Origin of the sequence: Anaerobiospirillum sp. NML120511 (assembly GCF_023050955.1) — a bacterium.
Taxonomy (GTDB): domain Bacteria; phylum Pseudomonadota; class Gammaproteobacteria; order Enterobacterales; family Succinivibrionaceae; genus Anaerobiospirillum.
On record NZ_JALKIK010000008.1, the window covers coordinates 1 to 57,671 of the forward strand.

The following is a 57,671-nucleotide window of genomic DNA, read 5'->3' on the forward strand; positions in this document are numbered from 1 at the left end:
GCAAGCTCCTCTGCTGTTACCGTTCGACTTGCATGTATTAGGCCTGCCGCCAGCGTTCAATCTGAGCCATGATCAAACTCTTCACTTTAATGATTCGTTTGAAGTGCAACTGTAACCAGTTGCCAGTTTGTTGGCAAAACTCAAAGTTCTTAACTTAAAGAACCCACACAGATTGTCTGTACTTACTGATTTTTAAAGAACTCAAAAGCGCCGGGCTTTTGCAGCTTCACGCCTCAGTGCGTGACAGCGGAGACGTATTTTAATGATTTCCAACCCCACGTCAACAGCTTTTTTAAAGTTTTTTCATACAAACTTAATATTCTACAGCCCATGGGGAGGGCTAAAACCCCATGCGTATGAGCTTTTGTGACCTGAATCACGCCCTGAAAATTTTTTAAAAAAAGTTCATGACAGCCTGTAATTTTTAGTATCACCCCATCAAAAAATCCCTGTTAACCACCAATAAGTACCATTACTTTGACTCCCCCACATATTTAAGCCACCGACAATGCCAGCTCTACACCAGAAAAATACTGTAACCTGGTCTGTACCAGGGAAAAACCTGATCAACTTTGCAGGCCCGGGCCGCCTGTGACATCCCGTGCCAGCACACTGTTAAGCCGAATACTTGCCGCGCCCTCACTCCTGTACCCAAAGCCGCTGTTGCTCCCGGCCGACATTCCCCAGTCTTTACCATGCGCAGCGCTGCAGCAGCTGCCGCTGCTGCAGCTGCTGCTTATTGCGTCTCTTAAATATGCAAAATCCCGGGACGCATTGCCCGGGAAAATGAAAGGCTGATGATCCTTTCCTTTCATACTGATAATACCGGATGGTGTGATTCCGGCGTATGGCTCACTGATTGTCTGTCAGCCAGGTCTGACATGGCCAATGTTCCCCCAACTCCCACGCTTATTGCTGTGCGACAGCCAGAGCGACAGCAATTGACACGGCAATTGCAATTGGCTTGTAATTGCCGTTGCAAGAGCAACTGCCAGAGCCACAGGCATTTCCGGTCATTGCTGCAGCCGGTTTTATACCTGAGGCCTTAGACTCGACCAGCAGTGTCGACCTGACTTGCCGGTGCGGCCTTTGACTCTGACAGGGCAATGCATCTTGCTCTGTCATGGCTTTGCCATCTCTCGCACAGTCTTGCAGGAGACTGGGGGCTGAATATTGAGGTGACAGACAACAGTCTGAAAAGTTAAGAGGTATAGCCGCGCTCACCGTGGCAGGTCAGGTCAAGTCCAATGCGCTCGTCCTCACCTGAAACGCGCAGACCGCCAAACAGTTTTCCTGCAATCCAGAACGCAGCTACTGATACTGCTCCTGACCAGGCAACTGTAATAATGATGCTTCCTATCTGACCCATTGTCTGGCTTAACATGCCGGTATGAGAGCCTTTAAAGCCGGTGCCACCCAGATCAGGGGAACAGAAGATACCGGTAAGTATGGCTCCGGCAATGGCTCCAAGGCCGTGGACACCGAAGACATCAAGACTGTCATCGACTCCGGTCATGCGCTTGAAGCCTCTTACGCCCCACAGGCACAGCAAGGCTGCCAGTACACCTATAATGATTGAGGCTGCAGGGCTGACATAAGCGCAGGCCGGGGTAATACCAACAAGTCCTGCCAGTACGCCTGATGATGAACCCAGTGATGATGTAGTGCCATTGAAAAATTTCTCGGCAAGTGACCAGGTAAGGGCTCCTGCTGCCGGTGCCAGAACGGTGTTGATAAAAGCCAGAGCACTTACACCATCAGGTGAAAGCTCAGAACCGGCGTTAAAACCAAACCAGCCTATCCAAAGCAGGGCACAGCCGGTATAGGTAAAAGGCAGAGAGTGTGGAGTTATGGCAGTGCGGTGCAGGTCAATACGGGGACCTGTCATCAGGGCTGCCGTAATACCGGCTACGGCGGCATTAATATGAACTACGGTACCGCCGGCAAAATCCCAGGCCTCAAAGAGATGTTCGATAAGTCCAAAGCCCCATACCATGTGAGCCAGAGGGAAGTAGGAAAAGACTGCCCATATGGCAATACCGGTCATGAGAGCGCCAAAACGGATACGTTCTGCGGTGGCTCCAACGATAATGCAGGCTGAAATAGCACAGAAAGCGCCCTGGAATACAATAAATACAAATTCAGAAAGGGAGCCTGATAATGATTCCGAAGTGATGCCCCTCAAAAAGATCTTGTCGTTACCACCTAAGATCAAAGAGAACCAGCTTTCTTCGGCATCTGCAGGACCAAATGCCCATGAGTACCCGAACAGGAACCATAAGATGAAGCAGATACCAAAGGCTACTATGCTCTGCTGAATAATGGAGAGCACATTCTTACTGCGCACCAGGCCACCATAGAATAGCGCGATACCCGGGACTGACATGAGTATGACCATGATGGCACAGACAATAACAAAACCATTGGCAGCACTGTCCGGTCCTTCAGGCGCTGCAGCAGACTGCACTGCACTTTCACTTTCAGCTGCTGAATCTGCAGCTGCTGTTGTGCTTTCATTTTCAGCTGCTGAATCTGCAGCTGCTGTTGTGCTTGAAATTACAGCTGTTTCTGCAGGTGTCGCAGCAGCTGCCCCCTCGTCATATGTGCTGTCTGCTTCCTTGCTATCAGCTTCAAAATCGTTGTTGGACTCGCTGTGCAGCTGCTGGTAGCGCTCTATCTGCTCAGCTGCGGCAAATTCATCACTTATCAGCTTCTGGATAATATCTGCGGCATTACGCAGTGCCTCTTCGGTAAGGGCATAGTCATTGATCTCACCTGAATAACCGTAGTGCCCCTCATCCAGACTAAGATGCTCACGGCTGGCCATTTCAAAACTGTTCAGGCCCCTGGACGGCTCAGCTGTGCTGACCTGTGTAACTGCATCAATAATATTATCTGGGGTCGACTGCAGTCGTGCATTAAGACTGGTCATGGAACTTAAGGTTTCGGCAGCGACCCCTGCCAGAGGCTCGGCCGAAGCGGCCCCACAGATCATCATGCTCACAGCAGCGACCATGATGGAACAAAATTCACATCGCATAGATTGCATCCTCTTGTAGCTGAAACTATGCTTTTATTTTTCTTCGTTACATTTTTAAGTTCAAATTTTAGTTTTATATGCACAGCGAAAGCGCGCAATTACGGTATTTCTCCCCACTGAAAATGCAATTTTGCTGCAATTTAAAGCAAGATCTCCATCACACGCCCGATTAATGCACACAGCTTATGCTGCACAGGCGCAGATTTTTGCTTACAGCTCAGAGGCGCAGACTCAAATACCAGAGCTGACCCTGTGCACGCGCCCGCAGGCACGACCACTGCGCGCCCGCCAGCACGACCGTGACCTCGCACAAAACTGTTTGCGCAACCGCGATCTCGACAGCTTGCACAACCGCAAAGTCTGCCACGTACTCAGCCTCGATCCCGACTGCGCCAGGCATGGGCCAGCTATGCAACCAATATGCAGCTGCGCTGCAAACGGTATGCACCCGAACTGCAGCCAGCATGTACCCGAGCTGAAACCGGCATGCGCCAGAGCTGAAGCCAGCATGAGCCCGAACTGCAACCGGTATGCGCCCGAGCTGCAGCCAGCATGCGCCCGAGCTGCAACTGGTATGCACCCGAGCTGCAGCCAGCATGCGCCCGAGCTGCAACTGGTATGCACCCGAGCTGCAGCCAGCATGCGCCCGAGCTGCAACTGGTATGCACCCGAGCTGCAGCCAGCATGTACCTGTTATGCAAGCTGGCTCCTGCAGATGCCATGAGCGTACGAAACCAGCCATATTTGCTTTGACTGCGCCCGGCAATATGGTCAGCTGCACCTGTTCATGACCATTTGTCTCACAGGTTTGCAATGACTTTTAGCGGGATGATGCGAATATTGGAAAGGTGGCCATGGTGCTCATAAGAAGCTCAAGGAGGATGTTAAGTACAGTGCATTATAGATATATCGATATGTTACAGAGAGTTTTAACCACAGCCTGCCCTAAAAAGTCCTTATAAGGCGATCTGAGTAGGATTTTTGACTTTAAATAAAGGGGCTTTTGGGTCAAAAGTAATATGATCTTTCTATTCTGAGCTCATTGTGACTGATCAGCTGCCACAGAGCTTCCTGTGTTAAAACATTCCAGCTGACCGGGCACAGGTAAAGGCCAATACCGCCGCTGTCATGTCATGACATATGAAAGATCCAAGGCCTCAAGAATGGTCTACCGCATGCAGCCCGGCTCAGGCAGGAGTCTTACTTGAGTCACGGCAATTTCCTTAACGCAGCATAGTGTACAACCCCGGGAGTTATTGCCCGACTGTCAAAGCTTGCGTAATATTGATTTAATAAGCCGTTCAGCCCTGTCGGCCAGTACTCAAGTCACTTTCTGGTTAAACACAGCTGGTGTCTGCTCATGCACTGTCATTTCAGTGCACTAAGCTCCTGCAGCTAATAGCAGGCTGTAACGACAAAAGCATTACCGCTTCAATCCCTAAATGACGCAACAGGAATGAATCTGAGCCCAGGATCCAACAAAAGCCTGTGGTCTGGAAACCAGCCTGAGCAGCCTGACGGTCTCTCATTGTTTGAAATTAATTTAAACACTACATCTGCTAAGACAGAACTGTTCTCATTACAGTAATCAGATAAGATGCAGACCGCCTTAACGCAATTCCGGATCAGCACATATATCCTGTAAGGAAGTCACTCAGCTGTCCTATGCATCATTGTCCAGCTGATTAAGCTGTGCAGTTTGGCTATCCTGGTCGACAGACATAAGGCCTGACCGCAGGCTGATGCCCGATCACATGGCAGGTGTGACCCGACCTCTGGTAGGCATATCAGACAGTTTGCTCAGTGTATGGACTACAGCTGTGTCGGCCTGCCTTAAACACAGGGCAGTTCAGACATTTGGCTGCTTAACCAGCAGTCTGTTGAGCCCGTCAGCTTTGTGATTATCGGTTTTCGAACCAATGGGCTGGAGGGGCTGTCGGCTGCCTGCTGCCGACCTGGCTGCCGTTGAGGCAGTTGTCTGACTGGCAGTGGACTGTGCAACGGCCTGTGCAGTGGGCTGAGCAACGGCCTTTTCAGTGACCTCTTCGATTGAAGGCCTTTTTCTGCATAACAAGTCTCTGTTTATCTGCTTGAGACGGTCCAGGAATCAACATTTTCAGGCGTGGAATATCATGCGTTTGAATATCACCTCACTTAAGAGCCGCATGCTCCTTGTATCATCCCTGAGCCTGACCATCCCTGTTGTGGGCATGGTCCTCATCAGCTATGGCTACTGGGATAAAAGACAGCAGGAAGAACAGTTTCTTCAGCAGCAGCATGCCCTTAACTTCTGTATCCAGGATCTGGAAAACAGCATCTTCTACTCGCGTGTTTCCGAGCTTTCCAACCTTTCCATAATCAGAAATGAGCTCTTCCGCCTCTATCGCATAGTTGATCTTTCAGCTCAGTACACCCGTGTAGCTGATCTCAACCTGTCAGCCTCGCATGCCCGCAGTGCCCTTATTGCGCCATCGCCATCTCCACACGCCATGTCTGTAGCATCCAATCAGGAAAATACTGACAGCGGCAGGACCATACCGCCATCGCGTCTGGAGCGGGATGACAGGAGCAAAGCCCCACTTAATGACTCAGCCGGTACCACGGGCCAGGGCACAACCATCAACCGTAATACTGGCCGTGTTGACTCTCCTTATATTACCGACCTCAAGGAAACTGTAGCGCTGCTGGACGGCACTACTGGTGCCTCTATTATTTCGGCTCTTGATAAAGCTCACTCAGGCGACTTTACGTACCAGAGTCAGTATGATGGCAGCGATGTCACCATTCCAATGCCTCTGGATGCCCGCCATACCGAAAACAGCACCAGTTTTGCCGAAGCTCTTGATGCTGCCCACGACACAGCCTCAGATCCATCCCGTTTTGTAAACAGTGAAGGTCAGAAAGTAGATGCCATAAGTCAGGGCGGTCTGGCCACTATTGGCGCAGCTCCATTTAAAAACCAGTACACCCCTGCAGGACGGTATCACCCTGATTACGTCAAAACAGGATCAGCATCCGTCCCGGGCATGGATAAAAGCGCCACTTCATCTGACCTTTACCTCGAGTCTCTGGCTCACAGCATGGAGAATAAAAGCAAGGATGCTTCAGCTGCAGGTGGGGAAAATGATCAGGTGACCGCCGGTCCTGTTGAAGAAGAAAAAGACGGCGGCAATATTGTTAAACTCGATCCGCTGTTTGACAGCTCACTGCTGGCAGAGCGCCAGCGTCAGCTGGATAACGGTTCGGCTCAGACCGATGATGCTGATGTCACAGGTGAATCCGATACCGCCAGTTCTCACCCAGTCTCTGACGTACACGCAGTGGAAAGCTCCGATGTCATCTCATCACCAGGTGTTCGTGAGGCACATGAGGAATCAGGCCTCGCTGGCCTTGAGGACCTGGCAAGACGCATGACTGAAGGTGGCGCATCTGCTCCAGGCACTGCTGCCTCTGCAGCAAGTTCCGAGAAGGCTGCTCACTCATCTGCCGCCGAAAAGGAGGCAGTATCTGAGAACTTTGGCATTATCTACAGCCCTATTCCTCAGCTCAGCCGCACCAGCTCCAATGATGGCTATGGCCCTTCTGCATCAACTCCATCCGGCACAGGCATTCATGGATCCGCCCGCAATCTTGGCGATGCCATCAGGGCTCCTGGTGATGCTGATGTTGCTGCTGCAGCCGCTCAGGCTGTTGCTTCGGGAGATCTTGACCTTAATGAGGAAGACAACTCTCTGAGTATTCGTCGTCCTATTGTTGACCGCAGCCTTGAGCGCTACAGCAATTTCTTTATCAGGCCGGCTGATGATCCAAATGAGTCCTTTCTCATTGGTGCTGAAAGCCCTGACTTCAATAACAACAGAATCAAGCTGCAGAGCCATCTGACTCAGCTAAACAAGCTGGGCTTCATTGCTTTTTCCATCAATACCAGAAATCCTGAGCAGGACATTTTCATCAAGAACCGGGACCGTGTACTCCTTGATGAGCTGGCCAATGATGAGCGAACACTGAGCAACATTCTTTATAACAACAACAATGCTGATCACTCTTTCTTCGTTATTCTCAAAAGCGTACGTAATGCTGATACAGATGACAGTCCGGTCGCTCCAGGCATGTATAACCGCCTGTCAGGTGAGTACGAAGAAGACGAAGATATACATCGCGTTGACGTCCTGACCTCAGACGGTGACAGCTTTATCTCTGCAAACATGGGATCACCTGTAACTGCTGATAACATTGTTGGGCTGGACAGTGACGGTTCTGTTATTAAAAGCGGCACTGTCGTCTCAGACTCTCAGGCCAGTGGACCGCATCACAAAGATGATGGTCACAATCATGCCTTTAATGATGATGACCCTCGTTTTAACAACGACATCCAGGAACGTAACCTGCGCTACTCAACAGCTGCATCCATTGCAGCAGAGCGTGATTATCTACAGCAAAGAGATGTTTACTCTTCCAGTAGTGGCGCCCAGGCTGAAAATGAAACTGATGCCATAACCACCGGCGCCAAAGCTGCAGAAGAACAGCCGCTTTCTTACCGTCAGGCGCAAAGGCGTCACAGTGTAAACAATGAGCGTGCTTTCCTTGCCATTGTGGCACCACTGAGCCTGAGCTCCAATCAGCTCATAGTCATCATTACCGACATTTCCAAGCTCAAACAGCAGGAAGATACCCTCAAACGCCTTATATCAAACTCTCTTAATGAGACTGTATTGTCCAACAGCATTACCAGTCCGTATAACATCACCCTGATCGACTCTGATCTCAATCCTCTGGCAGGAACTCTCAAGAACAGAGACGATATTGTCTCCCTGCTTGACGAGGATCTGATTCTCGAAGCCCGTCTTCGTGGTGCTGTTCAGTTTTATGACCCTGATACCGGTCAGTACGCCTCGCTGGGAGCCTTCAAGAATTACAACTGGTTTGTGCTGATTAACAGCGATAACAGCCGCATGACCTCCCAGCTGTACTGGTTCCTGGCACTGGTGGGCATAGCAGGTCTGATCTTTGCCCTTATTATTGTCATTGTTCTGGTCAAAACGACCAGCCGTGATGCTGATGATATTAAGCTTATCAATAACAAGATTAAGCATCTTGCAACCCTGCTTCAGGATCCCGTCCTGCTGCAGCGTATATGCGACAGCCTGCCTAAGCGCAATGACGAAATCGGCGCACTGTCGTCCCACATAAGACTGATGGGCAAAACCGTGTACCAGTCGATCCAGGAAATTCTCCAGATCAACAAGGCACGCGACATGGAGGAAAGCGAGAAGCACTATATTGACCAGCTGCGTCACAGCGCGGTCAACCGTGAGATTTTCCTCAAGGAGAGCTTCAGCAATACCCTTAATGTCCATACTGAGGCCTGTTACCAGGGAGCATCGGACTTTTATGATGTCTTTGAGCTTGGTGACCACCGCCTGGCCATTTTTGTCGGATCAATAAATGATGCCGGTGCCCTTTCAACCAATATTGCTCTAATCAATATTGCTCTGATACGTCAGCTTATACGTCTGTCCGAGTCCATCAGACTGCCTCTGGGACGAGCCATGCAGGAGCTCAATCAGAACATTGTGGATAACAATCCAAAGTCCATTCTGACTTCTGTATGCATCATCATAGTTGACCAGCGCAACGGTAATGTTGAGTACTTCAATGCCGGTCACAACCTGCCTATTATCTACAAGAAGGAGCAGGGCTTTGACTACATTGACTGCCGTACCGCACCTGTCATCGGTGCGGCTGCCTCTGAGAACTTCAAGAGTATGACATTCAGCATCGATGATGGCGACAGCATCCTGCTGTATACCGACGGTGTGATGGACTGCGAGAACTTCAAGGGCGACAGCCTTGGACAGGTAGGTTTTGAAAACATGCTTCATGATGAAAGCTTTATCAGTCCTGTTGAGACTGTTAACAGCCTCACTACCAAGATTAAGCGCTTCACCAGGGACCGCAAGCAGACCAGGGACTACACTCTGCTGTGCTATCAGCTCAGCAAGCTCAAGACAGGAGAGAGCAAGAAGAAAATGTAACGGCCGCAGGCAAGTCATGACGGCCCTGCAGTAAGTTCACCAGTCCTGATGTCAGGGCTGCTGCCATGCCCTATGACCAGGCTTATGCCATGCTCTATGACCAGACTGATGCCATGCCCTATGACCGGCTTATGTCAGGGCTGATGCAATAGCTGATTCCATGCCTTATGCCGGGCCAGCCCTTAAGTCATAAGGCAGTATCAGCCATGAGACTGCTGTCCCAACAGCAGCCTTTTGAACTGCACAATGCTTAACTGTCGGTACGATACGAAAAAAGCGCCCTCTCACCAGCCATGAAAGGGCGCTTTTTCTATTGTGATCAGGTCAGCCGCTCTTTTGCGGCTCAGAACCTGGATAATGGAGGCCGCCTGCAGCTTCAACTCAACTGCATCTGCAGGACAGCCCCATATTCCGAAATCTAGTGGAAATAATCGGCAATCTGCTCGCGCTCAAGTGGAGGCAGGCCCAGACGCTTGCGCTCCTGATTGAGCATGTTCTCCTCTTCATCCTGCAGGTCAATACGCAGGAAGAAGCCCTTTTCATCCAGAGCCTTGCTAAGTTCCTCAGGGGAGATTTTCTGCAGCTTGCGGTCAGCATGGAGCTTGAAGACCATGACAAACTCAGGAGCACCAAAGGCATCCATCAGACCTGATGGAATATGGGAAAAAACGTCCTTTTCCACAATATAAAGGAAGCTGCGCAGCTTCTTGTTGCTCTTATAAACGTATACCAGACGGTCCATTGAAAGTGCTCCTCATCACTTAATTTCCATGGCCCTATTATGATTACCCATGCCCCAAGGTGCAACTGACTTGATCACAACTGCCCTGAAAAAAGGATTTTGCATGCCTTACCGGCTGACCTGTCCCTGCATGACCACCTGTCTGTCCCTGCCTGCCTGCAAAGCGGCACCTTAACTTACAAGCTCGCTGTCATCTTAACTGACTGTTCACAGCCGCCACATGTATATCGCTCTCTCCCTGCTTATACATGCTACGCCGCTGTGTAAGATGCAGAGCTGCTGTGCTTTTGCACGGGCAGCCCACCTTGTCGGTGCTGGGCAGCCCATCTGATGGCGCATGGGCAGCCCATCTGATGATGCACTACCCGGCAATCTGATGGTGCACGGGCAACAGCATCCTGTCGTGAACAGGATTCTGCACTGGACTGCGCAGTTGTCTGGGAGGATGCTGGTCGGGGGAGTTGCTCTCAGGTAATTAATATGTACTTGTAAATCTGGCCAGTGCGGCTTTGGAGCATGATTTCAGCACAGCAAACTCCCTGGTAAAGCAGCTGGGAAAGAGAGCCGTTTGGCCCTGTATTCCTTATATACAGGCCATCGAGGCCATCAGTAAAACTGTGATAGAATGTTATGATGTGCTAGAATCGAGTGATTTGACTAAGATACAGCATAAAAATTGCTTGTCATGGGCTTGCAAAGGCATGAGAAAGGCGTTTTACGTCTTATATTTGCCTGAGCTGACTCCTGACCTCAGGAACCTGGCATAGTTCATAAAGACAGGTCGTACTGAATTTTGCAGAAACCATTAACTGCGCTATTGCTGTAACATCCGGTCAGCATACGAAATTTCAGAATAACAAGGATTTTGATAATGGACTCAGCGCCAACAGGTAGCAAAAAGGTAATTCCTCTGGGAGACATCTCCCATACAGGTTTTTCCATAGCCGTCATAAAAATACGTGAAGGTACTGCCGCTGAGCTTGAGTCAATCCTGGCCTCAAAAATTGACGGCTCCATGGGAACATGGCGCAACTCACCTGTAGTACTCAATGTCGAAGACGTTGGTAACCTCAACTCTTTTGACTTTCTGACACTGCAGAGCGTCTGCCGGGAGCATGAGCTCTTCTTAATCGGCGTAACTGGTGTGGTCAACGAGGACCGCGCCGAATCACTGACCCGTCGCCGTATTCCTGTGGTTAACTCCTCACGCTACAACCGTATCCGTGAGTCCAACCTCAAGCCAAGGATCATTACCCAGTTTATCGAAGTTAAGGTCCCTGTTCCTATTATTAAGCCTTATGAAGTGCAGGTGCCTTACGAAGTAAAGGTACCAGGTCCGGTAAAAATCATCCGCCGCAATGTACGCTCAGGTGAGTCAATCAGTGCCCAGAACAGCTCCATTGCAATATACGGCTCGCTTGGTTCTCATGCACGAATCATTGCCTCACACCACATTTTTGTTTTCGGCAATGTAAACGAGGCTGACCTCTTTGCCGGCGCACCAATGGATGACGATGATCCAGGAATGGCAGACTCTCTTATCCATGTTCAGGGCAACTTCAACCCAGGCGTTGTCGCAATTGCCGGAAACTACAGCTCAGGCGAGGATCTTTACAACGATCCACTGCTTACTGCAGTGCGCAACAAAAATCGCGGCGTTGTAATTTCACTTGATGATACCAATCTTAAGTATCAGAGCGTGATCGACTGATTTGCCGGGCACTCCCTGATCAGCATGCAGCGCCCCCAGCCAGGCCCAAAAGCCTGACGGACAATGCGGCAAAGAGCGCAATATGCTCTGTAACAGACTTCAGGAAGCATCCTCAGTCAGTACCCGTCAACACCTGCAGGATAACAGTCAGCAGGCCTCAATAACACAGGAATGACGGGAATACAGCCCAAACAACGATCAATAATCTCATGGTCCCTGTCCTGCGCCGGTCAAAGCGTTGCCCGTGATTATGCGCAGCACAGGACCTCATCAGGCATGAGCACATGCATATGCCTGCCATTACCAAATTTTTCACCAACAGGTTGCCAAGGTAAGATTAAATGGCCCGTTCCAAGAAAAACTCCAGAGCTCAGACCTATACCTCCAGGAATGACGCAGGCCTGTCTGCTGAAGCAGAAAAGGATACTGCCCTGACCGCTCAAAGCAATGCAGCTTCAGACAAGTCTGAAAGCTCTACTGCTGGCAAGGCCGACACCGGCACCGTAACAGACACTGACAAGGCTGAACAGACCAAGGCTGCTGACAGCAATAACGACAGTGCCGATAAGGATAACAAGGCTGCTGATACTGTCAGCGATGACAAGGCTGCTGATGCCTCCAGCTCAGAAAAGTCCGACAAAAAAGCTGATGAAAGCGCAGATGATGAATCTGAAAAGGCCGTGACTGAGGCTGAAACTGACAAGGACAAAGCTGATAATGACAGCAAGTCCAAGAGCAAGAGTGCAGATACCAAAAAGGGATCTGCCAGAACAGCCAGGTCTGCAAAGACAGAAAAAGATGATTCAGCCGAAAATGATGACTCATCTGAAGATGACCAGAACAAAGTAGAGGCTGAAACAAAAGCTCCTGCAGCAAAGAAGGCAACTCCGGCCAAAAAGACTGCTGCTCGCGGAACAGCCCGCACTACCAGAAAGAAGGAGAACCAGAGAGTGTCTAACCAGGACGATGTCCCAATTAACGAAAAATTCAAGGCCAAGATCATCGTTGTAACATCAGGCAAGGGTGGCGTAGGCAAGACAACCTCTGCAGCCGCTATCTCCACCGGTCTGGCCTTAAAGGGTCACAAGACAGTAGTTATCGACTTTGACGTCGGTCTGCGTAATCTTGACCTGATTATGGGCTGTGAGCGCCGTGTAGTTTATGACCTGATCAACGTACTGCATGGTGATGCTACCCTCAACCAGGCTCTTATTAAGGACAAGCACTCAGACAATCTGCGTATTCTTGCTGCCTCCCAGACCAAGGATAAGGACAGCCTGAGCTACGAAGGCGTAGGCAAGATTCTTCTTGAGCTGTCAGAGATGGGCTTTGAGTACATTATCTGTGACAGCCCGGCTGGCATTGAAGCCGGTGCGCTGATTGCCCTGTACTATGCTGATGAAGCGATCATCACCACCAACCCTGAGGTTTCCTCAGTACGTGACTCTGACCGCATCATTGGCATTATCGACGCCAAGTCACGTCGCGCTGTAAACAGCTGGGATCCGGTAATTCCTAAGCTGCTGCTGACCCGCTACGACCCTGAGCGAGTTGCCCGTGAGGAAATGCTGTCACTGGAGAGCATTCAGGAACTGCTTACCATCCAGCTGCTGGGTGTAATCCCTGAGTCTGCAGAGGTTCTTACTGCCTCCAACAGTGGTGTAACCATCATCATGGACAAGAAGAGCAACGCCGGTCAGGCCTATCAGGACACTGTTGACCGTATTCTGGGTAATGAAGTCCCAATGCGCTTTACTACCGAAAAGAAATCATTTTTCAAGAAGCTTTTAGGTAAATAAGCCACGGCTTACACCCCTGGGCAGTAAATACTCTGCCATGGGCATCATTAAGCCCGGTTCTTAATCTGCCCTTTATCAGTATCCCGTTCATGCACGTGCATACTCAGCTTCGCCAGCTACAGAAACTGAAACTATGGGCTGACTGTTTACCCGCAGCCTGTTCTTCAGTGAACGACTACGCCTGTACCGACAGCCAGAGGCTCTCACACTGAGGCCGATAATGCAGCAGGCATTAGCAAGGTAATCAGCTCATAAGAGCTTCATATTTCAGCAGTTGCTGACAAAACAGCTGTGAGTCTGCAAGGCAGGATCAAGCATGAGCCAGATGCCTGAAACCATACCAGTGCCCTTTCACTGGCTGCAAGGCCGGTACCTGAGGCACAGGAAAAGGCCATAGCGATGGCGATGACAAATGCAGACAAATGGCATATGTGCCCTAACCTGAACTTTTACATGCCCGACTGGCCGTACAATCAGCGGCTCTCAGGCAAAATCAGGTTGAGCACATGACATGCAGATACTGAAATAAGTAACAGTAAAGTCACACATCGCCCAGACCAGAACCGTCAGAACACAGGCGTTATAAGCTTACGAACTGTATCTGAAGGTGAGGGTAAGTCTTTCAGAGCCACGGTTACTGACAGGGATCTTTGTGTGACAGCCGCCCCATGGGTAAGCCCGAACATAATTTCATTGCTGTTATGCCCGTAATTAAGTCCCGCAAGGGACAGTAGAGACAGTAAGGCACAGTGCAATGTTCACAATTTGCTCAGAAAATTCACAGGACAAGCAACAATGTCTTTCCTTAATCTGATTAAGTCAGCTATTTCTTCAACGTCCTCATCTGCAGGCAAGCCGGCTGCACAGCCAACTGGCACAGCGCAGGCCGCCAAAAACCGTCTGCATGTACTTCTTGTAAATGATCGAGCAGGTACAAACTGTCCAGATTTTTTTCCTCAGCTGAGGATGGAGATAATGGAAGTGATCAAGAAGTACGTACCTCTGGTCGACATTCAGGACGTAGAGATCAAGTACGAGAACACGATGGACGCCCACATTCTTGAGATGTCCATTTCTCTTGAGAACGCCATGACCAACCGCTCCGCCCCAGAAAGCGATGGCGAAGAGCCACGTGAAGAGGAAGGTCAGAATATCCAGCAGTAAGCCGCCATGCTGGCTGAAACTCCAGCTCAGCCATCAACCGGCTCTGCTGTGCTCAGTCACAGCATGACAGGCAGCATAAAGTCAGTAATTCCTTATGTCAGCACCGTCTTATGCCTGTACTGAAGCAGATGCTTTTGATGTCATCCCGGGGCACCTGCCCCGGAATGTCATCCTCCCACGCTACAGGTGAAAATCTACAAATAGAGAGCGCCTGTCTACAGTTTCCAGCCCACCTGTCACTGCATCATTCATAACTGAATAACCTTAATACACTCACGTATCTGACCATATTCAGCCTTTAGTCGGTTATACCGTCATTTATATAGATACATATAAATACATCAATAACAAAGCGTTTTCATGGCAGCCGAAAAGTCAGATTTTGACCTGCTGTTTACATTTATTTTAAAAAAGACCTTGATTGCGCCAGTGAAATCCTTATAATGTGCACCGTTGTCGGCGACCAGACAACAAATTATGCCCAGATGGTGAAATTGGTAGACACAAGGGACTTAAAATCCCTCGGACTAAACATCCGTGCCGGTTCGACCCCGGCTCTGGGCACCACTCCAAAAAAGATGCTTCAGGCATCTTTTTTCATTTTAGCCCTGCCAAAAAACAGGCCGCTCAGGCCCCATCTTGCCAAGCTTTCAGCAACTCCAGGTCTAAGCCCCAATCAGGCCCTTTCTACCCTTTCCCTGCAATCAAAGCCCACCAAATCACATACACCTTCCAGCATGCAGCTGCCCTGCCTGCAGATTACCTAATCAAGACCACGAGTACCTGCAATGCAGCCATGCCGCCGCAATTTCATCTTGCTGTGGGGTCATGCTGAGGTGCAGTCATAATGAAGTGCAGTCATGCTTGAGTGCAGCCATTACGAAGTGCAGTCATGCTTGAGTGCAGCCATTATGAAGTGCAGTCATGCTCGAGTACGGTCATGCCAAAGTGCAGTCCTGGTGCCATGCAGTGCAGAGTATTGACCTTGTACCTGACCTCATCAGGCCGACCCGTCAGGCCTCCTTATGTCCAAACGTCTTCACCAGGTCGGCAACGCACAGGGGTATAAAGTACTGCCATAATGCTGTGCCTTACCTGCAAAGTGCAGCCCCAGTAAGCATAGCCTTAAAGGGGTGCACAGCAGCCCGTAATGCCGTGCCTGATGTATGCAGTGAGCGGCCATGTACATAAGCTCATCGCCTTTTCCCGTATGCCGAGGCATCTGCAGTTGCACTATAAAACACATAAGTCCTTAGCAATCCTGCCTGGAATATGGCAGTCTGATGACAGTTGGCCTTTCGCTCAAAAAAACACTTGCACAGCGGCCAATAATCTCTATAATTAGGTGCGTTGTCGGCGACCAGACAACATCAGAGTTTTGCCCAGATGGTGAAATTGGTAGACACAAGGGACTTAAAATCCCTCGGACTAAACATCCGTGCCGGTTCGACCCCGGCTCTGGGCACCACTCTCAAGAAGATGCTTTAGGGCATCTTTTTTCGTTTATGGCCCCTGTAAACTACAATCCCCATCCCCGGAGCAGATCTGAACGGATTTGGGCAGACATGGCCTGATGTGGCCGGGCCTGGCCAGACTGTCCCCATCTCGCCTCATCCCCTTCTTTCGGACCTAATCCCATCCCGTCTCATCTCATCCCATCTCATCCCATCCCATCTCATCCAATACCATACAATCTCATCCCATCCTTTCCTATCCTTTCCGACTCAATCCTGCTGCATCCAATCCATTACTACTTCATCACCTCCAGTACAGTCCAATGCAGTCACATACAGTCACATCTCGACCTTTCACATAGCAGCTATTTACCTGGTATCTGTCTTTACAGCTGTCGACTGTGCAGCCTGAATCCTGGCTGTCTGAACAAAGATATATTCAAGAAAACAGGGATAGCTTTAGTTTAAGAACTGGCTTTCCGTAAGTCTGGCCGACCTGAACTACATGAGTATCAGCAGGTATACCTCCGCACAAATACTCACCAGAACTCAGCATCAGACTCTACCTCCATCCCTGGACAGTCAATCGCCCCTGGGCCCTGACAACTTGCAGTCATAAAAGTCTGCTCCCCTGCGGAGGCAGGGGTTTGGCGCCAGCTCATCTGAGCGATAAAGCAAGCTTCTGCAATGAGTGACTATGAGTGATTCTGCCATGCATGCCGGTATGAATAGCCCAATTTGCTCAATCGCGCAAAGAGCAGCCCACAACTGTGGGGTTATTTGCTTAAATTTTGGTTAATTTTTTAAAAAATGCTTGCATGAAGTTAAATAATCACTATAATGGTGTGCGTTGTCAGTCACGACCGACAGCAAAAGATTAAGCCCAGATGGTGAAATTGGTAGACACAAGGGACTTAAAATCCCTCGGACTAAACATCCGTGCCGGTTCGACCCCGGCTCTGGGCACCACCCTAAAAGATGCTTCAGGCATCTTTTTTCGTTTATACGTCCCGCAAAATCACGGCACCAGCTGCCGCCCTCTCGGCTCTTACAGCCATTCCTCTCCCATTAAAGCTAAAGCCCTCGACCCCAACTGACTTCTATCCTGCTTAGCAGCTCCATCATTGCGCTGTACGGATTTCTGGGCCAGCACTCATATCCTTACCAGCATCTGTCCTGAATTCCCTTAAGCGCCCGTCATAGACATCTACCAGTGCATCTTAAGGTTCAGGAACAATCCTCCTGCCTGCAATAGTTCAGTCACGCACTGCCTGTCAAAAAATCAGGCTCACTGCCTGTCGAAAGGTCACGTTCAAGGACCATCTCAGAACGTAACAAATCCCCTGTTCTAAACGCCCCTGCAGGCCCATGCTGATCATGGCATCTCAGACAGTAAATACGCTGCAGCATTGACCAGGAGCAATGCTATGGCAAGGCTGCATGCTGCGCTTCATATTCAAGTATAAGGACATGCGGCTTAGCCGCATAAGCATCCCCGGCTGCCTGGTGTCTGATAAGCGGCTACGGGCAGACAGCCTCGCTGCATTGCCTGCAGACTGGCTGCATTGCAGGCCTTCTGCCAGGCTGACTGCATTGCTGGCCGACTGCCTGCTTGCCTGGCTGGTCAGTTCAAAGTGTGCTCTCCATAAAGCAAAAGGTCACCTTTCGGTGACCCTTTGTTTTGGAATGCTTTAAGCTCGGATTAGAAAATGTCCATGGCGCCTGGATCGCCTGCAGCGTTGTTACCTGCCGGCTGTGGGCTCTGCTGACCTGGCTGCTGGCCTGGCTGCTGAGCTGGAGCCTGTTCCGGGGCTGGTGCAGGTGCAGGTGCCGGTGCGGCGCCCTGCTGAGCTGGCTGCTGGGCAGGCTGCTGGACTGGACGGCCATCAGGGCCAATCTGCATTGGACCTGTTGCATTACCAAGAGACTTGTCCACAGCTGCGCCTGCGGTACCGGTGTTCACACCACCAGCAGCGCCGACAGGACGACCATCAGGGCCAATGCTGGCTGGACCGCCGCCTGGAGCAAATGGCATAACCTCAGGTGGAGGAGCCTTTTCAGGCTTTTCTTCCTTAACTGTCTCCTCAACCACTACTGGCTTAGGAGCGTTTGGATCGATGACCTCTTCCTCATCTTCCTTGAGGTTGTAGTCCTTAGGTGCATAGCCCTCCGGCTCACGGCCCATATAGTCAGGCAGATAAGTACGCTCACCACGCCATGCACGGTTGTAATTCTGACAGCTCTGCACGAGAGCATCAGAGTGCTCCATAAAACCGGCCAGAGGAACTTCGTAAACACGAACCTTGGCTGTTGCACCCTGCAGCAGAGCAATCTTGAGGGTGCCACCCTCACGCATCTGCAGGAAAAGATCACTTAAGGAGCGCTCCTGATTTTCAGTAAGCGGAGCGAAGAGAATACGATTACGGCCGGCAAGGTCGCCGCGCAGGGAGTATTCCTGCCCCTTGTCGACAACGAAACGGGCAAATACGAAATCATTGACTGAGTCAAACAGACGGATATCGAGGCTGTTGACTCTCAGCTCCATCAGAGGAGTTGGATTCTGCAGCATACAGCCTACCTTGAAAGTAAAGCTGTCAATCATGCTGCGGTTAATCTTGATGCCCAGAGTATGGTGCAGTACGGCTTCCTTGATGCTGATAAGCTTGGAGGCCGAACCCTTGTTATAGCTGTACTCAGGATCCTCAGTAAACTGCCAGCGGTTGGCGTCTGATACCTGAGGATCAGCGGCATGGACCGGAGCAGCAACAAAGCCCAGAAAACCACTGACCAGCAGGGCCAGTGATGTGGATGAAAGTTTACTAAATCTGTTGAGCATGGCGCAGCTTCACTCTGGATAATCTACAAAATCCTGGGGTTACTCTGCTGCCGCTAAGCTGTACTGATCAGATCACAACAGCGGTCACATCAGGACCTGCGGTGCAGATATGCCAAAAGCGCTGTTCACAGTTTTTTGACAGCTACAGACACGCTGTTGTGAAATTAACATTTCACCATGGCCGGTCGTAGTGTCCTGTGAGGGCAGCGCTTTTGCAGGAAAGGACCTGTTATCTGACAGATGGGATTTAAAGCCCGTAGATATCAGCTTAGAACAGGATACGGCACTTGAGAGTACCTGGAATTTCCTTGAGTAATGGAACAATGGTCTCAGGGGTTTCTGAGTGAATATCCATCACTACGTAACCTACATCACCACTTGTTTGCAAGTACTGTGCCGCAAGGTTGATGTTCTGGCTGGCGAAGACTTCGTTAATCTTCTGCATGATGCCCGGTATGTTCTTGTGCACGTGCAGCAGACGGGATACAGAGGTACGCTTGGCTGGCAGAGAAACCTCAGGGAAGTTTACTGCAGTCAGGGTGGAACCATTATCAGAGTACAGAGCAAGCTTCTGGGCCACCTCAATACCGATGTTGCACTGAGCTTCCTCAGTAGCAGCGCCAATATGAGGAGTGAGAATGACATTGTCAAACTCACGCAGCGGTGACTTGAACTCATCGTTATTGGATGCAGGCTCAACAGGGAATACGTCAACAGCAGCACCGGCTACCTTTTTAGAGCGCAGGGCATCAGCAAGGGCATCAACATCAACTACAGTGCCACGTGCGGCATTGACGAAGAACACGCCATCCTTCATGCGGGCAAAGGCACTGGCATCAATCATGTTCTTTGTGTCATCGGTTTCTGGAACATGCAGAGTAACGATGTCGGCCTGAGCAAAGAGCTCATCAATGGTATCAACCTGACGGGCATTGCCAAGGCTGAGCTTGTTCTCGATATCGTAGTAGATAACGGAAAGACCGAGGCCTTCAGCGATAATGCCTACCTGAGTACCAATGTGACCGTAACCGATGATACCGAGGGTCTTGCCACGGGCCTCGAAACAGCCGTGTGCAACCTTGTTCCAGCCACCACGGTGCAGCAGGGCATTACGGGCAGGAACATCACGTAACAGCTGGAGATACTCGCCTGTTACCAGCTCAGCTACAGAGCGGGTATTGGAAAAAGGAGCATTGAATACAGGAATACCGAGGCTGGCAGCAGTCTCAAGGTCTACCTGATTGGTACCGATACAGAAACAGCCGATACCGACAAGACGACGCGCGTGCTCCAGAACCTCCCTGGTCAGCTGAGTACGGGAGCGGATGCCAATGAAGTGGACATTGGCAATCTTGTCGAGCAGCTCCTGACCATCGTAGGCCTTCTTGTCATACTCAACATTGTTGTAGCCGGCTTTCTTAAAGGTATCAACCGCACTTGGGTCTACGCCTTCCAGAAGCAGGATCTTAATCTTGTCTTTCTCCAGTGATAAAGCCTGCATGTGTTCCTCTCTAATGCCGTGTTATCTCCCTCTGGCCTGGCAGCCATGAAGGGGCTGAATTGTTTCTCTTGCCCGCCCTGACTGTGCAGCCATGTACGGGCTCTGTGAAAATCAGTAGTCAGTCTAGCAAAATATCAATGTAAATAAGTACTGACCGGTAATATCTGTAACCCTTTGGACAGCTCCTGAAACTGACTGCAGCAGGTGCTGCTGCACCGACAATCGGCGGTGCTGCAGAGCAGCTGTACTGCGTCACTGGCTGCAGCGACCATCGGAACTGCAGAGCAACTGTACTGCGTCACTGGCTGCAGCGACCATCGGAACTGCAGAGCAACTGTGCTGCTTACCTGCCGTGGCGTGCCGTATGCACTGCGTAAAGGCTGTTTTTCAGGGCTTTTTGCGGCCTGCCCAGCGTGCATACAAACGATTGTGGGGGCCCAAAAACTATATAAGCCTGGCTTGGTCAAAGTCAGGCTTATGAGTGTTCGACTAAAAGGACAGGCATAGAAGAGTGATGCACAGCGGCATCATCCCCTTAATACCTGAGGGGGCGGCCCCTACTGTGCTTTGTTACGGGCACGGCGTGCCAGCACGGCCTCGTTAAGCTCGGCAAGCATGGCTTCGGTATCTTCAAAGCCTACGCAGGCGTCAGTTACAGACTGGCCGTATACGAGCTTGGACAGGTCTTCGCACAGATCCTGACGGCCCTCAACAATGTTGCTTTCGATCATTACGCCGAAAATCTTGTTGGAACCGGAAGAAATCTGGGTAGCAACATCATGGCAGACATCAAGCTGCTTCTTGAACTGCTTGGAGCTGTTAGAGTGTGAGAAGTCGATCATCACGGACTCTGGCAGCTTTGCAGCCTTTAACAGCTCGCAGGCCTGAGCTACGGCTACTGAGTGGTAGTTTGGCTCCTTGCCGCCGCGCAGAATGATGTGACAGTCATCGTTACCACGGGTATGAGCGATAGCTACGTGACCCATCTTGGTAACAGTCATGAAGGTATGTTCGTGCTGGGCTGCAACAACTGCATCTACAGCAATGCGGGTGGAACCGTCGGTGGCATTCTTAAAGCCTATAGGGCATGACATGCCTGAGGACAGCTCACGGTGAATCTGTGACTCGGTGGTACGGGCACCGATAGCACCCCATGAGATCAGCTCATCAATGTACTGAGGAGAGATCATGTCGAGGAACTCGGTAGCTGCAGGAACGCCCATGGCATTGACATCTACCAGCAGCTTGCGGGCAATACGCAGGCCGTTGTTGATATCAAAGGAGCTGTCCATGCGAGGATCGTTGATAAGCCCCTTCCAGCCCACAGTAGTTCTAGGCTTCTCGAAGTATACGCGCATGATAACTTCGAGCTGATCGGCGTACTTCTGACGTAATGGCAGCAGGCGCTGAGCGTAGTCAATGGCAGCTACAGGATCGTGAATGGAGCAAGGGCCGGTAATGACTACAAGACGGTCATCCTGACCGCGCATGATATTGTGAATGTTGTTACGGGTATTAAATACGAGCTGGTCAGCTGACTCAGTGGTAGGGAACTTTTCGATAATAGCCACTGGTGGAAGTAAAGGTAACACGTTATTTATCCTTGTATCCACGATGCCGTCGCGGTAGAGAGGAGGCTGTGGAATCATTGGTTCATTAATCAGGTTCATGGTTAAAACGCCTTATTAGTAGTTGTAGTTAAAGTAATACCAGTAGTGATAACGAGCAGCGGATCCAAAGCTAAATCGGCCAGTGTCAGCGACACCGTTGTTCATTGAGATAACGTCTGATCTGCGACTGCAGTGTGCAGCGGCAGGCAAATTATTAAGATTGCGTGCTTTCATCTGTTATTCAGGTCCTTTCCGCAAAAACGGTCCGGGCCATGCCTTTTAGTCTGATTGGATTACTGACCACCAGGGCTCCCTGCCTGCTCTCAAAGAGAATCAGGAGAGTATTGCAGCCTCAATGGCCTTGTCGTCGTCACTTCTGATACAGCCTTACTCAACTTTCCAATGATTTGTTACAAGGAAAGATTATGGCCCTGACGGGCCGCCCTCAGTTTCCTGGATACTGGCAGTTAACGCCTGTCCGGGACTGCTGCCTGCACTGTTCCCGGCTCCGGGAGCACTGTGCACTGGTGCTGCAGAAAAAACAAAGGCCCATAAAAGGCCCGATGAGCACCATTATGTTGTTGTTTGACAGTCAGCCTGACATGACAGGAGCTGATCAGAAATATCTGCACAGTTACCTGTACCGTCCTCAATGCTTTGGAAACACTACTGGTTTTTGGAGAACAGTGACAGTTGTGCTCTGCAGAATATGTATCCATTGTATGACCATGATCTGAAAGTAACAAGCCGCCCGCCCTATTTAGCCATGACCAGGCCCCTTTATCGCACCTTTTTGACGCACAAATCACGTACCATAACCATGCACGGCCACAAAGTGCACCACAACAATGCGACCCTGCAGCCCCCACATCACTGTGCCCTGGCAATACTGAGCGCCCCTCCAGTCCCTCATGCGGTGTACTCCTCTCTTCTCCAGCGGCACTGGCGCGGCAGCACAGCCTCTGGTACTGGCACGCTGCAGCTCAGCCTCTGGTCCTGGCACTGGCAGGAGGCAGCAAGCTGCCATGTCCGAAAATGCATTGACATGCCCACATGTGTACTGACACGGTACACTCAGCGCATCAGCTTCATGCTGTTCATAAAGATCACAGTAGCTTTGGGGGCTGCATTTTCCCCTGGAAACAGATAAATATATACTGTCCAGCCCTATGGCATCGACACATGTCAATATGCCTTTGCGCGGCCCGGGAAACAAAATTACAGGTATATGAAAAAGAATCAGCTGTGTACTTGCATAGCTCAAATGGTATTGATACAATTTACCTGAAGCACTTGGGCTGCAGTTCGGAATGCGGATTCTGGCTGCAGCTTTAAAATTTTATGGGCCCTGCAAAATAAATATGGCCTGTATATCAGCTTTATCAAGGCAGTCTCTACAGACTCTGACCAGCACTTGCGGGACCATCATGGTCCTTTTTCTTTGCCTGCTTTATGTATCTATCAAACACATGATAACGCCCATATTTATGCTGTTTTGACAAGCAACAGGCAAAAAAAATACCGCCCCTGTTACTGCATGTACAGTTCAGGGGCGGTATTTTTTAGTGCCGGGCCCGGTCGCACCTCAGGACGGCCCGGCCGTGACATGGCATGGTATGGCGCGGCCTGGCATGGTGTGCGGACTGGTGTATTACGCTGTTACAACAGTATGCCATCATGCCATCGCTGCTGCTCAGCTGAGCTTCATACTGCCTCTGTCAGCGCTGACCTGACGCGAGCAGCTATCAGACATAATAATTCAGACATCAGACTTTAGCTGTCTGCCATTAAACATTGGCGAGGTTCATCAGGGACTCACCAGAGAAGCGGTAGGTGGTCCAGTCATCCATAACCTTGCAGCCAAGTTTGGTGTAGAAGTTAATGGCATTGGTGTTCCAGTCCAGACATGCCAGCTCCAGACGGCCACAGTTACGGGACAGGGCAATCTGAGCCAGAGAGTGCAGCAGGAACTTGCCATAGCCCAGCTTGCGGTACTCAGGGATTACAAAGAGATCCTCAAGGTAGATACCGCCCTTGCCAAGGAAAGTGGAGAAGTTGTAGAAGAAGAGCGCAAAGCCCACTTCGTTTTCGTTGGAGTCCAGTGCAAAGATAACATCAGCTACCTTGCGGTCAAAAAGCCATTCGGTGAGCAGCTCAGGAGTTGCGGAAACCTCGCCTTCGAGGTGCTCAAAATGAGCCAGATCCTTGATGAATTTAAGGATAAGAGGCACATCTTCAACAGTGGCAAAACGGTAAGTCTTATCAGCCATAATTAACTCCTGTCAGTTGACCCGGTTAACAAATCCGCAACAGCATGAAAGCCGTCCGGTCCTTACTCCTATCTTACTCCCAAAGCCAGGATGCTGATATCGCACCACAGTTGCTAATTACAAAAGTGTTATCTGCGTCATATCCCTGCCCGCCTGAGCTTTCCATACTGAATACCAGCCAGTCAGCCCACAATGGTCCCCTGTGAAGCCTCATAAGAATAAACGGCTAAGGCGGGCCTTAAGGCCTCTCAGGCAGAGGCCATCTTGAGCAAAGCAGCTAAGGTCTGGCTCTGCGGCGGGGCAGAGCATGGCGCAGCCATGTGCGTGGTTAAGCACATTGCGCAGCCGGGTCCGTGGTTAAGCGCATGGGTTAAGACCATTGCCCGGCTGACCAGCAGGCTGACTGACGGGCAGCAGGACTCAGGTTCAGGCGGCACCGCCACTCCAGCCAGCATGACATGACAGCCGGATGCAGCAGGTAGCCCGGCTGCCTGCAGGGCATCTGGTGCTGCGGGCCTGAAACGGCACGGGGCGCTGTCCTCAAAGAGAACAGCGCCCCGTGTTATGCAGCGTGAACCTGCGGCCACTTTGCCATCAGCCTGCTGATGCTTCAGCTGCTCTTACAGCTGTTACAGCTCGAGGGTCAGGTTGACCGGGCAGTGGTCGGAACCAAAGACATCCTTTTCAATGGAGGCGTCCTTGATGCAGTCCTTAAGCTCATCGGAGACGAAGAAGTAATCGATTCTCCATCCTACGTTCTTGGCGCGGGCCTGCATCTTGTAGGACCACCATGAATAATGACCTTCCTCATTTCCTTTGATGTGGCGGAAAGTGTCGACATAGCCTGCTGAGGTGAACATGTCGAGGAAGTCACGCTCAATTTGCAGGAATCCGGTAGTATTCTTGTTTGTCTTTGGACGGGCAAGGTCTATCTCATGGTGTGCAATATTAAAATCGCCGCACACAACAATAGGCTTGCTCTTGCGCAGTTCCTGAGCATACTTAAAGAAACTATCAAAGAAACCCATTTTATACGGGACTCGCTTAAACTCTCCTTTGATAGGCTTACCATTCTCATCTAAAACCTCGGCGCCACCATTTGGGAAGTAGCCGTTGAAGAAGTGGAACTTCTCAAACTCAAGGTGGACAATACGGCCCTCACCCTGAAACTCAGGATCAGGCAACTCAATCTCTACAGATAACGGCTTGATACGGGAAAATACGGCAGTGCCGGAGTAACCCTTCTTGACCCTGGAGCTGGCAAAGAAGCTCTCATAGCCCTCTTTATTGACAATAGCTTCAGGGATCTGCTCTTTTTCAGCCTTGGTTTCCTGAAGTCCAATGACATCATACTTATCCTGAGCAAACCACTCCTGCCATTCAGGCTTGGCAGCCACTGCACGAATGCCGTTGACATTCCAAGAAGCAAGCTTTATTTCCATCAGTCCCCCTGACTTCAATGACACTGTAGTGTGTACGGAACACAGCAAGTGCTGCCTGCTGAAAACGTGCATCAATACCTGTAATGATGTCGTGCCAGTGGCTCACTGTCTGTGTCTGCATGTGTTATCTGTACGCTCTGCACCGCTAACAGCCAAAGTTCATGACATATACCGGTTCAGATCGCGCATATCATACCAGGCAAAACATGACTGATCTCACAGCAGTCACCATGGTGCAAAAAAATATCTATCATACCTGCCACAAAGGCCGCAAAAATCGCCGCCACTACCTCCATCCCGCTCTGATTTGTCACCATAATCCCAAACCTCCGGTAACAGCCCCGGCGCCCCACTGAGGACACAGCTGCAGACGGTGGAGTACATCAGTGAGGTTACGGTATGTCTGATACGGACATATAATGAGCCTTATCAGCTCACGACCATACTCAGAAGTGCCTCAGGCACCATTTCCGGGTAAGGCCTGCAATGGAGAAAATTCTGTGAAAACACCGGCTCTGGACTTTCTGGTCAAAAACAAAATCTCTTTTAAAGAATATGAGTATGTCAGCGACAATCATGACTTTGGCCGCCATGCTGCTCAGGCCCTTAACATGGATGAGCATAAGGTCTTCAAAACTATCATCCTCCATCATGACAAAACATATGTGACCTGCATTGTTCCGGTATCAGGAAGAATCTCCCTCAAGGCCGCCGCCCGCACCGCAAAGCTCAAGGACCTTGAGACCACTGATCCTCAGACTGCGCAGCGTGTCACCGGCTATGTGGTTGGCGGAATCAGCCCTTTTGGCCAGAAGCGTCGCACTGTTACCATTCTGGACGCCTCAGCTATTGGACAGGATGAAATACTGGTCTCAGCAGGCAAACGCGGCATGTCGGTTGGTATCAGACCAGAGGATCTGATAAGACTGCTCGACGCCATCACGGGCGATGTGCTGGAAAAAACAGCCTGACCGTCCCGGCTGCCTCTGCCAATGCCTCTGATTCTTAGCCTGCAGGCATACTATGCCTGTGCATCAGGCTCAGGCGGCGCCGCGAGACTGCCTGACGGTCAGGTCAATGTCAGCTGCATGACCTTCTGAGCGCAGCTGCATGGCAGATGCATGTCCCCGTGTTCTCACAGGGGCATGCCTGCAGAGCGGCAATGGAGGCCAGGAACTGGCGACAATGAACTGGCGGCAATGAACTGGCGGCAATGAACTGGCAGCCATGTCCGACAGCCCGGCCTGTGAGCTTTTAAGGGATAAAGTGCTTGTGGCAGTTCCACGTAAGGGGCGGACCAATCGGCATTTACAGGGGCCTGAACGTGGTCTTTGACAGCACAGACAAAGGCTTAACAGTGCCGCCTTTGTGTTTATATCGCGGTGCGATCAGTGTTATGATGCAGGCCATGCCCTGCAAATACAGGGCTCCGTTTAATCATTTTTCGCTGCGGCGATAAGGAGTTTTTATGAGCATTCAGGCTATTAATGATCTGTTTACCAGCCTTGACAAGAACGAAGAACTGACCAAGGAATTCGAGTCTATCCGTGCCGATGACAAGTTCCGTGAGAACCTGGTTGCTCTGGGCAAGAAGCACGGCTTTGAGTTCACCCTCCAGGAGCTTGAGGACGTAGCTGCCTGTGCCCGCGCTATTCAGCAGGGTGAAAAGGCTGAGTAAGCCTACTCTGAACACAGCTGTGTTTCTGGCATTGCATGCCTTATCAGAAGCCATGATCGCAATACGGTCATGGCTTCTGTCGTTTCCGGCCGTTCATATGGCCATGACATGGCATGTGTCGCTACTGCCAGGGACAGAGAACCCGGTTCAGGCTCATGCTCAGGCTGTGACTGAGCTGTCTTGCGTGCCGGTCATTGTCCAGGTGTGGTCTGGGGCCATCATTACCTGGAGCAGTGAGTGCCATGTTGGCGCAGAGCGGGTGCTGATGGTGTGGAGGCACTGTTACGGGGCAACATGAGCGTGCCAGGAGCGCAGTGATGCGGGCCGATGAAAACGTTTTACCTGCCCTTTGTAAGCTGTTTGCCTTTATGTCTTTCAAGTGATGGCTTTCGTGCCTTAAGCGACGCCCCCAAAAGGGGCCCCATAATGTTTAGTGGGGCGCCTTTTTGTCTTTTTTTCAGCCCTCAAAAAGGTGTAAAATGACCCCTGACCTGATCATTTGTATCATCAGCAATCTTTCATGTGATGAAAGACTGAGCACAGATCATGTTCAGGCATACCCCTAACAAGCTGATCAGCCTCTGCAGGCCTTGATCCTTTTCTGTATCAGACAGCACGGGAATAACGGCCTTACCAGGAATATTGATCCTGCGGGCCGGCTTGTAGATGCCAGATTCGTTATTTGCTTAACTATTGGAGATAAGACATGAGAACTCCTCTCGTAATGGGTAACTGGAAGCTCAACGGCACTAAGGATTCTGTAACTGCTTTAGTAAATGCCTTAAAGGAGCCAGCAAACAACGCTGCCGGTAAGGCTGAAGTAGCCGTTTGCGCCCCTGCCGTTTTCATCGGCATGGTTGAGAACCTTGCCCAGGGCTCCAAGCTTGCCTGGGGTTCAGAGGACTGCGATATTCACACCTCCGGCGCCTATACCGGTGAGAACTCCCCAGTGATGTTACGTGAGTTCGGCTGTACCTACGCCATCGTTGGTCACTCCGAGCGTCGTGAGTACCACAAGGAGTGCAGCAACTACGTTGCTCAGAAGTACCAGGCTGCTCAGCAGAACGGCTTAATTCCAGTATTATGCGTTGGTGAGTCCGAGGCTGAGTTCGACGCCGGCAAGACCATGGACGTTGTTCGTGAGGAGTTAAAGGCAGTTATCGATCTGTGCGGCATCGATTCCTTCAAGAATGCTGTTATCGCCTACGAGCCAATCTGGGCTATCGGCACCGGCAAGACTGCTACCCCTGAGATCGCTCAAAAGGTTCACGCTGACATTCGTGCTTACCTGGCTACCTTCTCTCAGGAAGTTGCTGACGGCGTACGTATCCTCTACGGTGGTTCCTGCAATGCCAAGACTGCCCCAGAGTTATTCGCTCAGAAGGACATCGACGGCGGCCTGGTTGGCGGCGCTTCCTTAAAGGCTGACGACTTCTCCGCTATCATCGCTGCTGCTGTAGCCAACGCCTAAAAGCCAAGGCTTATCAGTAAGTGCTCCGGGCTTGAGTCCCGGTTATAAGTGCGGCATATCATCAGCTGCATTTCAGCTGCTACAGGCACATGCTGTCTGTGGCAGCATAATCCTCAAATCCGTGTGTGCAGGGTATTGTGAGGACTTTCTAATCAGCTTGCGCCGGCTGCTGCTGACGCAGGAGAGTCTTATGGACAGATATGGTTAAGCTGTCCCAGGTTGAGTGTGACCTCCAGGCTGATGCTTCAGATTATTTTTTGGAACTAAAGAATAAGTTTCAACCACAGTTTTTACATTTGAGCTTTAGCATAATATGCACAGGCTCTCATACTGTCCTGCCGGATCCATTCCGACAGCTGCTGTCATGCCAGAGGGCATAAGCTCCTGCCGTGGTCAGCACTCCTCCAGCAAGTTGTCAGCATCAGCTGGCAGCCAGGAGCGCAAGGCTTCAGGATGCTGCAGGAAATTTTGACAGATGTGGTCTTATTACTCCAGGACGCCCCGGCCAATACAGGCGCTCCTGCCCGCCTCAAGCAAAAGTAAGTACCGGTCCAGGTTTTCAGTACAGATAAAGTTTTTCCCGTCTGGCCCCCCAGCATGGGGATAACACTGTGCCCGTCACCTCATAAGGTGACCTCCATAAGAGGACCAGGACCCTTGCCTGAGCTGAAAAAGGCGGATTATTTCAGGTTGGCTTTAGCTCCAGATCCAGGAAACAGAAAATGGCTATTAAAAAAGTTGGTATTTTAACCTCAGGTGGTGACGCCCCAGGCATGAACGCTGCCATCCGTGCTGTAGTTCGTACTGCTCTTGATTACGATTACGAAGTTTGCGGTATTCAGGACGGCTATCTTGGTCTGCATGAGGGAAATATCATCCCATTAGACCGTAAGAGCGTTTCTGACATGCTTAACCGTGGCGGCACTTTCCTCGGTACTGCCAGGTTCCCACAGTTCAAGGAAGAGGCTATCCGTCGCGAGTGCGTTGAAGTAATGAAAGAGCACAACATCGATGCTCTGGTAGTTGTAGGCGGTGACGGTTCCTACATGGGTGCCAAGCTCCTTTCCGAGCTGGGCTTCCCTTGTATCGGCCTGCCAGGCACCATCGATAACGATATCGCCGGTACCGACACCACCATCGGCTTCGATACTGCCTTAAACACTGCTGTTATCTGTATCGACCGTCTGCGTGACACCTGCTCCTCTCACAAGCGTATCTCCGTAGTTGAGGTTATGGGCCGTCACTGTGGTGACCTTGCTGTGAGCGCCGCTATTTCCTGTGGTGTGGAAGCTGTTCTGGTTCCTGAGAGACCATGGGACAAGGAAACTGTTTACAAGTCCATCGACGACTCCATTGCCAAGGGTAAGCGTCACGCCATTCTGGTAGTATGTGAGAACCAGACTGACGTTCACCAGATGGCTCAGGAAATCGAGCAGAGAACCGGTCTTGAGACCCGTGCTACCGTTATCGGCCACATTCAGCGTGGTGGCACTCCATCCGCTGCTGACCGTGTGCTGGCCTCCCGTATGGGTGCCTACGCTATTGAACTGCTGCGTCAGGGCCACTCTGGCCGCTGCATCGGCATTCAGCGCGGTGAGCTCGTACACCACGACATTATCGACTGCATCGAGAACATGAAGCACAAGTTCCACGAAGATCAGTACGATCTGGCTTTCTCCTTAAGCTAATCAGCTAAGGCAAAAGCCCGGCCGGTACGGCGCCCGCGCCCGCACCGACCACAAAGCCCTCTGTCCGACAGGACAGGGGGCTTTGTAATTTTTGCAGACCAGGAACCGGTTCTTGCCCGGCGTACTAAAAACAGCCATCTCAAGCCCCCATGAATGCACAAGGCCCTCTGTCCTTGCCGACAGAGGGCCTTGTAATGTACTGAACGCCTGGTTCGGCACTGTCACAACTGAGCGTGGGGACCTGCTCCTGTGGCCTTGCTGCAGCTGCTTTGGCTGCAGCAGCGGCGCTCCTGCCAGTCACAGTGCTACGCTGTTCCGCGCTGCCAGGCGTTTGTGCCTGACAGTGGGGCAGGCGCGCGGGGCCTGACTACTTATTGAGCTCAGGGGCGCTGTTTAACAGGGCGCTGATGGTCTCCAGGGCAATTTCCTTGCTGGTGTACTGAATAGCATACTCATCAGAGCCTGGCAGGCCCATAAAGACATCAGGGTTCTTATAGCTCATCATTGATGGATAGGTGTCCCTGGCAGAAAAGTGGAATTCCTTAATGCCTGAAATACGGGCAATCTCAACAATATTGGAAGGCTTGACACCGGCACCGGCCAGAATATGGATACGGCCGTCAGCCTTATCATGCAGCTCTTTGATATTCATTGCGCCTTCAAGAGCATTGGCCTTGCCGCCTGAAGTCAGAATACGGGTCACACCAAGCTTAATAAGCTGCTCCATGGTTTCGATACGGTCAGCGCACAGATCAAAGGCACGGTGGAAAGTTAACTCCATGCCATGAGCAGCATCTAGCATGAGCTCCATGGCATCAACATCCAACTTACCATCATGGGTAAGGCAGCCCACTACTACTGCGTTGGCGTTGAACTTACGGGCCATCATAATGTCATGGCGCATGATTTCCAGCTCTTCGCTGGTGTAAATAAAATCACCGGCTCGTGGTCTGATCAGGACGTTGAGTTTTGTATCAACCTCTGCACAGTGCTCACCGGCCACACGCATCATACCGTATGAAGGGGTAAGACCACCTTCACTCAGAGCTGAACACAGCTCAATTCTGTGGGCGCCGATTTCAGAGGCGACTTTCACGCCCTCAGTTGAGGTAACACACAGTTCAAAGGTATATCCGAGATCATTGGCGGCAGAGGTCACCAGATTCTTGCTGTTATTTTCCATGGGGCTCCGGGAGGTATGTTAATTAATCCTGATACCGGCTGTGAGCCTGAGCATCATAATGAAACGTACAGTATCTCAAGAAGAACTGAGAAAAACAGAAAGCAAAAGCACCAGCGCTCATGTCAGTCAGGCACAGATATCACCTTGACAGAGCAGCTGTACCCGGCCGTGACCATGCCTCAGGCAGACATCACTGAAAACCTGAGTGCCACTGTCCTCATATGCTCTGACGATATGGGCACCTGTCCCACAGACGCAACGCCCTGCAGGCAGGCCGTGACACTAAGGCTCCGGCCATATATACCTGCAGGTCATGCCCGCTGCATCATATGCATACATCATGTGCAAGCATACAGCTCAGTGCGCTCTGCACCCTGCGGGTCCCAGGCACAGTAAAGCTGTGCCATAAGCTCTGTACCATGTACCCGGTAGCTGTACCCTGTACCCTGGCCATGAGGCTCTTTTGACTGTACGGGATGAGCACCTGTTGCTGGCATAAGACCAGCTTATGATGTTATGGGCAGGAAGCATAAGCCCTGGGCACAATTTGTCCGCACACTGGACAAACAGATTGCGACCTGGTAATACCTGGCGCATCCGGGCAAAATGTCAGACGAAAATGAAGTTCAGCAGCCACTAAACCGAAGATTCTGTATTACTCAACAGATTGCTGCGGCGCATATTATCCCACGATATGCCTTTTCTGTCAGATTATGTTGGACAAAGCACCAGAGCTGCACATTACTAAACCTCAAAGACGCATCATTCAGCAGACAGATCCTCCTTATTTCAGTACATATTCGATCTGACAATGCCTTTGTACAGGCCTGTTGAGCTGCCATTATCCTCTGTGCCTGCATTACCCCATTATGGTACAACCAGGTTTAGTAACCAGGCTCCTGCAGGTGCCAGAAAACAGGTGGCTTAACCAGGCCCTTGCATCTGCCCGGAACCATGTCCTAGCCGACAGCCTGGCAGCATGCTGCCCGACCAGTGTCCAGCAGCATGAGTGAAACAGCATATGGCCGGCCCCGGCCCCGGAACAAGTATGCATGATCCGTCTCGCTGTCATGATGACAGTTAACCAGACCATAGCGATCCTTAATCATTGCCAGAGCAGCCTGGTGTCAGGTTATGGGCCGCCGGCCCGGCTGCAGGCATGGCAGGCATGGCAGGCAGGCACGGCTGCCGGCCATGAAAAAGGGCCAGGATTGCTGCTGGCCCCTGCTGACCTTTGAGGTCAGCTGTGTTGTTTTGTCTCCGGGCTTATGAGCCTTTAGACGATACGGCGTAAGGACTCACCCTTATGGAAGGCCTCGAGGTTCTCGCCAAACTGCTTGACCAGAGCCTGCAGACAGTCGTGAGACATCCATGCCTGATGAGGAGTGAGCAGGAAGTTGTCGTTGTTCTGTAACTTCACATATGGGTGATCGGCAGTTAAAGGCTCAACAGAAGCTACGTCAGCACCGGCACCGGCAATGGCACCACTGACAATGGCCTCAACCAGGTCATTTTCGTTGACCACACCGCCACGGGCATTGTTAATGATGAAGACGGACTTCTTCATGGTGGCGATTTCTTTGCTGGTAATGAGGTTGGTGGTGTCAGGAGTCAGAGGGCAGTTAACACTGATAAAGTCAGCCTGAGCAATGGCATCTTCAAACCTGGTGTAGCCGTCACGTACGGACTGGGCACCTCGGCGCTCGGCCTTGAGAACCTTCATGTTAAAGGCACTGGCAATAGCACCTACACGGGAGCCGATGGAGCCTGAACCGATTACGGTCAGGGTACGGCCGGCAAGGTCAACTACAGGGTATGGCAGCTGGCAGAAGCAGTTGGCATTAACCCACAGGCCATTCTCCATTTCCTTGCGGGTCTTAATCATGGAGCGGCTTAACATCAGCATCATGGTGATGGCGTGCTCAGCTACAGAGTCAGTTGAGTAGCCCTGAATGTTAGCCACACCAATGCCGTGCTCCTTGCAGTAATCGATATCGATATTGTTAAAGCCGGTAGCCAGCTCGGCAATGAACTTTACCTTTGGGCACTGGGAGAGCACTTCAGCGGTTAAACGGCTCTTATTGGTCACGATAATGGTAGCATCCTTAACGCGATCAACCAGCTCATCAGGGGCAGTGGTCTCATAGCTTACCCACTCATGCTCAAAAGATGGACGTGGTAATGGATAGGCCTTAGGGATGGAAATGGCATCGGTGACAACAATCTTTTCCATGAATAACTAACTCCGCAGTTAAAAATCAAACTCGTTCAAGCTAAACCGCCCCGCCAGCACAGCCCCTGTCAGCCGCCCCAACAGGTCAGCAGCCCCAGATCAGCAGCTCCAACATGGCCGCACACTCAGGCTCTGTCTGTACCCATAACATCTGTAATGGCCATGCAAAGGGACATTCCAGCACCACAGCGGCGCTGAGGCCAGGCATTCATCAGCTTTTGGCGCCTAAGTCTAATACAAAAACTACAGTTAATCTGTGCTCTACAGCCCAATGCAGTCTTATGAATAAAATACTCAAACAGCTCCAACTGCCCAGCCCCCGGCAGGAATATGGACTGCAGCTTCCCCCCGGCACGGCAGCCTGGCTCCTCAGCACTGCAGCAGGCTCCTAAGTTACTCCCTTTCTTGCCCGCCCTCAGGAGCGGCAGCCGGCTCCTCATACGCCCCATATTGCCCGAATCCCTGACAGAACGTCATAAGTCGCTCTGACTCATGTCGCCGCGTGGCGCGCAAGACAGCGCACTGCGGCTCATAGAGCAAGGCAGAGCCATACTGGCCATACGCCCTGTCAGAGCCGCAAAAGAGCAACTCTGCCATAAGCCTCAGCAGCTTATACAGTCTCTGCTACTGTCATATGCTCTGCTGCTTTCACAGTACCAGTCTCTGCCTCTGCCGCAGTCTCAGCAGCAGTCATATCCCTGTCTACCGCTGCCGATTAAAACTTACCCCATAAGACATGGTCAATGGGCTATGGGCCATATGACATGAGCCATGGGCTATGGGCTATGTTTCCCGCTCCATGGTGACGGGATGTCAATAAGAACAGATAGTTGACCATATGCCATGAGAGACCAGCATACACCAGAGCAAGAAACATCTTGCCCTTGTTAATTTGCCCCGCGATTCCCAGTGATTGTTCCGGCGGGAACAGTCCAGCCTGAAACAAGGGTGATAACTGTTCCCAGAGGGCTGTTACGCAGTGAACCAGCCCGCACCCAAAATCAGATAAATAACGCATTTCCTGTTGGGGAATTTATTTTGACCTGGCGTGGAACAATTTTATTTTTTGCAATTTTGTATACACGTGGAACCGCGTGGAACATTTTTTAACATTTACTGCCGCATGAATTTAACAAGGGCAAAATAACTGGCTTACGGTACAGAGCATTGCAGGCTAGTAAATACGGTATACAGGCCAGTCATCATACTTACACCAGGTCTCATGGACTGAGGCCCGCCCCACACTTTACCGGCAGAGCCTGGTGCTGCATAAAAATGGCAGGCACCCGACGCTAAAGATATTAGCCAGTCAGACAGCAAACTTACGGTATTTACCATGACATTTAAATTATGCCGTCACCTTCAGGCAGATCCGGGTTGAACATACATGCCTGAGATCGTCTATGCGACACAGTTTGGGGATAAAGACCTAAATTAATGGAACCTGTTTTTGACAGACAGTTACTGAATTAAGAACAGCATATATACGCTAATTTTGAAATTTTTTGTCCCACCCCAGAGCTATTTTCTAAAATAATAGAATAAATTTAATCTATAAATCTAAATACGTAATAGCTTCATGTGATGGGATCAACAACCTTAATTGGAGCAGTTAAAGAAAACTTTTCATAATACGTTATCTATCAGTTTTGCATGGCCTTACTAATACGACGTTGCCTATGGCAACATTATGTCGCTTGCCATCCTTGCGGTATCTATGAAGCACTCGTCCATATGCAGTGATGTATGCCCAGTCTGGGGGAGGCATCTCCGTGATATTTTTTAAAATAGCCATCAAAAAAACCTCAAATCAGCGGGATAACGCTATCCCAATAATTGTACAATTTTTGGTTATTTTTCTAACTATTATTTTACAAATATTCACTGAAAACCTGATTTTTAAGGATTTACGAATAACTTATCTTAGGATAATATTTTTTATTGCCAGTATCCTTTGGGACAAAAAGTTTCAAAATTAGCGTATATGTCAGACAAGGATCATTACCTGTCTGCATACCATAGATCAGCCTGTACAACCCACTACATCCCCGTGCCCTGCCTTATGCCGCACTTCGCTCATTATCAGCTCCTCCAGAAACACAAAACCCCACGGGAATTTCTTCCTGTGGGGTGTGGCATACCTGCCCAGGGCATGAGCTGGTGCTGACATTGACACCGGTACAGTACTGGTGCTGACACTTCCACCGGTTCTGGTGCCGACAATTGCACCGGTGCTGGTACTGGTGCTGACACTTCCACCGGTTCTGGTGCTGACAATTGCACCGGTGCTGGTACTGGTGCTGACGCTGGCTACGGAGCCTGAGCCGGATCATGACCTGCTTCGGACCTTATGACTGAACATGTTTATTATGCTCAGAGCGTCTCTGAAGAGCATGACCATCATGGGTACTATGGACATCATGGACCTGCTGTGCAGGCTCCATATTAGTCATCAGTCTCAGCGTGCTTGCGGGCCTCTGCAGCCTCTTCGAGATTTTCAATTGCTCCCTGCATGAGCTCAGTATGGAAAGAGGTAATGGTGCTGAGCTGCTCCATGGCGCTGATACGGCTTTCATTGCCCTCAGCATTGCTCATATATCCCAGTACCACTGCCATCTTATCGTAATAGTCGATATAGGCATTATGAGCCTTTTCGGCAGCTGCCATGCACTCTCTGGCATTTTCAGTTTCAGAGCAGCTCTTCTTAAGAGCCTCACAGGTGTCCTCAGCCTGCTTGCCAAGGTAAATCTCAGCTTCCTGAACACAGGCCAGACGGTCATTAAAGGTCTTTGCTCTGTCCATACATCTGTCGTAGCCAGGTGACATGTCAGCAGCGTATGCAACACCAATGAACAGTACTGCTGATACAGCGGCCAAAGCGCATAAAGTCTTTCTCATCATAAAACCTTTTCTCAACTGACCATGAGGGTCAGGCCGTTCCCTTATTTGAGCCGGCTTGAGCACCAGTCGGCATTAAGCATGTGACATTTTGCTGCAACCGGGGAACAGCAACCGGCCTGCAGCAACGCATATCATATCGATAGCAAGGACAAATTATATAAGATCACTATTAGCCCACTATTAGCCGGATTTTAAAGCCTGATTACACAGCATTCACGCTTACATACCATCGCAGCCCATAGTACAAAGTCCGCTTTCTGTTATTTGAACCACCGTCAGTAAAAGACTAATGTCACTGACTGTTCTCCACTCCTGCCCAATGCCCGATGAGCACCGCCCGCACCAGGGCCACGCTCTCCCTGGGCTCGATTATTAACTCTGACGTCATCCCCGGTACAGTTAATTCCCCCGCACCGTGCCCCCTCTCCCCGAACTTGCAGCTCCAGTCCTGAGCGGGCGTTGCTGACAATACGGTCGATACGGTCAATGATGTTAATGGGCTAATTTATCCATGTGGGCTAATCTGGCCAGCGGGCTGCTCTGGCCAGATCCGACTTTCACGTCCCTGCACATACCTGACCGCACATCTGGGTTGCAACCTGCTCTTTAGCTGCAACTTACGTTTATGCCCGCCATAAAGAGCATAGCCCAGAAGCAGCAAAGCCCAATGGCTCAAACCATCAGGCTTTGCAAAACGTGGTACAGACAAATAACTTACCAGGCTTCATGATTGGCATGAGCAACCTGGCTTAACCTGGCAAAAGATGGGGATATCTGGCTTTTGCCGGTACGCCTGGGGAAGTTTGAGCAGGCTGGCTTACACAGAAGCCTGATCATCAGTAATAAGTAAGAGCAATCCTTTGGGCTCAGTAAAAATCGTAGCACTGAACCACAATCCTGTTTTCTTTACTTATTGCTTTATAAAGTATTATCCCCGGATAAATCAGTAGATACGCAGATCGCCGTTCTCGTCCACCTCATCAAAGTCCCCCTCATCACCACAGTCTTCATCACTGGTATCTGATAGCGTGGCTGCCCCTGTTGCAGCTGAGCTGGAGCGGGCATTGCCGTAAATGTCGGCGGCTTCAGGTGTCGAGGCTGAAGCTGCTGCAGCGGCAGCGCCTGCAGTGGAGGCTGCGGCCTGAGCTGCGCGGGCGGCCCGTGCCAGAGCGCAGCTTGACGGCCACCACATTGGGCGTGATACCTCAAGGGCCTCACGGTAGCGCTCCAGAAGCATTTCCAGCTGATCAGGCTGATAGTCATAGCTGGTCAGCAGGGCTTCAATTTCTTCCTCTGACAGGCTGACATATTCACCAAGCTGCTGCTTTTCGTTGAGAGTAAGTGAGCCAATGGCAACACGCACCAGCTCCTGGACCTCACAGCCCACGGTCTCAAACAGGCGCTTGACCTCATGGTAGCGGCCCTCGGTAAGCTGCACGGCTGCCCAGTACTCTGTCTGTCCCTCATTTTCGCCATTGTGGGCAGACACTGGAGCAGCTTCCTGAGGCTCGAAAATATGCAGGGAGCAAGGCAGGTAACGCTTCTTTTCCTCAGGGTGCCTGATACCGGCAGCAAAGCTTTTTACTGCTGATGGAGGAACCTGACGGTCAAGACGGGCAAGGTATACCTTGGAGAGCTGAGTCCTTGGTGAGGTCACGGCATGGTTGAGATCACCATCGTCGGTCACAATGATAAGACCAGTAGTATCAACATCAAGACGGCCTACACAGTGCAGCTGTGTGTGGTGTAATTCGTTTTTGAACAGAGACTGCACAGTATTGAAGTTACGGTCGCGATCAGCACAGACAAAGTTAAAAGGCTTGTTGAGCATGAAAACGCGCTTTTTGAAGGCCTCTGAGGCAGCTACTGCACCTGACTCGTCATCATTAAAACCGGCCACCACAATATGAGCATGCACGCTGATACGGCCGGCGGCATCTGTTACCACCTCATCATCAACTGTTACATCACCATCCTTGATGGCACGGGTAGCCTGCTGACGGCTCATGCCGGTCAGATGGGCCACAATCTTGTCAAGACGCTGAACTTCCTTTGCTGCTTTAGCCACTGTTTTTACTTCCTGAAAAATTATGCAGCACCTTGCGCTGCCGCAGTACCAGAAACCAATAAATCCCGCCCGCCGAGCCATTACCCGGCACTTAACCTGGGCGACCTGCTGCCTCACCACGCCTGTCCCCACCGCACTGCCTGTACAGGTACGCAGCTGAGCATTTTGTGCCATGCCCCGGCTGCAGGCAGAGCACAGTCCCAGTAAAGCCCCGGCTGCAGGCAGAGCACAGTCCCAGTAAAGCCCCGGCTGCAGCCATGCGGGCAGTACCAGTAATGCCCCGACTGCAGGCAGAGCACAGTTCCAGTAATGCCCCGGCTGCAGGCATAAGTGCGGTCCCGGTAATGTTCTGGCAATGCGGGCATGTACAGAGATTCATACCGTAGTAATCTGCACTATGTGTCTGCAGGCAAATCACTCAGGTTTTCTCATGCCCGATATATTGCCTGGCATATCCTGGCAGTACCGGCTGTACACTTTGCCCGGCTGTGAACATATGCTCCACATGCAGTGAGTCTGAGCTTTAAGCAAGCTCTGACCTGAATGGACATACCAGGCAGCAGCGGTACATGCCGGGGCTGGACATGACCAGGCTGGACAGCAGATGGGTCAGCCAGACCTTGTTGCCTTGCCTTGATGCCATACCTGTGCATTAAGTATGAGCTCACCCAGAGCTGATCTGTTACAGAGAGGGCCGCTATGGCCGGCATATTACTTATGACAAAGTTGAGTCTGACAGCTGACAGTGACAGGCGTAAGTGTTATCCCACTTTACGAGTGCGCCCGCAGGGCAGCCCATCAGGCCAGCGGCAAAGGCACAGCTGTGAACAGATGCCGGACGGTATGTCTGCGCTGTCCGGGAGGGCGGCCTGTGCTCAGCTTGATAATAAGACGCAAATGCAGGTATTGCCCTGTCTGCAAAAATGACAAAGGCAAAGTCTCCTTATGCCGGAAACTTTGCCTTGTGTGCTGCCCGGGGAATATGCAATTGCAATTGCATTCGTTCCACGAGAGCCTGGGGCCTGAATGCTGCAGCCTCAGCGGCTGCAGACCTGGGCATGTCAGTCCTGATACTTGCGCAGGATCAGGGTAGCGTTGGTGCCGCCAAAGCCGAAGCTGTTGGACATAATGGTCCTGAGCTGAGCATCACGGGTAGAGGTAACGATATCAAAGCCCTTTGCGTACTCGTCCATCTCGGAGATGTTGATGGATGGAGCGATAAAGCCATTTTCCAGCATCAGCAGAGAGAAAATAGCCTCGTTTACACCGGCAGCGCCCAGAGCGTGACCGGACATGGACTTGGTTGAGGAAATGGCAGGGCACTTGTCGCCAAATACCTCACGGATAGCCTCAAGCTCCTTGTTGTCACCAAGCACGGTAGAAGTACCGTGAGTATTGATGTAATCAACTGGAGTATCGCAGGTAGCCAGAGCGCGCTTCATGCAGCGTACGGCACCCTCGCCTGAAGGGGCAACCATCTCTGCACCGTCGGAGGTGGCACCGCAGCCCACAATCTCAGCGTAGATACGGGCACCACGTGCTCTTGCGTGCTCCTCGGACTCAACAACTACGATACCGCCGCCGGCAGCGATAACAAAGCCGTCACGGTTGGCATCATAGGCACGGGAGGCAGTTGCAGGAACATCGTTGTAACCGCAGGACAGTGCGCCCATGGCATCAAAAAGGCTGGCAATGGTCCAGTCAGCAGCTTCACCGCCACCGGCGAAGACAATGTCATGACGGCCCAGCATAATCTCATCACAGGCTGCCTGGATACAGTGAGCTGAGGTTGCGCAGGCTGAGCTTAAGGAGAAAGAGGCACCCTTAATCTTGAAAGGGGTAGCAAGACAGGCAGAGGTTGTGGAGCTCATGGTCTTGGTTACGGCATAAGGGCCAATCTTCTTGACGCCCTTGGAGCGCAGAATGTCAGCTGACTCTACAGTGGCCTTTGTTGAACCGCCACCTGAACCTACGATAAGACCGGTGCGCTCATTGGAAACATCGGAATCCTCAAGACCGGCATCAGCAATGGCTTCCTTCATGGCGATATAGGAATAGGCAGCTGCCTCACCCATGAAGCGCAGATCACGACGGTCGATATAATCCTTGAAATCAATGTTGACCATGCCTGCTACCTGGGAACGCATGCCCATGGCTGCAAACTCTTCCTCTCTGACGATGCCGGAACGGCCTTGTCGTAAGGATTCAAGCACGGCCTCTTTACCTGTGCCGATACTGGCAACTATTCCTAAACCGGTAATAACTGCTTTACGCAATGCCATCTAGTTTTCTCCAAGCAGACGATCCAAATTAAAGTACTGCCCCTGAGGCTTAGTCATGCTGATTACCTCAGACGTCTACAGCCTGGACAGGGGCTGAATTGACAGGCAGAACATGCTGCCTCTGTCAATTGCTCACAGACCACCACCATAATTACCAGGCGCCCTTGAACAGGACCACGGCGGCCGTGTACTTCGCCAGCATATCCGGCCAGAAAAAGACACAGTAACGACCTGGCGCAAGGAAAAAATGCTGACAGTTAACAAGTCAACTGAAATACAGGAAAAACCTCGTCAGTTCGCCCGTATGATCATTGATTAGCAAAAAATACAGCTGAGCTGTTATGGCAGTACGGCAAGCCACAGTGGCAAACCGGCACAACCGCAAAATATGATAGCACAGCCTCAATAGACTTTAAAAATTACGGATGTGCCAGATCATGCATAAGACTTACCAGCTCTCCACATGAGCCCAGGTAAACCCAGGCAGCACACTGTGCACGCAGGACAGGCAGGCAAGACATTCATGCAGCCTGTACATTTGCCCCTCTGCCCCTGCAGGCTGGACATAAAGGCAAGTAAGCATGGTATGACATGGCGCCTGGCCGCCAGCCGTCGCCAGCTTTTACAGCAAGAGTATGACAGGCAGTAAGGACATGCATGTCCCGGCAAGGTCCGGCACCTCACACCAGGAAAAAGTGCAGCATGCCGGCTATGAGCTATAAGCATCAGGCCGTTTGAGGCTCTGCCTGTCTGGGGGCATCAGACCTGTTGGGTCTCTGCCTGTCTGTGGGCATCAGACCTGTTGGGTCTCTGCCTGTCTGTGGGCATCAGACCTGTTGATGTATTGCCAGTCCATGGACCGCTGCCAGGATACATCTTCAGGAGCATGACCAGGCTTGTCAGAGCAATTAGCAGCTAAGGCCATTGCTGCATGACCAGAGCAAGAACAGTATCTGATCTCCTGGTCGTGGCCTGTGTTTATGCGTGAGCTGTGCTCTGCAGAAGTAAGTGGCATAACTGCATGCCATCCAGGGGGCCAGGCCACAATACTGTACAGCCATGGCAGCTGCAGACTTTGAGGGACTGAATCAGACATGCGGCTTGATATCTGTCTGTGCCTGCAGTCATGTCAGCAGCTGACAGCTTCCTGCAACAGACAGCGCCCGCCCCTGACAGCAAGTCCCTGTTACTCCATGCCGGTACGGGGCTGTGCAGCCCCACTTTTCAGTCCCTTTCAGCCCTTTTCTCAGGGCAGCTGTTTTAGACAGCCTGCCTGAGCAATGCACAGCTTAATCATGGCAGGCACTGCTACCCATCCAGGCAAGGCCGGCCAGAGCATGCGGTTCAGCACGGGCCAGCACAGCTGTGCTCAGATTAGACACAGCTGCTCACGGCGCATTATTCATATACAGGATAAGCGCATACAGGCAAAGCCAAAGCCATCAGTGCTCTAGTACTGGCCATGAATACGGCGTATATCCAGGCCGGACAAAGTGAAACTTTTTTATCAAAAACATAGTGTTTTACTGTATGGGAGCGGGCGCTGAGGCTGGCTACCTGGGAAAAATGACCAGCTGATAATGGATTTAATGTCTGGCGCCCTGGCCTTTGTTACAATACGCGCCGTCTGTATCTGGCTTTCCCCATTCACGCTGTCGGGGATAAGTGCCCTTTGCAGGACAGCAATACTTCTCAGGTCCGGCTCTCTGAGAGTTCTGCCGGACGGCCGTCATGAACGGTTAAATGGTTAGCGTCAGCATGTCACCGGGCAGACAGTCTGCCAGGCTGCAGCACAGTGCCCTGAAGCTGTCTGTGCACAGATGACATGCATCAGACATCCAAGGAGCTCCCATATGCGTACCGATTCCCTTTTCTACGAATTTACCGTCAAGTCCCTGCTGCCAGGCATAGTGCTTGGTCTTGCCTGCGTAATCTACGTTGCCTCTCCAATCAAATACATTGGTTCCTTTCTCTTCTCCCTTGGTCTGCTGACCATCATGGTCAAAGAGTACTACCTGTATACAGGCAAGGTGGGAGACTGGACGCCACAGTCGACCTTCAGACTGCTCTACATGTTTGTCCTTAACGGTACGGCCTGTGCCGCTACTGCATGGCTCTTTACCAATACCCGTATTGATCTGTCTGCAGCTCAGGACCTTGCGGCTTACAAGCTCAATGACAACATGCTCTCATCCTTTATTCTGGCTGTAGGCTGCGGTGCCATGATGCACATTGCCTATTACGGCTTCCACAAGGGTAAGAATCCTCTGTATGTCATCATGCCGGTCATGTTCTTTATTCTGGCAGGATTTGAGCACAGCATTGCTGACTGCGGCGTATTTGCCATGGCCGAAGTGGACATGACACTTACCGACTGGACCCGCCTTGGAGTAATTGTGCTGGGCAATGCCGTAGGCACACTGGTGTTCACCAAATTTATCCCTAACCCTCAGGCCCATCCGGTACCATTCCTTTTTAAGTCTGACCTCTACCGCGACAGCCACCATATTGCCCGTGCCATGGTTGCAAGCCAGCAGACCGGGCTCCAGCAGCAGACTGACGCAGAGGCCACCACCCAGGCTACTGCCTCGGTCACTGCCCACACAGCTCCAGTCTCTCAGGCATCCGAGCCAGCCTCCCCAACCCCGCACGCCCCAAGCTTTGATATCAACCCGGCCAGCAACGCAGCCGTACAGCCAGCAGTGGTCACGGTAGCCGTTGAGACCTCTGCAGACAAGCGCGACCTCTAATCCCCCCGCACAGCATCATGAAGGTGCTGTCCCAATATCCCACTGCAGCGTCTCCCGACGCTGCAGCAACCCCCCACCACTTCCCGGCCCCATCAAGACACAAACCCTTCCCTGCAATACCTGAAATATCTGCATATCTTAGAAATGCCTGCAATAACAGGGATACCTGCAATCCCTGGAATAACTGCATATCTGCATGCCAGCGCAGCCACGTAACCTTCTGCACACTGAGCCAAAGGCATCAGATCCACGGTCTGATAATCAATTGAGCACAGTCACCTCAGCACGCAGGGCTGGAAATATACATGCCCGTGTACTTAAGCAAAATATGATATTTATGCCGATTACCAGGCACTAGCACACCAATAATGTCCAAGCATGTTTGTTTTGGGCAGTTTTTCCCAGCACATGAGGTGCATTTTGGAGGCGAAATTACTACTTTATTCCCGATTTTGGGGAAAAATTCAAAATACGTCACAAATTCTGTAAAAACCTGATAAACAGGCCATAAATAGAAAAAGGCTCCTTGTTAAACTGTTAAAAAAACTAACAATCACAGTTAAGGAACCTTTATGACCAACATACTAGCAAGAATCAAGTCATTAGGCTATGGGAAATATATGGCATTACCTCTGCGCCATACGCTCAGACCTGAATACAGAAGGCACTACAGCCCGCCCACCTACCTACCTACCTACCTACCTACCCCAAGGCTGCTCCTGCCATGGGCACTTTCTGCATGGCATACCACCACAGCATCACCTGCCCCTCTTTAAACAGACAGAGAGCACGAAACAACCACACTGTGCGATACAAATCACAGGCTCGCATGCCTGATTGGAGATAACACTCTGGTAACGGTTATGACTGAGGTGAGGATGACACTCTGGTACCGGTCAGGGCTGAGGCGGGGATGACACTCTGGTAACGGTCAGGGCTGAGGCGGCGATGACACTCTGGTATCCGTCAGGACTGAGGCGGGGATGACACTCTGGTATCCGTCAGTGTTGAAGCGAGGATGACACTCTGGTATCCGTCATGGCTGAAGCGAGGATGACACTCTGGTATCCGTCAGGACTGGGCGGGGATGACACTCTGGTATCGGTCAGGGCTGATGTCCTGGCACTGACAGACAGCAGTTTCAGGCTGTCCTGATTAGAAAGGCATGGCACGAGAAGTCTGTGCTGAAGATTTTATGATGCTTTTGGCAGCGGGCTTTGCTACAATACGCGCCGCTCATTCAGTGGTCATAAGGGCCACAACTTTCAGTACTTTTGAGCTCTAAAAACCCGTAAATACGGGTTTTTATTTAGGATAATAGTGATAAATCTTATCAAAAACAGATGTTTATCCGCTGTTGCAATTCAGCCATGAATTGACCCTGCCTCTGTTTTTGAGCCCCAGCTTTAGCAGATACAGTATGCAAAAAGATTCTCTTTTCTATATTTTCACAGTCAAATCCCTGCTGGCCGGCATGCTTATTGGCCTTGGTTGCGTTGCCTACGTAGCCTCCCCCGTCAAGTATGTGGGTTCCTTTCTTTTCTCTCTGGGTCTGCTGACCATCATGGTCAAAAGCTACTTTCTGTATACCGGCAAGATAGGAGACTGGACCTTACAGTCCACCCTGCGCCTTGTTTACATGTTTGTACTCAACGGCCTTGCCTGTGCAGCCACTGCATGGATCTTCACTCATACCCGTATTGATCTTGGCAATGCAGCTCATGTAGCTGAGCTCAAGCTCAATGACACCATGCTCTCATCATTCATCCTGGCAGCCGGCTGCGGCGCCATGATGCATATTGCCTATTACGGATATACCAGAGGCAAGCATCCCCTGTATGTCATCATGCCGGTAATGTTCTTCATGCTGGCAGGATTTGAGCACTCTGTGGCCAACTGCGGCTTCTTTGCCATGGCCGGTGTCGATATGACTGCAACTGACTGGAGCCGCCTTGCCCTGATTGCCCTTGGAAATGCTGTCGGAGCTCTGGTATTTACCCGCCTGCTTTCTGACCCTCAGGCCCATGCTGTACCACCACTGTTTGAGTCTGACCTCAAATACGACCCTCACCACAGCAAATCTCACGGCAACTGCCACACTCCAGCCGGAACAGCCACTGCATGTACTGCAGTCTCCTCATCCTCAGGCAACAGTCATCAGGCCGAAGGTCATTATGGCGCACCTGCCGCTGCGGCTGCCATGGCCATGGCAGCCCTGACCACCTCTGCAGTACCGGTTCAGACCAGCGCCATGAGTGACGTCCAGAGCGCCTCTGTGGTCCATCAGAATCAGAGCACAGGCTCAGGGCGCACTCAGGAGCGCATCTGACCCGAGCCCATCTGACCGGCAGTGAAACCACCATGGCGGCCTGACCGGGCCGGGGAGCTTGCAGGGGCAGGGTAATACCAGTGGGAAATCATGGAACAGATGGCTCCATAACCCCCTGTAGCCATGATGACCCTGAGGTTATGAGTGTCCCTGACAGCCCATATGGCCCTGGTGGCCATAATGTTATGCATTGCACCGAGGGCCATGAGCATATGAGTAGCCCTGACAGCCATTATGGCTCTGATATAACGTATGGTCTGCACTCCCATGATTACAGGATTATGGCCTGCACTTTTGGCCACTGTTAAGGCAGGTGACAGCTCACGGCCGCTCAGAGCCGCCTCGTCAGGTACAGTCTGCCTGATGGCAAGAACACTCCGGCAATGATGTTCAGATGAAATGGCTGTTATGGGCGGGCGCTGACAGCCATTTTTACAGGTGGGCAAAGTTTTCATCTAAAGCGCCTATTTGGGCGCTCATAGTGTATAATAAGCCCGTTTTTTTCAGGCGTTTAGCGCTGGAACACGGGTTTTTGGCAGCAGAATACTGGCCTTAATTCCCTTATCCTGACGCTTTCACAATAGTGAAATGGCACTTCAGGAACGCTTCTGCGGGCTAAACTCAATGTTTACTTCATAACTCATTTTTTATGGCAAAAGAAGAAAGTATCGAGATGCAGGGCACCGTTCTTGAGACCCTGCCAAATACCACCTTTAGGGTTCAGCTGGAAAACGGCCACATTGTTATGGCTCACATCTCCGGCAAGATGCGCAAGAACTACATCCGTATCTTAACTGGCGACAAGGTAACCGTTCAGATCACTCCTTATGATCTGACCAAGGGCCGCATCACTTTCCGCGCCCGTTAATACCTGCTCCTCTGCCTGCAGTGCAGAGCGCAATATGCCTCCCTCACCAGAGCCTGACAGCCCTGGTATGACGGACCAGCACGCGCATAACACCAGCAAAAGACCTTATTTCACCTGCCAGGGTGAAAAAGCCTTTTTGTTCTTTGGCACTTGTAAAGCTCTCTACGCAGGTCTTTGCAAGTGCCAAACGCATTTCAGGGCCCCATAAAAACCATCCCACTATCCCCGCTATCCAATCTATCCCCTAATCTTCCCGCTGCAGAGCATCCTGAATCTGCCAGACACCGGCTCCATGCACCTATGACGCACCTGCAGAGCGTCCCGAATCTGCCAGACTCTCCACCAGGCCGGAAAGCCAGCTCCATCACATAATGCCGCTCTACAGAGCATCCAGTATCTGCACATGCTAAATCCCAGGCTGGAAACCCGGCGTCATCCCATGATGACTCCCGTGCAAAGCAGACTGTTTCTAACAGGCCTGAAACCAGGTTTGAGCAGATTGCAAGATGGCTGAAATAGCCGAAGCACAAGGCCTCACCAAGCCATCGAATACCTATTAGCTCAGGACTCAAGACACCTCAATGGACTTAATGATTTGCGCTGCACTGCGCCACTATCACAGCCGCGCTGCATAGTGCAGTGCCGGATAAGTGAGATGGGTCATATATTTCTTAGCTGAGCTTAGCTGAGTCCATCAGACTACAGAGGTCAACTGATTGCCGGGCCTGGTACCCTTAAGATCATAAGACTGCAGCTGAGTGGCGACTGGCAGCTACAGATGGACGGCGACTGGTATCTGAAGCTGCGAGACAAATGGCCCTACAGCTGGTGGCTACAGATACTGGCAGCTGTGAGACAAATAGCCCTACAGCTGCTGGCTACTGATACCTGCAGCTGTAAGACAAATAGCCCTACAGCTGGTGGACACTGCTATCTGCAGCTGGGTGAGACGTGTGGTATCCGCAGCTTTAAAAGGACCGTCATTTTTGGCTGCAGGGCAGACAGCTTAAAACAGAGGTGATTCAAGCTGCTACAGGTCAAATTTGACGACATTGCATGATATATGAGTGTCAGTCTTATCAAGGCCTGTTGATGGGGCCTGGATGCGATTTTTCCAGTTCAAGCGTAATTTTATTTAAATTGGCAGTCGGGTGTAGCGCTCGGCATTTTTGCCTGAAATATCGTTAATTTTGAGTCCATGGGTAATGGCCGGCAAAAATTATTTTTTACCGCCGCCATTAAGTGATCGTGATCCCACTTTCCATTGTTACCGCGTAACATTGTGACATACATAGCATTTTGCATTTTTCTCTAGCACAACAGATCAAAAAACTACGTCATCTTTGCCTGTCTTGCCCGGTCCTGGGACTAATGCTAATTTAATTGCGTCGGCTGCGGGAAGCTGCAAATTTCTGTGGCTGACACAGTAATGATGAGCCTTTATTTGAAACACAATAAGACTCAGACTTACACTTTACAAACGAAAAGTTCTATTATAGATGCACATAATGACATCAAAGACGGCCATTTTGAGCTGAAGAACGACCAATTTACTTAGTTCAGAGTATCTGCCCGAAATTATGTGACCATGGCCTGCAGGCAGCAATGAAGCGAGATTCAGCCAGATAAATTGCTGAATATAACAGCTGCTGCGAGTCCTTTATGGTCTGTCAGATGAAAGTACATAATTTTGACCTCTGCTTAATGTGAGCACGCTATCTTAAACGTGCAAAGGCTGGAACAGCCATACTGCAAAAGATCTTTAGCCCCCTGTGACTGAAGCAGCTGGAGCAAACTCATGCTCATATGCCTCCAGGGCATATGCATTGCCCGGCACTGACAGGGTTCTGCCTGATTATGTGGATAAGGAAGCATTAGAGCACCTTGCCTGAATGCTTTTGCCTGTACGGTTACGTACCAGTACCTCTGATTCCGCAAAAAACTCACACAAGCATTTACTTTGTCGTGTCCGCTGCTTAAGCCTCAGAGGGCATCAACTGAGCACAAGAGAATGACAACCAAACACAGGTCCTTATCATTGATTAAAATTGTTGCTGGAATTATTATTTCCCTGGTTTTACTCTCCGGAGCATCAGTTGTTATTGCCAGCTACCATGTAGTAGATCACCAGGAAAGTCCTCAGGACCCTGTCACCGCCAGCGATATCATCAATACAGTACTGAGCTGATCTGCGATCACTCCAGCAATGCAGGCATGCACAGCTGCCCTTTGTTGACCTTAGCTGACCTTATCTGCCCCGAAAGGCCCACCACATCTATCCTGGGCACATCCAGTCCGCCCTGCCCCTGGTAGAACCATACCAGTTCCCTCAAGGTACCGCCGCTCTCTTGCTATATCACTGGTACCTGCTGTTGCAGCCCTGCTGCAAAACCATACCGCCCCCGCTCGTAAACTCCCTAGGCTGCAAAGCCAGCCTCTCGTCCGCGCATCACCTGAAGCACAGGCATCGGTCCATAACAGGCGTCGCTGACCTTATATTTGCCTTATTGCCCTGTTATCCAGCCATAGCACTGGCTCAAAGCATTTCATTTAAGATCACAGGCCATTACCGGCTCATAAAGCGCCAGATTTTTACAGATTCCGGGCTTCAGTCAGACCGCTGCCAGCAGACCAGGGCTGTCGTGCCTGTCACGTAGTGCACCCCCTCCGTGCCTTTCCTGAGCGCACTTCTTCCAGTCCAGTTTCGGAGCGCAGTTCTGCCATGTCTATCCAGGAGCGCAGTTCTTCCATTCCTGTTTCGGGGCGCAGTTCTGCCATGTCTGTCCAGGAGCGCAGTTCTGCCATTCCTGTTTCGGTGCATAGTTCTGCCATGTCTGTCCAGGGGCGCAGTTCTGCCATTCCTGTTTCGGTGCATAGTTCTGCCATGTCTATCCAGGGGCGCAGTTCTGCCATGTCTATCCCAGCGCCATGGCATGGCATTTCTGTCTTCTTATGCCCTGGAGCGATGCTCTGTCCTGCATTCATTTCACGGCATGACAATACTTTAATGGCTAAAAAACCTCTCACAGCAGGGCGGCACTGCTGAGTTGAGCCATGCTGCAAGACGGCCTTCTCTTACCTTTACAGCCCTTTCCATACCGATCCTCTCAATGAAATGCCGCCATCAAGCCATATTGCCCCGTTCCTGTTATTGCAGGCATGGATGTAAAGTCGTGTATAAGTGACTTGTCCATGGTTCAGCGGCCTTATCTGCCTTTTGCTGCAATTGGACTCAGGTTTATGCGTGGCAATGGGACTGTGGGATTATGACAGGCATTGCCCTGTGAGTTTACAGAGTAGGGATCAGCCAGGCTGAGGACGAGCGTAGCAAGCGGGACACAAAAGGCTGTCAATTAATGCAAATTCACTGATATATATCGTATTCGTGCACTTTTATGGATATCCAGGTCCGTCTTTGACTTTCATCATGATTGCATTTAAGCTATTTTGCTAAGCCGAATTTTAAAGCTCTGATATTTTCAGGGCGGTCATAGACAAAACTCTGCAGTACTTTTCTGTGTTACGACGCGTATTACCGTTTTTTACTGACAGCCCCTGCCAGTGGCTGTTTTGCGTCTGGCTGCTACTGCAGTTTCAGGTTAAAACAATACATTCCGGTGCTGCACCTCAATCAGGAATCAAGATGCCTGAGCACCACGATTTGACAGTTTTTAAGGCACACCTGTGTTCCTGAGAGCAGCTGCTATCAAGCCATAATGCCTGTTAGCTCCCATGTTTCCATATGGGTCAATTTCAGTCACGGGCGCGTTTTTTGCTTACAAAAGGCCATTGCCCAGGTATTAAACTATGGCTGTAAGACAGGTTTGTTATGCCATGCATGCCACAGTTCAGGGCGACATAATTTTTAATTTTAATAGGAGCATACAGGCTCAGGCCTGTTGATTACTGATTTGCTGTACCCAGACATTAAGTGTTCTTACAAGCTGACAGACAGCACCGGCTCACGAGCCTCAGTCCGAGTTATTGCATATAACCTGGACCATACTGTCATGTCTGCTCAGCAGCAAAATAAGGCTCCTGCCACAGACACCTGCCCCAAGTCACTGATTAACCACGACTCAAACGAATCAGCTGACGGCAAATGTTTGGCCTCAGGCCTTTCTCTGGTCTGCAAAAAAGCACTTTCATCCCTTTCCCGTCTTTCAGGTCGTACCACTGCGGCCTCCGCAGCCGCTGTGGCTACAGCGCTGACCCTCAGTTCTCCTGCATATGCAGAATCATCTACTCTTGCTGCCGCTGCCCATGCCGCTGAGGAAGTAATCGATGAGACCGATGCCAGAGTGTCCATGGAGACGGCATCCGAACTGCTGATTAACAGCCCTCATCTTGATTACGAGCGCGTGCTTTTTGAGCAGCACAATCAGATTGCAGCCAATTACAACAACAATTACGAAACCATTCTCAAGTACAAGCAACCGGCCAACAAGAGCGAAAAGTGCCTGGTAGCCTCGGATCTGCTTGACGGTATTCTGCTGCCCAACTCCATCCTGTTCTGGGAAGGCTCCTGCCGAGACGATCGCGCCGAGGGCTTTGGCCGCGTCTATGTCATTTCTTCAGGCCGCAAGACCTTTGAAATGCTGACCAACTTCCACTCAGACGAGCCTCAGTACACCACTACCTACTACACCAGGAATACCCGCATCGATTCTCGTACTATCTACTTCTACGGCAAGTCCAACCGCTTCCAGAGCAGTGGCATTCTTATTACCGAAAGCCGCGTGGACGGAGATCTGCTGGTTGGTATGCAGACAGTCAACAAGACCAGTCTCATCACCTGGCAAAAAGAGACTTCCCGTAACTCCAAGTATGTACTGAACATCAAGGATTATGGCAATTACGTCCACTTCATCCATGATCTGATAAATACCCCATACCGATCTCTGGCCATTTCCTATCGCATGACCAACCGCACCAATGGTCAGAATCTTGGTTACTCCTTTACAGGTCAGTCCGATGGCATAGTGCTGGGCAAATTTACCGACCGCAGTGGCATAACTGATGACAGCGCCATTCCGTCAGATATTCTCAATCATGTAATCGAACTCAACCGCAATATAGATTTCAATGTTGAGGGCGCCCTCAAAAACGTTATTGAAGCCCTGCCTGTTGTTGAGGCCTACAAGACTGTAGTGTGCAATGATTCCTATCAGAATCCTCTGTGCACCAAGATGAAGTGCAAGGAAATCTGCTCAAGTCAGAACGCGACTTCACCTGAAAGTCCGGCTGTAAAGGAATTGCTGCTGCGCCTTGTTGATCACCATAACAACAGACCACTGATTTCCTATCTGAGCAAAGCTCAGAACATGCAGAATTCTATGGGCGATGCAGCCAGCTCATCTGATCCTCAGCTAAGCGATCTGCTTTTACAGCCAAAGAATGATGGTATTGACTCCGCCAGCACTGGCGCTGTGGCTCAGGCTGGATCATTAACAGCTCAGTCGGGAACTTCACCGCTCAAGAATTTTACTGTTGATGATGCCTATAATCTGGGACAGCAACAGGGGGTAAATCCAGGCGCACCTCTGCCAGAATTTAATACTCACGGATCGGGCGTAGCCTCCTCTCAGGGATCTGTTTTTGATAATGCCGGCAGCTCTTTTGGCAGCCATGCCGCTGCAGATCATGCTGCTAACAACAACCTTTATCAGGCTCAGGGTCCATCTTTGCTCGATGAGGGCAACAGAAAGTACCCGCCAGCAGATCGTAATTTACAGCGCAGTGCACCTCCTAAGAGCAACAGCGTCTTTAACGATCCACTCTCGGATCGCAGCCGTGCTGAAGCATCAGCAAGACTGCAGGAGCGCATTGATCGTGAGCGCGCCCAGAACGAAGAGGCTCAGGCCAGGATGCGTGAGGCAAAGGCCAGAGAGCCAGATCGTCAGAGCGCAAGACAGGCTCCACGTGACCCTCTGTCTGAAAAGACCAGTGCAGAGGCAGAGGCCAGACTCCAGCAGCGCATTGACCATGAAAGAGCCCAGTTAAATGCCGCAGAGGCTCGACAGAAAGCTCTAGAGCGTCAGCAACAGCAGGATTATATTGAAATGCGCCGTCAAGGGGATCTCTTTGACCGCGACTTCCCGGTAATAGACTTCAGTCAGGTTGATGAAAATGAGCCAACCAACGATCCTGCAGCTCCACAAAGAAAGCCGCAGGGACCGTCCCAGCGCAGCTTTACACCAGACATGACCGGAGCACCTGATTTTTCCAAGCGCTACGAAAAGCCATCTCAGGCTATTGATTTCAGTCAGGTTGATGAAAATGAGCCAACCGGCGATCCTGCAGCTCCACAAAGAAAGCCGCAAGGACCGTCCCAGCGCAGCTTTACACCAGACATGACCGCAGCACCTGATTTTTCCGAGCGCTACGAAAAGCCATCTCAGGCTATTGATTTCAGTAATATCAATGATGGAACTGACAACAACACTGAGAAGGTTATTGATCGCAGCAATTATCAGACTGATATAGAAAAGCGCCGTGCCGAGCAGGCGGCCATGCGCAATAAGGCTGCACAGCAGCGCCGTGAACAGCAGACTCTGGAGGGCTATCAGGCACGTCGTGATCCTCTTTCCGATCAGAGCCGTGCTGAGGCCAGTGAGCGTCTGCAGTCCCGCATAGACAAACAGCGTGCTCAAAGTGAAGCTGAAGCTGCCGAGCGTCGCGCCCGCGACCGCCAGCGTCAGGAAGAGATCATGGAGTACCGCCGCAGCGGCGACCGCTACAGCGCCCCATCTCCAGTGATTGACTTCAGTCAGGTCGAATAGCAACACAACACCAGCGTCGCACCACGCCGTCCTCCCCCGGGCACTGCCGCTCCAGGGCTGAGACTGGCTGCGCTGCGGCCCGCCATGCTGGTAAAATACCCCATAATCAGGGCAGATCCCCACAAGGATCTGCCCTGCTGCATTTATGAACTGACAAAACAGCTATCAGAGCTCATTCCCGCCAGTCTGCGCCCCACCCCGCCATCCTACTGCTGACTTACAGCCCCACCTGCATGCCATAAGCTCCGGCCAGCTGCCAGACTACAAGCTGCAAGGCACACTCAAGCACTCCCAGATAATCCAGCATCATGCCATGCTCATAAATATGGCCCCACAACGGGGCAGTATTACCATGATATGCTGCAAAAGTGTGCATAAGGCAGTGACAGCCGCCTTTACAGGGCTTTTGCAGCTGTTTAGACCGCCTTACTGACTGTGAGCCAGGTCTTTTTAGGTTAGGATATGTGCCAGCAATCAGACCTCGGGCCCAGGCACGCTGCCATGAGTACAGGCTACAGTTTGCAGTGCTCAAGGCGCCGCCAGGGTACCCCGGCGGATATGTCAGGCTACAGAGGTCAGGTATAACCATAAAGGCTTTTTTGAGGGTTGTTCATGAGCTTTATCAGTAAGGTCACAGTTCCTGAGGGTGACAAGATTTCCGTGGATGCACAGGGTCGTCTGACCGTTCCTGCCAATCCAGTTATTCCTTTTATTCGCGGTGACGGTATTGGTGAGGATATCACCCCTGTCATGCACAAGGTGGTCAATGCTGCTGTTGAAAAAGCCTATGGTGGTGCAAAGAAGATCTCCTGGATGGAAATCTATGCCGGCGGCCGTTCCTGCGAAGTCTATGGCGAATTTGTCTACCTGCCTGATGAGACCATGGAGTTCATCAAGGACTACCATGTTGCCATCAAGGGTCCTCTTACTACCCCAGTAGGCGGCGGTATCCGCTCTCTGAACGTTGCCATGCGTCAGGGCCTTGATCTGTACATTTGCCTGCGTCCAGTACGCTACTTCAAGGGCACCCCAAGCCCGGTTAAGCACCCTGAGCTTACCGACACCATTATCTTCCGTGAGAATGCTGAAGACATTTATGCCGGTATCGAGTGGGAAGCTGACAGCGAGGGCGCAAAGCAGGTTATCGACTTCCTGCAGAACACCATGGGTGTTAAGAAGCTGCGTCACCCAGAGCACTGCGGCATAGGCATCAAGCCAATGTCAAAGCAGGGCACCGAGCGTCTTATCCGCGCTGCCATCAACTATGCCATAGACCATGACCGCAAGAGCGTTACCATCGTCCACAAGGGCAATATCATGAAGTTCACCGAGGGTGGCTTCAAGAAGTGGGGCTATGAGCTTGCTGAGCGTGAGTTTGGCGCAAAGGCCGATGACAAGGGTGTTATCTCCTTCAAGAACCCAAACACCGGTCGTGACATTGTCATCAAGGACGTCATTGCAGACGCCTTCCTGCAGAATATCCTGCTCTACCCTGCTGACTATGATGTAGTTGCTGCCATGAACTTAAATGGCGACTATATCTCCGATGCCCTGGCCGCTATCGTAGGCGGTATCGGCATTGCCCCAGGCGCCAACATCGGCACTGAGGCCGCTATCTTCGAGGCCACTCATGGCACCGCCCCAACCATCGCAGGTAAGGGCATTGCCAACCCTGGCTCCATCATTCTTTCAGCTGAGCTGATGCTGCGTCACATTGGCTGGAACGAGGCTGCTGACCTCATCATCAAGGGTATGGAATCTGCCATCAGCGCCGGCAAGGTCACCTCAGACTTCGCCGCTCAGATGGAAGGCGCCCAGGCCCTGTCCACCGCTGACTTCGGCGACGCAATCATCGCCCACATGTAAGCGGCCAGCCCCATGCAGCTGCCAGTCAGGCGCCTTACAGCCCCTGGCTGCAGCGGCAGCGGCAGCTGCCACCAAAGCCCGGCTTTCCCACAGGAAAGACCGGGCTTTATCAATTTAAAGCACGAATCTGTCGGTCTTCAGCGCAACAGCATGCTCCACATTTCCCACCTCAGCCTCTACCATCCAAAGCCAACCCCACCCCACCGCACCTCCGAGCCATGTCTCACAGGCCACCTCAGGCGCCACTGGCATCACGCCCCTGATATCACGCCCCAATTAATACTCTACAAAATGTAATCTGAAGTGTATCTGCAAACATTGGCCAGAACACCTGCAGAAGCTCCCATTTACCACACGCATCTCATAAGCAAGTACGGCTGAAATTATCATAATTTTGCCGACCCAAAATCTCATTGCCAGCTAAATGATACAGACCAGTTTGGATTTATAAATACAGGAACTGTTCACGCGTTAAAAGTAGAGGGCAGGCTTTTTTAAGCCAAAAATTGAGGCATGTACATTGCATGATATTTGACTGTAAAGGCCGGTGCCATTGATCAATAAACATAAGACACCCGGTCCAAACTACATGAGAGAAGAGAGAGAAATACTATGGCCCTTTACGTCAATACGAACGTAAGCAGCATTAATGCGCAAAGAAAGCTCAGCAATGCTACTTTAAACCTGAATGTCTCCTATCAGAGACTGTCATCTGGTCTGCGAATTAACTCCGCCAAGGACGACGCAGCTGGTCTGCAGATCTCAGACAGACTCACCTCCCAGATTAATGGCCTCAACCAGGGTAACCGCAACACCAACGACGGCATCGCTCTGGCTCAGACTATCGAAGGCGCCCTGGACGAAACTACCAACATGCTCCAGCGCATTCGCGTCCTGGCCGTACAGTCCGCCAACGGAACCAACTCCGCCTCCGACCGCAAAGCCCTCCAGGAAGAAGTTTCCCAGCTCTCCCAGGAAATCACACGTATCGCAAAACAGACTACTTTCGCCGGACAGCAGATTCTGGACGGCGCAGGCAAGGGGCTGATTCCAACAGATGGCAAACTCACTTTCCAGGTTGGCGCTAACGCAGGCAACACACTGACATTAGACTGGAGCAAGGCCTTTACCATGACCGGCCTTATCTCCCAGGTTAAGGGTCAGACTGGTCCAGATAAAAACACTGACGGCATTCACAAGTCCGGCAACTTCTATGTCTGGACCATTTCCATGGCCTCTCTGGCAACCGCCGTACTTGGTAACATCGACAAGTACATCCAGGCAGTTGACTCCAAGCGCGCCGGACTTGGTGCTTTACAAAACAGAATGGAGAGCGCTATCCGTAATCAGGCTAATATCTCAGAGAACCAGTCTGATGCCCGCAGCAGAATCAGGGACACTGACTTTGCTGCAGAGACCGCAGCACTGACCCAGGGCAATATCATCCAGCAGGCTTCCCAGACCGTGCTGGCCCAGGCCAATCAGCGTCCTACTATTGCGCTGAGCCTGCTTGGCCGCTAAGGCGATATTAACTTTATTGCTTTACCTTAAGCGGGCCAAAGCTCCCGCTTTTGTATGAGACAGCTGAAGATATAACAGCTGCATAAATCCCATAAGCAAGGGATTTATTACTGTAGCAAGGCATAGCCCATAACGACCATCTGACAATAAAGTCGCGGCTGTATACCGAGCAATCTGGTTATGCCCTGCTAACAGATTGAGAGAGAGAGAAGAGGAAAGAGATATGGCCCTTTACGTTAATACGAACGTCAGTTCCATTAATGCCCAAAGGAAACTGAGTAACGCCACTTTAAACCTGAATACCTCCTACCAGAGACTGGCCTCTGGTATGCGTATTAACTCCGCCAAGGACGACGCAGCTGGTCTGCAGATCTCAGACAGACTTACCTCCCAGATTAATGGCCTTAACCAGGGCAACCGCAACACCAACGACGGCATCGCTCTGGC

At 51.1% G+C, this 57,671-nt stretch carries 29 protein-coding genes, 3 tRNA genes and 1 rRNA gene (1 of these 33 running past the window's edge); 19 read left to right on the forward strand and 14 right to left on the reverse strand.

What is annotated here, in order from left to right; translation table 11 throughout:
• Together MXE39_RS03675 and MXE39_RS03680 are read right to left on the reverse strand one after the other, a co-directional pair.
• Window positions 1-88, reverse strand: a 16S ribosomal RNA gene (locus tag MXE39_RS03675); the annotation flags it as partial.
• A gap of 1,113 nt (window positions 89-1,201) precedes the next feature.
• Complete coding sequence (locus MXE39_RS03680) at window positions 1,202-3,040, reverse strand: ammonium transporter (RefSeq protein ID WP_246977390.1); 1,839 nt, start codon at window positions 3,038-3,040, stop codon at window positions 1,202-1,204.
• 2,132 nt (window positions 3,041-5,172) lie between these two features.
• Here MXE39_RS03680 and MXE39_RS03685 point away from each other — a divergent pair.
• Window positions 5,173-9,075: a SpoIIE family protein phosphatase gene (locus MXE39_RS03685; RefSeq protein WP_246977391.1), complete on the forward strand. Its 3,903-nt coding sequence runs from the start codon at window positions 5,173-5,175 to the stop codon at window positions 9,073-9,075.
• A gap of 418 nt (window positions 9,076-9,493) precedes the next feature.
• Here the strand turns inward: MXE39_RS03685 and MXE39_RS03690 are convergent, their stop codons facing one another.
• On the reverse strand, window positions 9,494-9,817 hold the full coding sequence (locus MXE39_RS03690; protein WP_246977392.1) for a YcgL domain-containing protein: 324 nt from the start codon (window positions 9,815-9,817) through the stop codon (window positions 9,494-9,496).
• 871 nt (window positions 9,818-10,688) lie between these two features.
• On the opposite strand from MXE39_RS03690, the gene MXE39_RS03695 reads away from it, so the two are divergent.
• From MXE39_RS03695 to MXE39_RS03720, 6 genes are all read left to right on the forward strand, one after another.
• Window positions 10,689-11,528: a hypothetical protein gene (locus MXE39_RS03695; RefSeq protein WP_246977393.1), complete on the forward strand. Its 840-nt coding sequence runs from the start codon at window positions 10,689-10,691 to the stop codon at window positions 11,526-11,528.
• Window positions 11,529-12,502: 974 nt separating this feature from the next.
• The gene (gene minD / locus MXE39_RS03700) at window positions 12,503-13,327 is read left to right on the forward strand and encodes a septum site-determining protein MinD (protein WP_246977447.1); all 825 of its coding nucleotides are present in this window, start codon (window positions 12,503-12,505) and stop codon (window positions 13,325-13,327) included.
• Window positions 13,328-14,122: 795 nt separating this feature from the next.
• On the forward strand, window positions 14,123-14,491 hold the full coding sequence (gene minE, locus MXE39_RS03705) for a cell division topological specificity factor MinE (protein ID WP_246977394.1): 369 nt from the start codon (window positions 14,123-14,125) through the stop codon (window positions 14,489-14,491).
• A 479-nt stretch (window positions 14,492-14,970) separates the two neighbouring features.
• Window positions 14,971-15,058, forward strand: a tRNA-Leu gene (locus MXE39_RS03710).
• Between the two features lie 813 nt (window positions 15,059-15,871).
• Window positions 15,872-15,959 (forward strand) — tRNA-Leu (locus tag MXE39_RS03715).
• Window positions 15,960-16,826: 867 nt separating this feature from the next.
• A tRNA-Leu gene (locus MXE39_RS03720) sits at window positions 16,827-16,914 on the forward strand.
• A 733-nt stretch (window positions 16,915-17,647) separates the two neighbouring features.
• Here the strand turns inward: MXE39_RS03720 and MXE39_RS03725 are convergent.
• From MXE39_RS03725 to MXE39_RS03745, 5 genes are all read right to left on the reverse strand, one after another.
• A complete protein-coding gene (locus tag MXE39_RS03725) occupies window positions 17,648-18,781 on the reverse strand; it encodes a hypothetical protein (protein WP_246977395.1) in 1,134 nt (377 codons plus the stop codon).
• A 268-nt stretch (window positions 18,782-19,049) separates the two neighbouring features.
• Window positions 19,050-20,282, reverse strand: a complete 1,233-nt coding sequence (gene serA / locus MXE39_RS03730) for a phosphoglycerate dehydrogenase (protein WP_246977396.1) — start codon at window positions 20,280-20,282, stop codon at window positions 19,050-19,052.
• A 557-nt stretch (window positions 20,283-20,839) separates the two neighbouring features.
• Window positions 20,840-21,952, reverse strand: a complete 1,113-nt coding sequence (aroG, locus tag MXE39_RS03735) for a 3-deoxy-7-phosphoheptulonate synthase AroG (protein ID WP_246977397.1) — start codon at window positions 21,950-21,952, stop codon at window positions 20,840-20,842.
• 1,727 nt (window positions 21,953-23,679) lie between these two features.
• Window positions 23,680-24,162 (reverse strand): GNAT family N-acetyltransferase, encoded by a 483-nt coding sequence (locus MXE39_RS03740; protein ID WP_246977398.1) that lies wholly within the window; start codon window positions 24,160-24,162, stop codon window positions 23,680-23,682.
• Window positions 24,163-24,791: 629 nt separating this feature from the next.
• On the reverse strand, window positions 24,792-25,604 hold the full coding sequence (locus tag MXE39_RS03745) for an exodeoxyribonuclease III (protein WP_246977399.1): 813 nt from the start codon (window positions 25,602-25,604) through the stop codon (window positions 24,792-24,794).
• A 419-nt stretch (window positions 25,605-26,023) separates the two neighbouring features.
• Between MXE39_RS03745 and ybaK the strand changes: the two genes are divergently transcribed.
• From ybaK to pfkA, 4 genes are all read left to right on the forward strand, one after another.
• The gene (gene ybaK / locus MXE39_RS03750) at window positions 26,024-26,575 is read left to right on the forward strand and encodes a Cys-tRNA(Pro) deacylase (protein WP_246977400.1); all 552 of its coding nucleotides are present in this window, start codon (window positions 26,024-26,026) and stop codon (window positions 26,573-26,575) included.
• A 497-nt stretch (window positions 26,576-27,072) separates the two neighbouring features.
• Complete coding sequence (locus MXE39_RS03755; RefSeq protein WP_246977401.1) at window positions 27,073-27,282, forward strand: Nif11 family protein; 210 nt, start codon at window positions 27,073-27,075, stop codon at window positions 27,280-27,282.
• 706 nt (window positions 27,283-27,988) lie between these two features.
• Window positions 27,989-28,753, forward strand: a complete 765-nt coding sequence (tpiA, locus tag MXE39_RS03760; protein WP_246977402.1) for a triose-phosphate isomerase — start codon at window positions 27,989-27,991, stop codon at window positions 28,751-28,753.
• Between the two features lie 722 nt (window positions 28,754-29,475).
• A complete protein-coding gene (pfkA, locus tag MXE39_RS03765; protein ID WP_246977403.1) occupies window positions 29,476-30,441 on the forward strand; it encodes a 6-phosphofructokinase in 966 nt (321 codons plus the stop codon).
• 367 nt (window positions 30,442-30,808) lie between these two features.
• Here pfkA and MXE39_RS03770 read toward each other — a convergent pair whose 3' ends face one another.
• From MXE39_RS03770 to fabB, 5 genes are all read right to left on the reverse strand, one after another.
• On the reverse strand, window positions 30,809-31,624 hold the full coding sequence (locus MXE39_RS03770; RefSeq protein WP_246977404.1) for a copper homeostasis protein CutC: 816 nt from the start codon (window positions 31,622-31,624) through the stop codon (window positions 30,809-30,811).
• Between the two features lie 1,276 nt (window positions 31,625-32,900).
• Window positions 32,901-33,857, reverse strand: a complete 957-nt coding sequence (locus tag MXE39_RS03775; protein WP_246977405.1) for a D-2-hydroxyacid dehydrogenase — start codon at window positions 33,855-33,857, stop codon at window positions 32,901-32,903.
• A 2,445-nt stretch (window positions 33,858-36,302) separates the two neighbouring features.
• The gene (locus MXE39_RS03780; RefSeq protein ID WP_247073795.1) at window positions 36,303-36,659 is read right to left on the reverse strand and encodes a hypothetical protein; all 357 of its coding nucleotides are present in this window, start codon (window positions 36,657-36,659) and stop codon (window positions 36,303-36,305) included.
• Between the two features lie 1,042 nt (window positions 36,660-37,701).
• Window positions 37,702-38,826 carry a pseudouridine synthase gene (locus MXE39_RS03785; protein ID WP_246977407.1) on the reverse strand — a complete coding sequence of 375 codons (1,125 nt, stop codon included), beginning with the start codon at window positions 38,824-38,826 and terminating at the stop codon, window positions 37,702-37,704.
• A 1,061-nt stretch (window positions 38,827-39,887) separates the two neighbouring features.
• Complete coding sequence (gene fabB, locus MXE39_RS03790) at window positions 39,888-41,102, reverse strand: beta-ketoacyl-ACP synthase I (RefSeq protein WP_246977448.1); 1,215 nt, start codon at window positions 41,100-41,102, stop codon at window positions 39,888-39,890.
• Between the two features lie 1,859 nt (window positions 41,103-42,961).
• On the opposite strand from fabB, the gene MXE39_RS03795 reads away from it, so the two are divergent.
• From MXE39_RS03795 to MXE39_RS03810, 4 genes are all read left to right on the forward strand, one after another.
• Entirely contained in the window at window positions 42,962-43,858 is an 897-nt protein-coding gene (locus MXE39_RS03795) for a formate/nitrite transporter family protein (protein ID WP_246977408.1), read from the forward strand.
• 1,420 nt (window positions 43,859-45,278) lie between these two features.
• Window positions 45,279-46,187 (forward strand): formate/nitrite transporter family protein, encoded by a 909-nt coding sequence (locus MXE39_RS03800; RefSeq protein WP_246977409.1) that lies wholly within the window; start codon window positions 45,279-45,281, stop codon window positions 46,185-46,187.
• 649 nt (window positions 46,188-46,836) lie between these two features.
• Window positions 46,837-47,055 carry a translation initiation factor IF-1 gene (gene infA / locus MXE39_RS03805; RefSeq protein ID WP_009143043.1) on the forward strand — a complete coding sequence of 73 codons (219 nt, stop codon included), beginning with the start codon at window positions 46,837-46,839 and terminating at the stop codon, window positions 47,053-47,055.
• 2,038 nt (window positions 47,056-49,093) lie between these two features.
• Complete coding sequence (locus tag MXE39_RS03810) at window positions 49,094-49,243, forward strand: hypothetical protein (RefSeq protein WP_246977410.1); 150 nt, start codon at window positions 49,094-49,096, stop codon at window positions 49,241-49,243.
• Between the two features lie 461 nt (window positions 49,244-49,704).
• On the opposite strand, the gene MXE39_RS03815 is transcribed toward MXE39_RS03810, so the two are convergent.
• Complete coding sequence (locus MXE39_RS03815) at window positions 49,705-50,082, reverse strand: hypothetical protein (protein ID WP_246977411.1); 378 nt, start codon at window positions 50,080-50,082, stop codon at window positions 49,705-49,707.
• 983 nt (window positions 50,083-51,065) lie between these two features.
• On the opposite strand from MXE39_RS03815, the gene MXE39_RS03820 reads away from it, so the two are divergent.
• The 4 genes from MXE39_RS03820 to MXE39_RS03835 form a co-directional block, all read left to right on the forward strand.
• The gene (locus tag MXE39_RS03820) at window positions 51,066-53,837 is read left to right on the forward strand and encodes a hypothetical protein (protein ID WP_246977412.1); all 2,772 of its coding nucleotides are present in this window, start codon (window positions 51,066-51,068) and stop codon (window positions 53,835-53,837) included.
• A 612-nt stretch (window positions 53,838-54,449) separates the two neighbouring features.
• A complete protein-coding gene (gene icd, locus MXE39_RS03825; protein WP_246977413.1) occupies window positions 54,450-55,703 on the forward strand; it encodes an NADP-dependent isocitrate dehydrogenase in 1,254 nt (417 codons plus the stop codon).
• A 612-nt stretch (window positions 55,704-56,315) separates the two neighbouring features.
• A complete protein-coding gene (locus MXE39_RS03830; protein WP_246977415.1) occupies window positions 56,316-57,224 on the forward strand; it encodes a flagellin in 909 nt (302 codons plus the stop codon).
• Between the two features lie 223 nt (window positions 57,225-57,447).
• Window positions 57,448-57,671: the 5' portion of a flagellin gene (locus tag MXE39_RS03835; protein WP_246977416.1), read on the forward strand. The gene runs 748 nt beyond the window's last position; 224 of the gene's 972 nt are visible here — the first part of the coding sequence; its start codon is at window positions 57,448-57,450; the stop codon falls past the right edge of the window.

Bases quoted from the DNA above. Each gene is read 5' to 3' on its own strand.
- MXE39_RS03755 (WP_246977401.1), top strand. From the start codon at position 27,073: ATGAGCATTCAGGCTATTAATGATCTGTTTACCAGCCTTGACAAGAAC.
- MXE39_RS03725 (WP_246977395.1), bottom strand. From the start codon at position 18,781: ATGCTCAACAGATTTAGTAAACTTTCATCCACATCACTGGCCCTGCTG.
- MXE39_RS03830 (WP_246977415.1), top strand. From the start codon at position 56,316: ATGGCCCTTTACGTCAATACGAACGTAAGCAGCATTAATGCGCAAAGA.
- MXE39_RS03690 (WP_246977392.1), bottom strand. From the start codon at position 9,817: ATGGACCGTCTGGTATACGTTTATAAGAGCAACAAGAAGCTGCGCAGC.
- MXE39_RS03695 (WP_246977393.1), top strand. From the start codon at position 10,689: ATGGACTCAGCGCCAACAGGTAGCAAAAAGGTAATTCCTCTGGGAGAC.
- MXE39_RS03740 (WP_246977398.1), bottom strand. From the start codon at position 24,162: ATGGCTGATAAGACTTACCGTTTTGCCACTGTTGAAGATGTGCCTCTT.
- MXE39_RS03780 (WP_247073795.1), bottom strand. From the start codon at position 36,659: ATGGACAGAGCAAAGACCTTTAATGACCGTCTGGCCTGTGTTCAGGAA.
- aroG (WP_246977397.1), bottom strand. From the start codon at position 21,952: ATGAACCTGATTAATGAACCAATGATTCCACAGCCTCCTCTCTACCGC.
- pfkA (WP_246977403.1), top strand. From the start codon at position 29,476: ATGGCTATTAAAAAAGTTGGTATTTTAACCTCAGGTGGTGACGCCCCA.
- MXE39_RS03685 (WP_246977391.1), top strand. From the start codon at position 5,173: ATGCGTTTGAATATCACCTCACTTAAGAGCCGCATGCTCCTTGTATCA.
- icd (WP_246977413.1), top strand. From the start codon at position 54,450: ATGAGCTTTATCAGTAAGGTCACAGTTCCTGAGGGTGACAAGATTTCC.
- MXE39_RS03820 (WP_246977412.1), top strand. From the start codon at position 51,066: ATGTCTGCTCAGCAGCAAAATAAGGCTCCTGCCACAGACACCTGCCCC.
- MXE39_RS03795 (WP_246977408.1), top strand. From the start codon at position 42,962: ATGCGTACCGATTCCCTTTTCTACGAATTTACCGTCAAGTCCCTGCTG.
- MXE39_RS03680 (WP_246977390.1), bottom strand. From the start codon at position 3,040: ATGCGATGTGAATTTTGTTCCATCATGGTCGCTGCTGTGAGCATGATG.
- MXE39_RS03775 (WP_246977405.1), bottom strand. From the start codon at position 33,857: ATGGAAAAGATTGTTGTCACCGATGCCATTTCCATCCCTAAGGCCTAT.
- infA (WP_009143043.1), top strand. From the start codon at position 46,837: ATGGCAAAAGAAGAAAGTATCGAGATGCAGGGCACCGTTCTTGAGACC.
- MXE39_RS03745 (WP_246977399.1), bottom strand. From the start codon at position 25,604: ATGGAAATAAAGCTTGCTTCTTGGAATGTCAACGGCATTCGTGCAGTG.
- MXE39_RS03770 (WP_246977404.1), bottom strand. From the start codon at position 31,624: ATGGAAAATAACAGCAAGAATCTGGTGACCTCTGCCGCCAATGATCTC.
- ybaK (WP_246977400.1), top strand. From the start codon at position 26,024: ATGAGCCTTATCAGCTCACGACCATACTCAGAAGTGCCTCAGGCACCA.
- minE (WP_246977394.1), top strand. From the start codon at position 14,123: ATGTCTTTCCTTAATCTGATTAAGTCAGCTATTTCTTCAACGTCCTCA.
- tpiA (WP_246977402.1), top strand. From the start codon at position 27,989: ATGAGAACTCCTCTCGTAATGGGTAACTGGAAGCTCAACGGCACTAAG.
- serA (WP_246977396.1), bottom strand. From the start codon at position 20,282: ATGCAGGCTTTATCACTGGAGAAAGACAAGATTAAGATCCTGCTTCTG.
- MXE39_RS03800 (WP_246977409.1), top strand. From the start codon at position 45,279: ATGCAAAAAGATTCTCTTTTCTATATTTTCACAGTCAAATCCCTGCTG.